The 57,671-nt window shown below is 43.5% G+C and carries 51 protein-coding genes, 3 tRNA genes and 2 pseudogenes (1 of these 56 running past the window's edge); 34 read left to right on the top strand and 22 right to left on the bottom strand.

The window, feature by feature from the left end:
• Positions 1 to 999, bottom strand: the start of a protein-coding gene (locus PLL47_RS01125; protein ID WP_324443863.1) for a cation-translocating P-type ATPase. It extends 1,749 nt beyond the left edge of the window; 999 of the gene's 2,748 nt are visible here — the first part of the coding sequence; the start codon lies at positions 997 to 999; its stop codon lies off the left edge, out of view.
• A 259-nt stretch (positions 1,000 to 1,258) separates the two neighbouring features.
• Here PLL47_RS01125 and PLL47_RS01120 point away from each other — a divergent pair, with 259 nt between their 5' ends.
• Positions 1,259 to 2,581 carry an NAD(P)/FAD-dependent oxidoreductase gene (locus tag PLL47_RS01120; RefSeq protein WP_324443862.1) on the top strand — a complete coding sequence of 441 codons (1,323 nt, stop codon included), beginning with the start codon at positions 1,259 to 1,261 and terminating at the stop codon, positions 2,579 to 2,581.
• Positions 2,582 to 3,061: 480 nt separating this feature from the next.
• Positions 3,062 to 3,331, top strand: a complete 270-nt coding sequence (locus PLL47_RS01115) for a DUF3303 domain-containing protein (protein ID WP_011032787.1) — start codon at positions 3,062 to 3,064, stop codon at positions 3,329 to 3,331.
• 154 nt (positions 3,332 to 3,485) lie between these two features.
• Here the strand turns inward: PLL47_RS01115 and PLL47_RS01110 are convergent, their stop codons facing one another.
• Positions 3,486 to 4,937, bottom strand: coding sequence for an aldehyde dehydrogenase family protein (locus PLL47_RS01110; protein WP_324443841.1), 1,452 nt, complete (start codon positions 4,935 to 4,937; stop codon positions 3,486 to 3,488).
• A gap of 482 nt (positions 4,938 to 5,419) precedes the next feature.
• Between PLL47_RS01110 and PLL47_RS01105 the strand changes: the two genes are divergently transcribed.
• The 3 genes from PLL47_RS01105 (at position 5,420) to PLL47_RS01095 (ending at position 10,285) form a co-directional block, all read left to right on the top strand.
• Positions 5,420 to 7,645: a DUF2298 domain-containing protein gene (locus tag PLL47_RS01105; RefSeq protein WP_324443839.1), complete on the top strand. Its 2,226-nt coding sequence runs from the start codon at positions 5,420 to 5,422 to the stop codon at positions 7,643 to 7,645.
• 251 nt (positions 7,646 to 7,896) lie between these two features.
• Positions 7,897 to 9,648: a flippase-like domain-containing protein gene (locus PLL47_RS01100; RefSeq protein ID WP_324444000.1), complete on the top strand. Its 1,752-nt coding sequence runs from the start codon at positions 7,897 to 7,899 to the stop codon at positions 9,646 to 9,648.
• Between the two features lie 280 nt (positions 9,649 to 9,928).
• Positions 9,929 to 10,285 carry an ArsR/SmtB family transcription factor gene (locus PLL47_RS01095; RefSeq protein WP_324443837.1) on the top strand — a complete coding sequence of 119 codons (357 nt, stop codon included), beginning with the start codon at positions 9,929 to 9,931 and terminating at the stop codon, positions 10,283 to 10,285.
• A gap of 98 nt (positions 10,286 to 10,383) precedes the next feature.
• On the opposite strand, the gene nikR is transcribed toward PLL47_RS01095, so the two are convergent.
• The 3 genes from nikR to PLL47_RS01080 form a co-directional block, all read right to left on the bottom strand.
• Positions 10,384 to 10,806, bottom strand: coding sequence for a nickel-responsive transcriptional regulator NikR (nikR, locus tag PLL47_RS01090; protein WP_324443836.1), 423 nt, complete (start codon positions 10,804 to 10,806; stop codon positions 10,384 to 10,386).
• 335 nt (positions 10,807 to 11,141) lie between these two features.
• The gene (gene ftsA / locus PLL47_RS01085) at positions 11,142 to 12,500 is read right to left on the bottom strand and encodes a coenzyme F390 synthetase (protein ID WP_502883664.1); all 1,359 of its coding nucleotides are present in this window, start codon (positions 12,498 to 12,500) and stop codon (positions 11,142 to 11,144) included.
• 192 nt (positions 12,501 to 12,692) lie between these two features.
• The gene (locus PLL47_RS01080; RefSeq protein ID WP_324443832.1) at positions 12,693 to 13,022 is read right to left on the bottom strand and encodes a pyrimidine dimer DNA glycosylase/endonuclease V; all 330 of its coding nucleotides are present in this window, start codon (positions 13,020 to 13,022) and stop codon (positions 12,693 to 12,695) included.
• Between the two features lie 156 nt (positions 13,023 to 13,178).
• Here PLL47_RS01080 and PLL47_RS01075 point away from each other — a divergent pair, with 156 nt between their 5' ends.
• On the top strand, positions 13,179 to 14,240 hold the full coding sequence (locus tag PLL47_RS01075) for a hypothetical protein (protein ID WP_324443829.1): 1,062 nt from the start codon (positions 13,179 to 13,181) through the stop codon (positions 14,238 to 14,240).
• Between the two features lie 174 nt (positions 14,241 to 14,414).
• The gene (locus tag PLL47_RS01070; protein ID WP_324443827.1) at positions 14,415 to 14,897 is read left to right on the top strand and encodes a peroxiredoxin; all 483 of its coding nucleotides are present in this window, start codon (positions 14,415 to 14,417) and stop codon (positions 14,895 to 14,897) included.
• A 139-nt stretch (positions 14,898 to 15,036) separates the two neighbouring features.
• Here the strand turns inward: PLL47_RS01070 and PLL47_RS01065 are convergent, their stop codons facing one another.
• The 5 genes and pseudogenes from PLL47_RS01065 to PLL47_RS01045 all read right to left on the bottom strand — a co-directional run bounded on the left by PLL47_RS01065 (position 15,037) and on the right by PLL47_RS01045 (position 17,238).
• Positions 15,037 to 15,270, bottom strand: coding sequence for a DUF378 domain-containing protein (locus PLL47_RS01065; protein ID WP_324443825.1), 234 nt, complete (start codon positions 15,268 to 15,270; stop codon positions 15,037 to 15,039).
• Between the two features lie 383 nt (positions 15,271 to 15,653).
• Positions 15,654 to 15,995, bottom strand: a pseudogene (locus PLL47_RS14930) (transposase); the annotation flags it as partial.
• Between the two features lie 89 nt (positions 15,996 to 16,084).
• A tRNA-Gln gene (locus PLL47_RS01055) sits at positions 16,085 to 16,157 on the bottom strand.
• Between the two features lie 245 nt (positions 16,158 to 16,402).
• Entirely contained in the window at positions 16,403 to 16,606 is a 204-nt protein-coding gene (locus tag PLL47_RS01050; RefSeq protein ID WP_324443823.1) for a hypothetical protein, read from the bottom strand.
• A 410-nt stretch (positions 16,607 to 17,016) separates the two neighbouring features.
• Positions 17,017 to 17,238 (bottom strand): type II toxin-antitoxin system HicB family antitoxin, encoded by a 222-nt coding sequence (locus PLL47_RS01045; RefSeq protein ID WP_324443821.1) that lies wholly within the window; start codon positions 17,236 to 17,238, stop codon positions 17,017 to 17,019.
• A 512-nt stretch (positions 17,239 to 17,750) separates the two neighbouring features.
• Between PLL47_RS01045 and PLL47_RS01040 the strand changes: the two genes are divergently transcribed.
• The 3 genes from PLL47_RS01040 (at position 17,751) to PLL47_RS01030 (ending at position 21,878) form a co-directional block, all read left to right on the top strand.
• A complete protein-coding gene (locus PLL47_RS01040; RefSeq protein WP_324443819.1) occupies positions 17,751 to 18,035 on the top strand; it encodes a non-histone chromosomal MC1 family protein in 285 nt (94 codons plus the stop codon).
• Between the two features lie 284 nt (positions 18,036 to 18,319).
• On the top strand, positions 18,320 to 19,582 hold the full coding sequence (locus tag PLL47_RS01035; RefSeq protein ID WP_324443817.1) for an anion transporter: 1,263 nt from the start codon (positions 18,320 to 18,322) through the stop codon (positions 19,580 to 19,582).
• A 190-nt stretch (positions 19,583 to 19,772) separates the two neighbouring features.
• Positions 19,773 to 21,878, top strand: a complete 2,106-nt coding sequence (locus PLL47_RS01030; RefSeq protein ID WP_324443815.1) for a methyltransferase domain-containing protein — start codon at positions 19,773 to 19,775, stop codon at positions 21,876 to 21,878.
• A gap of 216 nt (positions 21,879 to 22,094) precedes the next feature.
• Here the strand turns inward: PLL47_RS01030 and PLL47_RS01025 are convergent, their stop codons facing one another.
• From PLL47_RS01025 to ilvE, 3 genes are all read right to left on the bottom strand, one after another.
• Positions 22,095 to 23,189 carry an OBG GTPase family GTP-binding protein gene (locus PLL47_RS01025; RefSeq protein ID WP_324443813.1) on the bottom strand — a complete coding sequence of 365 codons (1,095 nt, stop codon included), beginning with the start codon at positions 23,187 to 23,189 and terminating at the stop codon, positions 22,095 to 22,097.
• Between the two features lie 355 nt (positions 23,190 to 23,544).
• The gene (locus tag PLL47_RS01020) at positions 23,545 to 25,473 is read right to left on the bottom strand and encodes a molybdopterin biosynthesis protein (RefSeq protein WP_324443811.1); all 1,929 of its coding nucleotides are present in this window, start codon (positions 25,471 to 25,473) and stop codon (positions 23,545 to 23,547) included.
• Between the two features lie 329 nt (positions 25,474 to 25,802).
• Entirely contained in the window at positions 25,803 to 26,681 is an 879-nt protein-coding gene (gene ilvE, locus PLL47_RS01015) for a branched-chain-amino-acid transaminase (RefSeq protein WP_324443809.1), read from the bottom strand.
• Between the two features lie 346 nt (positions 26,682 to 27,027).
• Between ilvE and PLL47_RS01010 the strand changes: the two genes are divergently transcribed.
• Positions 27,028 to 27,102 (top strand) — tRNA-Arg (locus tag PLL47_RS01010).
• Between the two features lie 306 nt (positions 27,103 to 27,408).
• Here PLL47_RS01010 and PLL47_RS01005 read toward each other — a convergent pair.
• The 7 genes from PLL47_RS01005 to PLL47_RS00975 form a co-directional block, all read right to left on the bottom strand.
• Positions 27,409 to 28,050 (bottom strand): PspC domain-containing protein, encoded by a 642-nt coding sequence (locus tag PLL47_RS01005; RefSeq protein WP_324443807.1) that lies wholly within the window; start codon positions 28,048 to 28,050, stop codon positions 27,409 to 27,411.
• Between the two features lie 84 nt (positions 28,051 to 28,134).
• A complete protein-coding gene (locus PLL47_RS01000) occupies positions 28,135 to 29,502 on the bottom strand; it encodes an SO_0444 family Cu/Zn efflux transporter (RefSeq protein ID WP_324443805.1) in 1,368 nt (455 codons plus the stop codon).
• Positions 29,499 to 29,846 (bottom strand): ArsR/SmtB family transcription factor, encoded by a 348-nt coding sequence (locus tag PLL47_RS00995; protein WP_324443803.1) that lies wholly within the window; start codon positions 29,844 to 29,846, stop codon positions 29,499 to 29,501. Before PLL47_RS00995 ends, PLL47_RS01000 begins: the two co-directional genes overlap by 4 nt.
• Before the next feature lie 193 nt (positions 29,847 to 30,039).
• Entirely contained in the window at positions 30,040 to 30,813 is a 774-nt protein-coding gene (locus tag PLL47_RS00990) for an energy-coupling factor transporter transmembrane component T family protein (protein ID WP_324443801.1), read from the bottom strand.
• Positions 30,814 to 30,861: 48 nt separating this feature from the next.
• Positions 30,862 to 31,710 carry an energy-coupling factor transporter ATPase gene (locus PLL47_RS00985; protein WP_324443799.1) on the bottom strand — a complete coding sequence of 283 codons (849 nt, stop codon included), beginning with the start codon at positions 31,708 to 31,710 and terminating at the stop codon, positions 30,862 to 30,864.
• The gene (locus tag PLL47_RS00980) at positions 31,686 to 32,510 is read right to left on the bottom strand and encodes an energy-coupling factor transporter ATPase (protein WP_324443797.1); all 825 of its coding nucleotides are present in this window, start codon (positions 32,508 to 32,510) and stop codon (positions 31,686 to 31,688) included. Before PLL47_RS00980 ends, PLL47_RS00985 begins: the two co-directional genes overlap by 25 nt.
• A gap of 79 nt (positions 32,511 to 32,589) precedes the next feature.
• On the bottom strand, positions 32,590 to 33,153 hold the full coding sequence (locus PLL47_RS00975) for a biotin transporter BioY (RefSeq protein WP_324443998.1): 564 nt from the start codon (positions 33,151 to 33,153) through the stop codon (positions 32,590 to 32,592).
• Positions 33,154 to 33,579: 426 nt separating this feature from the next.
• On the opposite strand from PLL47_RS00975, the gene PLL47_RS00970 reads away from it, so the two are divergent.
• The 5 genes from PLL47_RS00970 (at position 33,580) to PLL47_RS00950 (ending at position 37,661) form a co-directional block, all read left to right on the top strand.
• A tRNA-Arg gene (locus tag PLL47_RS00970) sits at positions 33,580 to 33,654 on the top strand.
• A 188-nt stretch (positions 33,655 to 33,842) separates the two neighbouring features.
• Positions 33,843 to 34,298 carry an N-acetyltransferase gene (locus PLL47_RS00965; RefSeq protein WP_324443795.1) on the top strand — a complete coding sequence of 152 codons (456 nt, stop codon included), beginning with the start codon at positions 33,843 to 33,845 and terminating at the stop codon, positions 34,296 to 34,298.
• A gap of 240 nt (positions 34,299 to 34,538) precedes the next feature.
• Positions 34,539 to 35,204, top strand: a complete 666-nt coding sequence (locus tag PLL47_RS00960; RefSeq protein ID WP_324443793.1) for a metal-dependent transcriptional regulator — start codon at positions 34,539 to 34,541, stop codon at positions 35,202 to 35,204.
• On the top strand, positions 35,201 to 37,228 hold the full coding sequence (feoB, locus tag PLL47_RS00955; protein ID WP_502883662.1) for a ferrous iron transport protein B: 2,028 nt from the start codon (positions 35,201 to 35,203) through the stop codon (positions 37,226 to 37,228). The genes PLL47_RS00960 and feoB overlap by 4 nt, the downstream gene beginning before the upstream one ends.
• A gap of 253 nt (positions 37,229 to 37,481) precedes the next feature.
• Positions 37,482 to 37,661 (top strand): hypothetical protein, encoded by a 180-nt coding sequence (locus PLL47_RS00950; protein ID WP_324443791.1) that lies wholly within the window; start codon positions 37,482 to 37,484, stop codon positions 37,659 to 37,661.
• Here the strand turns inward: PLL47_RS00950 and PLL47_RS00945 are convergent.
• Positions 37,642 to 37,791, bottom strand: coding sequence for a hypothetical protein (locus tag PLL47_RS00945; protein WP_324443789.1), 150 nt, complete (start codon positions 37,789 to 37,791; stop codon positions 37,642 to 37,644). The two genes, PLL47_RS00950 and PLL47_RS00945, sit on opposite strands and share 20 nt — an antisense overlap.
• Positions 37,792 to 38,441: 650 nt before the next feature.
• Between PLL47_RS00945 and PLL47_RS00940 the strand changes: the two genes are divergently transcribed.
• From PLL47_RS00940 to PLL47_RS14925, 18 genes and pseudogenes are all read left to right on the top strand, one after another.
• Positions 38,442 to 39,422 carry a hypothetical protein gene (locus tag PLL47_RS00940; RefSeq protein ID WP_324443787.1) on the top strand — a complete coding sequence of 327 codons (981 nt, stop codon included), beginning with the start codon at positions 38,442 to 38,444 and terminating at the stop codon, positions 39,420 to 39,422.
• A gap of 46 nt (positions 39,423 to 39,468) precedes the next feature.
• The gene (gene smc / locus PLL47_RS00935) at positions 39,469 to 42,996 is read left to right on the top strand and encodes a chromosome segregation protein SMC (RefSeq protein ID WP_324443785.1); all 3,528 of its coding nucleotides are present in this window, start codon (positions 39,469 to 39,471) and stop codon (positions 42,994 to 42,996) included.
• Complete coding sequence (locus tag PLL47_RS00930) at positions 42,989 to 43,990, top strand: segregation/condensation protein A (RefSeq protein WP_324443783.1); 1,002 nt, start codon at positions 42,989 to 42,991, stop codon at positions 43,988 to 43,990. Before smc ends, PLL47_RS00930 begins: the two co-directional genes overlap by 8 nt.
• 45 nt (positions 43,991 to 44,035) lie before the next feature.
• Positions 44,036 to 45,151: an SMC-Scp complex subunit ScpB gene (gene scpB / locus PLL47_RS00925; protein ID WP_324443781.1), complete on the top strand. Its 1,116-nt coding sequence runs from the start codon at positions 44,036 to 44,038 to the stop codon at positions 45,149 to 45,151.
• Positions 45,152 to 45,345: 194 nt separating this feature from the next.
• A complete protein-coding gene (locus PLL47_RS00920) occupies positions 45,346 to 45,897 on the top strand; it encodes a TATA-box-binding protein (protein WP_324443779.1) in 552 nt (183 codons plus the stop codon).
• A 128-nt stretch (positions 45,898 to 46,025) separates the two neighbouring features.
• Entirely contained in the window at positions 46,026 to 46,943 is a 918-nt protein-coding gene (gene aglJ / locus PLL47_RS00915) for an S-layer glycoprotein N-glycosyltransferase AglJ (RefSeq protein WP_324443777.1), read from the top strand.
• Between the two features lie 447 nt (positions 46,944 to 47,390).
• Positions 47,391 to 48,677: a phosphomethylpyrimidine synthase ThiC gene (gene thiC, locus PLL47_RS00910; protein WP_324443775.1), complete on the top strand. Its 1,287-nt coding sequence runs from the start codon at positions 47,391 to 47,393 to the stop codon at positions 48,675 to 48,677.
• Between the two features lie 250 nt (positions 48,678 to 48,927).
• Complete coding sequence (locus PLL47_RS00905; RefSeq protein ID WP_324443773.1) at positions 48,928 to 49,419, top strand: methylated-DNA--[protein]-cysteine S-methyltransferase; 492 nt, start codon at positions 48,928 to 48,930, stop codon at positions 49,417 to 49,419.
• 18 nt (positions 49,420 to 49,437) lie between these two features.
• On the top strand, positions 49,438 to 50,181 hold the full coding sequence (locus PLL47_RS00900; RefSeq protein ID WP_324443771.1) for an epoxyqueuosine reductase: 744 nt from the start codon (positions 49,438 to 49,440) through the stop codon (positions 50,179 to 50,181).
• 136 nt (positions 50,182 to 50,317) lie between these two features.
• Complete coding sequence (locus PLL47_RS00895; RefSeq protein ID WP_324443769.1) at positions 50,318 to 51,106, top strand: SAM hydrolase/SAM-dependent halogenase family protein; 789 nt, start codon at positions 50,318 to 50,320, stop codon at positions 51,104 to 51,106.
• A gap of 236 nt (positions 51,107 to 51,342) precedes the next feature.
• Positions 51,343 to 52,122 carry a HEAT repeat domain-containing protein gene (locus tag PLL47_RS00890; protein ID WP_324443767.1) on the top strand — a complete coding sequence of 260 codons (780 nt, stop codon included), beginning with the start codon at positions 51,343 to 51,345 and terminating at the stop codon, positions 52,120 to 52,122.
• Positions 52,123 to 52,475: 353 nt separating this feature from the next.
• Positions 52,476 to 53,606, top strand: coding sequence for a KAP family P-loop NTPase fold protein (locus PLL47_RS00885; RefSeq protein ID WP_324443765.1), 1,131 nt, complete (start codon positions 52,476 to 52,478; stop codon positions 53,604 to 53,606).
• Between the two features lie 138 nt (positions 53,607 to 53,744).
• On the top strand, positions 53,745 to 55,106 hold the full coding sequence (locus PLL47_RS00880) for a formylglycine-generating enzyme family protein (protein WP_324443763.1): 1,362 nt from the start codon (positions 53,745 to 53,747) through the stop codon (positions 55,104 to 55,106).
• A 157-nt stretch (positions 55,107 to 55,263) separates the two neighbouring features.
• On the top strand, positions 55,264 to 55,821 hold the full coding sequence (locus PLL47_RS00875) for an HRDC domain-containing protein (RefSeq protein ID WP_324443761.1): 558 nt from the start codon (positions 55,264 to 55,266) through the stop codon (positions 55,819 to 55,821).
• Positions 55,814 to 56,158 carry a diversity-generating retroelement protein Avd gene (avd, locus tag PLL47_RS00870; protein ID WP_324443759.1) on the top strand — a complete coding sequence of 115 codons (345 nt, stop codon included), beginning with the start codon at positions 55,814 to 55,816 and terminating at the stop codon, positions 56,156 to 56,158. The genes PLL47_RS00875 and avd overlap by 8 nt, the downstream gene beginning before the upstream one ends.
• Complete coding sequence (locus PLL47_RS00865; protein ID WP_324443757.1) at positions 56,131 to 56,532, top strand: hypothetical protein; 402 nt, start codon at positions 56,131 to 56,133, stop codon at positions 56,530 to 56,532. The genes avd and PLL47_RS00865 overlap by 28 nt, the downstream gene beginning before the upstream one ends.
• Positions 56,533 to 56,544: 12 nt before the next feature.
• Positions 56,545 to 57,177, top strand: a pseudogene (locus tag PLL47_RS00860) (RNA-directed DNA polymerase); the annotation flags it as partial.
• A 13-nt stretch (positions 57,178 to 57,190) separates the two neighbouring features.
• A complete protein-coding gene (locus tag PLL47_RS14925; RefSeq protein ID WP_502883663.1) occupies positions 57,191 to 57,442 on the top strand; it encodes an SUMF1/EgtB/PvdO family nonheme iron enzyme in 252 nt (83 codons plus the stop codon).
• Here PLL47_RS14925 and PLL47_RS00855 read toward each other — a convergent pair.
• The coding region (locus tag PLL47_RS00855) for a hypothetical protein (protein ID WP_324443755.1) at positions 57,327 to 57,671 on the bottom strand (345 nt) is incomplete at its 5' end. The two genes, PLL47_RS14925 and PLL47_RS00855, sit on opposite strands and share 116 nt — an antisense overlap.

Genomic DNA, 57,671 nt, shown 5'->3' with positions numbered 1-57,671 from the left:
CATTTTGTTCTGCGTAAGCGTGCCAGTCTTATCGGAGCAGATTACATTCGTAGCACCCAGGGTTTCTACGGAAGGAAGTTTTCTAACAAGGGCGTTCCTTTTCACCATGCGCCTTACTCCAAGACCGAGCCCGACAGTCACAACCGCGGGAAGGGCTTCAGGGATGGCGGCAACTGCAAGCGCAATGCCCCAGAGAAACATGTCGAGAGGAGGAAAACCGAGAAAAATACCCAGCACTGCAACAAAAGCCACAATTACTATGGTTGCCGCGCCAATCCATCTGCCAAATTTATCAAGGCTTTCCTGCAGAGGGGTCCTGGACCTTTCTATAGTACCCAGAAGCCCGGCAAGTTCCCCAAAAGAGGTTTTCATGCCTGTTGCCGTAATAACAGCCTTTCCTCTTCCATAGGCAACTGCAGTCCCTGCATAGACCATATTCGTCCGGTCAGCTTCGGAAGTCCCTGCCGGCAGGGCATCGGTAACCTTCTGGACAGGCACGGATTCCCCGGTAAGGGAGGATTCGTCAACTTTGAGGTTGTACTCTTCAATTACCCTGGCATCTGCAGGGATTCTGTCCCCGGTCTGAAGCAAAATAATGTCTCCGGGAACCAGATATTTTGACGGGATTTTTTGTTCAGTGCCGTTCCTTATTACAGTTGCTTCCGGCGAAGTAAGAGACTTAAGGAGCTCAATTGCCTTTTCAGCTCTGTACTCCTGCACAAAACCGAGGGTTCCGGCAAGAAAAACAGTAAATAAAATCACCACAGAATCAACGGCTTCACCAAGAAAAGCTGAAACAATGGAAGCAATAATCAGGATAAAAATCAAAATACTTTTAAATTGAGAGAAAAAGAGCCTTAAAACAGAGACTTTTTCTTTTTCTTTAAGTTCATTTTTCCCATATTCTTCCAGTCTCTTTCCGGCATCTTCAGGGCTCAGCCCCTTCTCTGAGGTCCTCAGTTCCCCAAAAACCGAGACAATATCCTGATCGTAGTACAACCCTGACCCCCATTTCATTAAAAACGGATAGATCTTAACTCAAGATGTCCTGTGCTATAATATAAATTAGTTTATTGTATATATATCGCTTAGAGAGATCGAGATGCGAAGAGGTTTTAAAGTAATTTTCATTCTACAAAATCACTCCTGAGAAAAGATATGTAAAATCCATCTATTTTTCCATATAGAGATTTTATAATTGTAAAAACCAGCCACCAGATTAGTTTAAAAATTTAATGAATAGAAGGAAAAAATATACATGAAGATAGTAATAATCGGAAGCGGGCTTGCAGGTTTATCCGCAGGTTACAGGCTCTGTAAATCTGATGAAGTGATCGTTTTTGAAAAGGATCCTGATATCGGAGGAATGTCGGCAAGCTACTCTCTGGAGCGTTCCGGAAAAAAATACTTTATTGAAAAATATTACCACCATATATTCAGGAGTGATTCTGAACTTCTTGCCCTCATAAAAGAACTCGGGCTAGAGAAGCAAATGATGTGGCTGAAGGGAAAAACCGCCTATTTCGTGGACGGGAAAAATTACCCAATGAATACACCCATTGAGATCCTGCACTTCAGCCCTCTTTCCGTTCCAGACCTGGTAAAACTCGGCCTGCTGGTCTTAAGAATAAAATTCATAAAAGACACAACTCCCTATGACAGGATAAAAGCAAAGGAATGGATTCTCGGTACTGCAGGAAAGTCCGTATATGAGAATTTTTTTGCCCCCCTGATGAAAAGCAAATTTGGAGATAACGCAGAAAATGTTTCAGCTGCCTGGCTTATCGGAAGGGTAAAAATAAGGTCGGACAGGGGAGCAGAGGGAGAGAAACTGGGTTACATGCGGGGAGGGTTCAATTCCCTTATAGAAGCCCTTGCAGGAGAGATTACTGCAAACGGAGGGGAAATAAGAACAAACAGGGAAGTAACAGAGATTGTGATCACAGAAAACACCGTACAGGGAGTGGTAGTTGACGGGGATTTCATAGCCTGCGACGCGGTGATCTCAACCGCAGAACCGGCGGTGCTGGATGCGCTTACAAAAGGCAAACTCGGTGACCTGCACACCACCCTGAAGAGCATCCGTTATCAGGGAACGGCGTGCGCTCTTATAGGGCTTGACAGAAGCCTTATGAAGGACGGGAATTACTGGCTGAACATAAAAGCAGATGTGCCTTTTGGAGCCGTAATCGAGCACACTAATTTTATGCCTTTTGAAGATTACGGAGAAAACCTTGTGTATGTAACATCTTATTTCCAGGATGAAAAGAGCCCGCTCTGGATGCAGAAAGAAGAAGAGATTATTGATTCCTATTTAAAGGGGCTTGAAAGGATGTTTCCCGAATTCTCAAGAAAAGATGTGCGCTGGACAAGGCTGTACCGCAGAATAGATACTGCACCAGTATACGAACAGGGCTATCTTGAAAAAGTACTTCCTTTTGCGGCAGGTCCTTCCGGGCTTTATCTTGCAGGAATGTTCTCCTCAAGCAATTACCCGGAAAGGAGCATGAACGGCTCGGTAAAGGCAGGGTTTGAATCAGCGGAGTCACTGATGAAAGAAAAGGAAGTCAGAAGTCAGTAAATGGAAATTGAAACTGATATAACAGAATTAAAGAATTTCCTGGAATAAGCCGATAAATAAGCTGATTTCCAGGGACTATTCAGGATTAAATATAAAATCTAAAAAATAAAGTTATGTATATAAATAAGAATATTTAACTCAAAACAATCCTTTCGGACGAACTATTATATAGCCTAAGAGATAATATTATTACTGTCTACGTCTGCAGAATTTTTTTCTGCAAGGATGCCTGTCTTGCCGAATTTGCCGCTCATGGGGAACAGGGAGGGGCAAAGAAAGGAAAGGCAGAAAAAAATGTTTTGAATTAGTGCCGTGAACCGGCTTTTTGGGGGCATATGCCACAGAAGAATTGTAAAGGAAGAACAAACTCTTTCCTATTAAGGCTGAGCTCTCAAAAATAACCCGGATGCTGAATAGAAGCTGCCTTAGCTTCCGGGAAGGGTATGGGCGGCGTAAAAAGAACAGGAGGAGTGGTAAAAGATGTTATTCATGGACGTTAGTACCTGGGACCCTTCGAATCGCGATAAGATCCTTGAGCACTTCAAGAAACTGGAAGTTCCCGAAGGAATTGATATCATTAACCAGTGGGTTGACCTTTCCGGAAACCGCTATTACATCCTTTACGAGGCAGAAAGTGCCGAAGCTTACGGAGCGTTCAACCTGCCCTGGTCTGATATCTGCGTGATCGACAGCGTCCCTGTGATGGAAGCTTCAGAATTCATGCAGCTTCTGCCCAAGTACAAAAAATAAACTGCGAAGATTGAACATCGGTGTACTGAAGGAACTCGGTGAGCCGGCTGACTGAGGCTCATCGAAACCCTCATTTAAAACCTTTATTTTTACAACTGGACAAATCAACAAATTTAAACTCTATTTTGATGGATTCTCCTTGCCGGATTCTGTTTTACGGAGTTTTTACCATTATGGTTCTGGTTTCAAGGTATTCCGAAAGGATGTCAGGCCCATTTTCTCTTCCGAATCCACTTTCTTTAACTCCTCCGAAAGGAACTTCAGGAGCTACCTTAAGGTGCTGGTTAACCCATATGATCCCTGCGTTTAACTGCTCGCATCCTGCCCTTATCCTGTCAAGGTTTTTTGTCCAGATAGATGCGCCAAGCCCGTAAATGCTCCTGTTAGCCTCTCCTATCGCCTCCTCGAGGTTTTTTACCGTCACTATGGGCAGCAAAGGCCCGAATACCTCTTCTTTAAGGAGCCTTGAATCTCCTGAGACATCAGAAACAAGGGTAGGTTCAAAGAAATATCCTTTATCCGAACCTTTGAATGCAGGAACCTTTCCTCCGGTAATTATTTTTCCTTCATCCTTCTCCTTAACCTCTACTACAAGCTCTTTTATAAACTCAAGCTGGCGGCGGTTGCTGAGAGGTCCCATATCCGTAGTTTTATCAAGCCCGTTTCCGACTTTTAATTTTTTAACTCCTGCTTCGAGTTTTCTCGTGAACTCCTCAGCAACGGATTCAAAAACATACAGCCTCTTGACAGCAGTGCAGGTCTGGCCGCAGTTGTAAAATCTGCCCCTAACGGCTCCTGCAACTGCACTTTCAATATCTGCATCATCACACACTATCATAGGGTCACTTCCTCCCAGCTCAAGGGCAACCCTTTTCATTCCGCTGGCTGCAAGTTCAGCCACCCTTTTTCCTGTCTTTGACTCCCCCGTAAAAGAGATTTTTCGTACATTGGAGTTGCGGACAAGGCTTTCACCTGTGGTCTCGCCAGGCCCTGTGACGACATTCAGGACGCCTGCAGGCAGGCCGGCTTCATTCAGGATAGAAGCAAGAGTGAGGTTTGTAAGCGGGGTATTGCTTGCAGGTTTCAGCACAAAAGTATTGCCTGAGATCAAAGCGGGGGCAATTTTCCAGCCCATGATCAGAGCAGGCATATTCCAGGGTATTATAGCTGCACAGACCCCAAGAGGTTTTTTTACGGTAAAAGCATACCCATTTCCCGGAACAGGAACAAAGTCTCCCCGCAAACTGCCAGTAAGCCCGCAGTAGTATTCAAGCACGTGTGCAAAGCCTTCCAATTCATTTCTGGCTTCTGAAAGAGTTTTTCCCTGTTCCTGTGTGAGCAGGGCAGCAAGCTCCTCCTTTCTCTGCCTGACAAGCCCCGCAGCCCTGTAAAAAACCATGCCTCTCTGCTGTGGAGATGTGGAAGCCCAGCCTTCAAAAGCTGATACAGCGGCATCTACTGCAAGGGAAACATCTTCCTCTGTGCCTTTCGGGACCTGCTCTATAAGTTCGCCTGTTGCAGGGTTTTTAACTTCAAAGCACTCGCCTCCGCATGCTCCTGCCGCTTTTCCGTTGATCTGCATTTTCATGGCTACCATTATTTGCATAGGACTATTTTAAGATAACAAATACCGTAAAAAATACTATAAAAAATGCGTCCTGGATTTGTTAAAAATAATTTTTGAAGCCGCTTCAAAGAATAAAACAGGAAGGAAAAGAAAAGTAAGTTTCTGCTTGACAGAAAGGTAAGTATATTAACAGAATATATATTATCAATATATGTCTCCCCTTACAGATTTAAAAACATAAAAATAAAACCTGTGGAGGCATTTTTAAGTAATTTCTTGAGACTTTCCTGGCTCGTAAAAACTATTCTGGATCGTTTGGGAGTGCCATGTGTTTTTTACAGAGGCTCAGGAACGTTATTTTGCAGAATTCAACATGCAGAAAATATGCAGATATCGCAGTTAAATGAAATTTTCAACGGTGCAATTTGAAAAGGGGAACTATTAGAGCTGTAGATTGAAGAGAATGCTTCAGTTTTGAAGATTGTGGGCTTCAGTTTAAAGCAGAATTCAGAAACTGCGTTTTGTCAGAAACTAAAGAGTGGGCTTCAATGAAAGTCTGCGCTTTGCACGCAGGAAGGGGGACAATGTTAGAGTATTTACATATCATTTTATGGTTTATTCTTATTGAAACCCTGGGATTTATTACAATTCCGCTTACTAAAAGCGCAGGAAACCGGCTTGCTGATGGAGGATATTCTGTAGCCAGAGTCTCCGGAATTATACTTGTCACCTATTTCTCCTGGATTTTTTCGTACATAATGGGTTTCAGCCTTACTGCGGTCCTCACGGCATTTCTCTTTCTCTGCCTTATATCCATTATCCTTTACAGAAAAAAACGGTTTTTCCCGGACAGAAAGATTTTAATTATGAATGAACTGGTGTTTTTATCAGGCTTCTTTTTTTTCCTGATTGTACGCATGTACCTGCCCGAGATATACAGACACGAAAAATTTATGGACTTTGCATTTTTGAATGCAGTGATAAGAACCACTTCTTTTCCTCCACCGGACCCCTGGTTTGCAGGCGGGCTCATGGATTTTTATTACTATTTCGGATACCTTTCTGTAGCAGTATTTGGAAAACTCAGTGCCGTAAACCCCTCCATCCTTTTTAACCTGGCAGTTGCACTGACATTTGCCCTGTCCCTGAACGCCTTCTTTGGTCTCGGATATAATCTTACGCATGGAAAAATAAAATACGGAGCCCTGACTGCGGTATTTGGAACGCTGCTGGGGAACCTGCAGGGGCTTATTGAATTCGTCTCAAGGTATATATGCCATGAACAGGTTTCAGGAGAATATTACTGGAGCAGTTCAAGAGTTATCCCCTTTACAATAAACGAATTCCCGTACTTCAGCTTCATACATGGAGACCTTCACTCTCATATGCTTGCAATTCCGTTTCAGCTGCTTGTACTTTCTTTTCTCCTTAATATGTATTTCAGGAAAAATGAAAACTCAATATTTGAAAACCGCCTGGCATTTCTGATATTTTCAATATCCCTTGGATTTTTATTTCCATTCAATTCCTGGGATTTTCCTGTATACTTCAGCCTGACATTTCTGGTTATTTTTTCATTTTATTGCGGGAATTACATCCAGAATAGAAATTTATTCGTCTCTTTTACTAAGTTTTTCAGTTCAATTATTATTATTTCCATCTTCAGTTTCCTGCCTTACTTGCCTTTTTACCTGGATTTTAACCCTCCGGCAGCAGAGGGTTTTGATTTCGTATTGCCTGAGTTCAGGACTGAGGTAGATAAATTCCTGATCCTTTTCGGGCTTTTTCTTTTTCTGGTCTTTTCATTCCTTATAACCCGCCTGGACTCCAGAAGAAAAACAGGATTTTTTGTCCCCCTGACAGGGGTTTCAGCACTGCTCTCAAAAGCGTGGGCTGTCCCTCTTCTTATAATCCTTTTTCCCCTGCTCACACTTTCCCTGTTTTTATTCCTGAAAGACATTCCAAAAAGAAGTGCAGCAGGATTTGCATCTCTTCTCACAGCAGCAGCCGCCTTTATTGCCCTGCTCTGCGAGCTTATATTCCTTGACGACCCCATTTCAGGCGAATATGCCCGTATGAACACGGTTTTCAAATTTTACATGCATTTGTGGATTTTCCTTTCTATTGCAGCCTCTTATTCGTACTATGAACTTAATTTCCGCTACATGAATAAGTCCGAAAACAGAAAACTTTTGAAGGAAGCCGTAAAAATAATGTGGGCAGCTTTGCTTGTGCTTCTGGCCATCTCCTGTGCTGTTTTTCCAGCAGTATCGACCTTCACGAGAATAGAGGATATGAACGCCACGCCTTCCCTTGATGGAATGGAATACATGAAGGAGCTGGACAGGGGAGACTACAATGCCATAAGATGGATTCAGGAGAACATCGAAGGCTCGCCGGTAATTCTTGAAGCCTCCAGATATGACAGCAGCTATAGTTATACCTGCCGCGTTTCTGCAAATACAGGGCTTCCTGCAGTTATCGGGTGGGCAGGGCATGAGAGGTTCTGGGGAAGAGACCGTGCAGAGGTGAGAGAGAGGATAGAAGATGTCAGTTTAATTTATTCAACTGGCAGTGAAGAGAAAGCGCTTGAGCTGATGAATAAATATAACGTAAGCTACGTGTATGCAGGCCGGCTTGAACGGCAGATATATCACGTAAGACCGAAGAAATTCGAGAACGAAACTTATTTTGAACCGGTTTACGAGGGTTCAGTCACAATATATAAATTGAAGAAAGACCCGTAAAAAGGATATTATAATTTCTTCTTTCAGATTGAAAGCTGATTCAGGCAAAAAACAGCATTTTAGAGAAAATATATCATTTATTTCAATATCTAAACATTGTTTCATAAATCCTTTTCATAAATACGCTTAAAACAGATTTCACAGATATATTTTATAAATTTGGAAATTATTTCGAATTTGTAGAATATTACATGAAACTGCAGCCAGCATAAAAGCCCAATTAATATTATAAACATCAAGAGGTTGTTCGTATACCCAGCGTCTCGGTAGTTCTGCCCGCTTATAACGAAGCAGCCAGAATAGAAAATACGGTCTTGATTACGGCAGAGACTCTTTCAAAGATAACCCATTCTTTTGAAATCATAATAGCAGAGGACGGAAGCACGGACGGGACGGACCGGATAGCTTCAAGCCTTTCGGAAAAGTTCCCCTATGTCAAACACCTTCATTCCGATGAAAGGCAGGGAAGAGGAAGGGCTCTGAACAGGGCTTTTAAGGCAGCCTCGGGAGAGGTTCTCTGCTATATTGACGTTGATCTTGCAACGGACATGAGTTACCTTGAAAAGCTGGTCAGAGCTGTAAGTACGGATGGCTATGACTTTGCCACCGGATCGAGAATGATGCCCGAAAGCGATGCAAAAAGGCCTTTTAAGCGTGAGTTTGCCAGCAGAGGATATAACTCCCTTGTTCGGCTTTTTTTGCACTCAAAACTCTATGACCACCAGTGCGGCTTCAAGGCTTTCAGGAGAGGGGCTCTCTTTGAATTGATGGATGAAATTGAAAACCAGCACTGGTTCTGGGATACCGAACTGCTTGTCAGAGCCCAGAACCGCGGATACAGTGTTCTTGAATTCCCTGTTTACTGGAGGCATGGAGGGACAAGCAAAGTTAATTTTGCAAAGGATATTGTTGGAATGGGGTCAGAGATTTTCCGCCTCTGGTGGGAACTCTTTTTTCAGGGCTTATTTTCAGGCAAAGGAAAAATATTCCTGACAGCTTTTCTTGCGCTTCTGATTCTCGCGCTTGCTGCAACCTTTCTGGGCGCATCGGAAGTTCTGGAAAACATCAAGCAGGCCTCCATAAGCACCCTTGCCCTTGCTTCTCTTGTTTACTTCGCCTCATGGCCGCTCAGAGGAATACGTTTCCAGCAGATCCTTAGCAGGCTTGGAAACCATTACGGGCTTGGATTCCTGACGGGTAGTATTTTCATCAGCCAGTCTGCAAATGTAGTTCTTCCCGCAAGAATAGGGGATCTTAGCAGGATGTATATCCTGAAAAAGAGTAAAGACCTTGCCTATACAACCAGCCTTTCCTCCCTTACTGTAGAAAGAGTCTTTGACATAATTGCAATTACTCTCATTGCCGCACTCGCATCTTCAGGCGTAGCTGCCAGATTAGATCTTGCTTCCTGGATGGAGTCCCTGATAAGGTTTTCAGGGATTGCAGTTCTCCTTTTCTTTGCAGTACTGTTTGCACTATCTTTCAGGGAAAGGCGCAGTAAAAAGGGAGACAAAGAAAAGGCTTTTAATAATTCATCTGGTGAGCCCCTGAATAAAATAAAAGAATTCGCGTCCACATTTATCCACCAGATGAGCGTTGTTGCAGTCCGGCCTGGAGCTTTTCTTGCGGTTGTTGCATCTTCAATTCTTATCTGGGGTATGGATATCTTCACCTGCTATCTGGTTCTGAAAGCCTTTCCGGCAACAGGGGTGGATATGTCTTCAACATTTACCATATCTCTGGTCTTCCTGGCAGTAGCCCTGGGAACTATTGCAAAAACGTTTCCAATTACTCCCGGAGCCATAGGGACGTATGAAGTTGCCCTTACTGCAGTATTCGGGCTCGGGGGGATAAAACCTGAACTTGGGTTCACTGTTGCTGTTCTGGACCACATAATAAAGAATTCGATCACATTGCTTGGAGGAGGACTCTCTTTATCGGAACTTGGGCTAAGATGGAGAGAGGTTCTCTCAACGAATACCGACACTCTGAAAGGGATGTAACAGCCTGAGAATGGGGATCTGCAAAAAGTATCCGGGCAAAAAAGAGCTTGCTGGTAAAAACTCTTCAACTCCGAAAAGTAAGAATGATAAGGGGTAAACCTGACTCGAAACTGATGGTTTGACTCGCAACTGAAGGCAACAATAAATATAAGAGATTCAGAGATTAAAAAGAAGTATTTAAGTCTGAATAGAGAACTGAAAACTTTAACCAGTAAGTTAAATTAATGACCGCATGCTTTGCCTTAACATATGGCTAAGCGCAAAAGTCTGAGTGGAAAAAATGTCTGAGAAGAAAATAATAGAAGTCCGGGATGCTTATTCCCTTCCTGAAGATGTTCTTGAAGCTGTTCACACTGCCCTCAGTGAAGATGTTGAAGAAGTAGTCAGCCTTTTCAAGGTTCTTGCAGATCCAACCCGTCTGAGGATACTTAAAGCTCTTGAAGTACAGAGCCTTTGTGTTTGTGTACTTGTTGAAGCTACGGACCAGAAGCATTCTGCACTTTCTTATCACCTGAAGCTCTTAAAAGAAGCAGGGCTCGTGGATTCGCGGAGAGAACGCAGTTTCCAGATCTATGACCTTACAGAATTCGGAAACCTGCTCCTGAAGCATATTGAAAGACACTTTGAGAAAAGCTAAGTAAGGAGTTGAGGGACTCCTAACCCGTTAAATAAGTTTATGTCCCTCAGAATTCCTGAGTAAATCACCTGTCTGGAGCTTAGCCCGGAAAAGAGAAATTAAATCTTTTCGTTTGAGGCTACGGTAGTAAGCTTTGAGAATTTTACTCCTTTAAGGGCCATAATGGATTCAGCAAGTTCTTTAATTTCTTCGCCATCTCCATCAAGAACAATTACCTCAAAACAATTGTCATGGTCAAGGTGAATGTGCACTGAAGACTTTATCAGGTGAGAGTAGTGGTGCTGTATATCTGCAAGTGCATTTGAAAGCCCGCGCTTTGTGTGGTCGTAAATAACGGCAACAGTTCCGACACGGTGACCTTTAATGTCACCCATCCACTCGTAATAAGAAATATAACTCCTGATGGCATCCCTTATGCCTTCCGAACGGGAAGAGTAACCTCTTTTTTCTATAATCTCATCAAATTTGCCAAGAAGTGTATCGGGCAGGGAGACCCCTATCCTCATAAGTTCTGTTTCCATCGTATCACCAAGTAATTTACAATTTATCCGAATGATAATACATTAACTTATTGTAAGTAATACTATATATGTTTTATTCACTTGATCATTAATATAAAAGAGTTATGCCAGTATGTAAATTAATCCTTCAGTATATTAATGTTTGGGAATTGCTAAATTCAATGTGCATGAAAGAGATAAAGCGTCAATAAAAAAAGAAAAAAGGCAAAAATAAAAAAAGAATAAAAACGAAAGAAAAAGAATTAAAGGCTAAAAATAAGCAGAGTATTTTAAGATAAAATGAACATTTAAAATAAAAACAAAATAAAATAAAACTTGAGGCACACACTCAAGAATTACCTTCTGTCTACAAGCCTTTTAGGCCTTCCTTTAATTTTGTACAGCTCAAGGTCTCCTGGACCCGTGAAATTGAAAAGAATCTTGAAACTGCCGTCTTCATAAGCCCTGGAAAGGGGAGGCTTATATTTAAGGAAAGAGCGGACAAAGTTTTCCTGTATAAGTCTCCTGTCACAGATATCAGGGTTTTTGCATTCCATGCTGACCCTGAGTACGGTTTCTCCCTCATCTTCCGTGCCGTAGAGAGAAGCCTCATATTCTCCGGTAAGGTAGTCCATATTTCCATCCTGGAAGACCCCTCTTTCCACATCCACGCGGTTAAAAGGTGTTCCTTCGACCCAGACTGTTTCGGCTTCTCTCTGCGGAGTGAGGATTTTCATATGGGTCCTTCCGCAGGCGCATTTTTTGCGTGTAAGAACAACAGTTGTATCTTCGGTATCGTAATTTAAAAGGAGGTTTCCTGCTTTTGCTCCGACAGGTAGAAGAGTGCTCAGGACAACTCTGCCGCATTCCCCTTCAGGAACGAATTCTTTTAAATGAGGATCATAAACGTCGAGATGAACAAAATCTTCCGGAACGTGCAGCCCTGAGATTTCACTGCACTCTCCGCACATGGTCCCTTCCGTGCTCCCGTAGGTATTGTACACAGGGCAGCCCCATACATCAGAGAGATAGTTTCTCGACTCTTCAGCAAAAGATTCTCCTCCCACAACAAGTTTGTTTACTCCCGATGTCCTGGGGTCAATGCCCTCAGCCTGCATCCTGCGGGCGAGGTTCAGGAGCTTGAATACGCTGCCGACTATGCCTGTAGGCCTGTAGGTTTCAATAACGCGCAGGGGGAAAGTGCATTTGCCCTCAGGGATAATGCTCATGCCCAGCTGCCTGGCAGCAAGGGTCATGGTATTTGCGCCCACATTCATGCCGTAAGAAGCGCAGACAACTACTCTGTCTCCCTGCCCGAAGCCCTGAGACCTGAAAATCCGGGCGTATTTTTCCGCGTAACGCTCCCAATCCTCCCAGGTTAGGAAAAAACTCTTTGGGGTCCCGCTCGTGCCGCTGGTCTCATGAATAGTAAAAACATCTTCCCAGCCCACACTTCTGAACATGAATTCCTTTGTTTCAGGCGGCTGGTTTTCCCGGATTGTTTTTCCTGAGACGATCGGAAGTTCGAGGAGATCTTCGTGAGCTTTTATATCTCCCGGATTTACTCCATGTTTTTCAAACCATTTCCTGTAAAAAGGAGAGTTTTCAGCAGCGTATTTCACCGTATACCGCACTCTCTCCTCGATGAGGGCATCGAGTTCTCCCCTGTCCATGGTCTCGATTTCCGGATTAAAGTAAGTTTTTGAGCTGTCCAGTACAAACACCCCGGTTGAAGTTTAACTAATAAAAACCTGTTATTTATAAATATTAATTAGCCTTCAGGTTATGAGACGTTTTGGGTGAGAAAAAGTAAAAAAGATTTTGGCTTCAAACAGTTTTACCTCTAAGAAAAAACAAATCGATGCCGGATCTCTCGGATAAACCTCTGTTATCTGAATTATCTAAAGTCAAACCCTGCACTCACATCCTCTTTCTTTCAGGATCTGGACCTGTTCCTCACAGGTATTCACATACTCGTCCTGCACGTCCTTTCCTGTCGCAAGATCAGGGGCAAGCGGAGTATGGTGTTTATATCCCCTTTCAGTCATTTCTCTGACAAGGGCTTCATGCCGCAGATAAAGAGCTTTTAGCTTTCCCTTCCAGCGCAGGGTCTCAGGGTGGTGGGCATAGGCCTTTTTGTTATTGGTTATTATGGACCATAAAGCATGTAATTCACGGTGTTCTCCGAGAAGGTGCTGCCTGCACATTTTCTCAGGAGGAATATCCCAGATTCGCATAAGATGAACTTTAAAGGCATCTCACATAGGGCTTTCGGCAGGGAATTTACTCATTTAAACCCTAAACGAGTTTTAAGCCTAAACTTAAGTTCTAGGCTTTGTTTCTGATTCCAGATTCTGATACCTATTTACCGGCAGCACGTTAAGATATAGTCTATGAAAATGCTGAAATCAAGATATTTCTTCGCATTTCTTACTTTATCGACAGTGATGTACTTCTTAATTACTCCTGCGTTTGCTCATGTTCCGGTTTTTGAGAGAGGAGGCAAAACTACTGAAACAGCGACTCGTATTGAAGATCCTGCAAAATCCAGAGTTATTTACGGGCAGCTTTCAGGAGAAGATATTCAGTATTACAGTTTTGATGTAGAGGAAGGAGAGAGAATTGTACTGGGACTGATCGTCCCTGCAGGAAAAGAGGACCGGATTTACGATCCTGACGTGATCATGATAGAAGCTGAATTCTTTACTCCAGACCTGATTCTTATGGGACCCGGGCTTTCTGACGAAGGAGAAGTTCCTGAAATCGCAGAAGTACCTGAAGGCTATGGAGCAAAAATATTTCCAGGAAAAAGGACTGAGAGTGCCAGATACGAAGGATTTACTCCAGGCGCCTTCTATTCCCTTGCCAGAGTAGATATCCAGGCTCCTGAAAGCGGCACATACTATGCAGGTGTAAGTTCTGTTGAGGGAGAAGGCAATTATGGAGTAGTTATCGGGTACAGAGAAAAATTTTCCCTTATAGAATGGCTTTCAATCCCCCTGAACCAGATAAGGACCTACCGCTGGGAAGGGCAGAGTCTGTCTTTCATATTCCTTCCGCTTGGAATAACTCTCGCAGCCGGGATTCTCGGAATTTTACTTAAAAAGGAAGCAGCAATCGGATTCAATCCTGCACGCTGGGCAGGGACTTTTGCAGGCATTTTTTTCCTGGGTACAGGACTGTCTTTGATATTCCAGATGTTTTATTCAATGAGCAGAAGCGCGAATTCTCCCGAAGTTATCATTACCGTCTTTCTGGCTCTTGCCGGTATAGGGCTTGGAGTTATAGCCCTTATTTTGAGCCTTAAGGATGAAGGATATGGCAAAAGTTCAACACGAAAAAGGCTTTATTTCTTAATCCTGGGGCTTGCAGGACTTTTGCTCTGGGCAGGCCTGTTAATAGGGCTGATTTTTGCGTTTGAAGCGGCATTTCTGCCCTGGAAAAGGAAAGGATGAGTTCAGAGAGGAAAAGGAGAAATAAAACACGAGATATGAACAAACAGAGACAGAATTAACCCGGGGGACTACTTAAAAAATATAATTATTATGATAGAATTAAGTGATATAACTTTAAAATATTCACTTAAAAGCCGTGTATAATGCGGTACGGGCTTACCAGGAGGAAAAAATATGGCAAAAACATCACTTGAATCAGGGCAGGTTGCACCAGACTTTTGCCTTCCGGACCAGGAAGGAAATCAAACATGCCTTGAAGACCTTAGAGGGAAATGGGTAGTCCTGTTCTTTTATCCAAGGGACAACACTCCGGGCTGCAGCCTGGAAGCCAAGAACTTCAGCTGCCTGAGAAAAGATTTCGAAGCCGAAAATGCAGTAATTCTGGGAGTCAGCAGGGATAGCGAAGAATCTCATAAAAAGTTCATAGAAAAGAAAGAGCTTAAAATAAAACTTCTTTCTGACGAGAAAGCGGAAATTCACGAAAAGTATGATGTCATGCACCCCAAACACTTCAGGGGGAAGGATGTTATAAGCGCTGTCCGAACAACTTTCCTTATCAATCCGGAGGGCAAAATTACGAAAGTGTGGAGTAACGTTAAAGCTGCAGGACACGCTGAAAAGGTGCTTTTGGAATTGAAAACTCTAAAAGAGAATTGAAAAGGAATAAGTTATAAAAGTAAATCCCTAAAAAAATAACCTCAAATTAATTTTATATCCAGCTTCTGAAAAAATTACCGCTGGTTAAGGCCCCTTTCACAGTATTAAACCGGAAAGGAGCTTTTCACTCTTTTTTTGCTTAGTGATGTACTGCGGCCTCGTGGGTTTGATATGTTTCAGCTCTTACAGTGAAATAGATCATATAAAGCGCTGCAATCCCGACAAGTATGTAGATAATTCTCGATAGAACACTTCCTTCGCCAAATATAGCAGTTACAAGGTTAAAATCAACGAGTCCTACGAGACCCCAGTTTAATCCGCCCACTATAACAAGTATAAGAGCGATCAAATCTACTGGATTTCTTACTGCCATAGATATCACTCCCTTTTTGCTCAATTTGTTTAGGATTTATAACGAGAAAAAATATAAAATATCCAATATTAAAATTGTATGTACCTGTATTTATATGTGACTAACATAAAAATTAGAGCCCCTGAGAAAATGATGCCCCTCTTTATCCGATTGATGTCTTGAATCACCTAAACTTCAGTAGTTCCTTTAAAGTCCATTTTGACTCTGTAATCCCTGCTTCTCTTGCTGGCGTATTTTTGCACTCAATCCCTATTTCGCTTTGTTCAATTCCTTCTCCAAATAGTTTTCTCTTTTGCCAGTATTGGGGGACTCCTTCATAATTCCAAATTGTTTTAAAAGAGCTTCTTTATAAAATTTCAGTCCCTCTGTAAAGAGCCTCATTCTTTAGCGCATTGTTCAGTTGCACGGGATAACCAGCGCTTTACACTGGCAGGTTGTACCTCTAAAACATCGGCAATGGCTTGAATGCTCATCCCTTTCATAGACATTTTCAGAGCTGATTCGATTGTTTTCTCATCTTTGCGGAGATCATGAAAAAAAGTGTCTGTGTGGTCGCAAAATGCTTTACCGCATTCACGGCAAAGATATCTTCTTGTTTTTTCGCCACGGCTGATGTAAGTACCATTTCCAATAACATTGCCCTGACCAGTAAGACCGTAGAGCTTGCAGTCTTTGTTAGGACAGGCAACGTCATTAAACTGTTGTTTTGGACCTCTTTTACCCATAAAAGTAGATATCTAATTATGTGTATTTAATATCAATTAAATACAAATTGACCCTCGACATTATAAAGTAGAGCTTAAAATAGTTATTATAGTCCTGAGCGGATTCGAACCGCTGTCCCGGGCTCCAAAGGCCCGAAGGATTGACCACTACCCTACAGGACTGCGCATGAAAGCTTTTACTTATAGTTTAATTCATGTACTTAATTTTTGTGCCATCCCGGAATTTTTTTGCGAGATTTTCAGGTGAGATATTAATTTTTATATCCAGTTTTATAATGGCTTTGAAACTTTTCAAATGATAATATTTTTCGTATCAAAAAAATTTTTTGTATAATTAATTTAAAGTATTTTACATTCTTAGTATCTGATGGAGTTGGCAGAGATAGGTATGACCGAATAGCGAAGTGTTAGCGGATTGTGAAAGAATTGCCCGGAGTTCCCTGTTCCTGCTCTGAAATATGTTTGATGGGAACATTTTTCAGTGCGGCTGTGTTGGGGGACGCAGTAAAGGATAAGGATGACTCCGGGCTTCTTCTTGCATCAGGCGCTTTTCTATAGCTCTTTCTGTTTTCTGTAATTAATTTATTATCAGCATTGCTGTTTTTATCCATATTGTGGATATTTTATACTAATTTTCGAGGTTCTCCCCTTCTGTTTCTCCCTTTCTTATTGTTTGATTTTGCAGGGACTTGATTATATTTTTTTGTTGAAAATTATAATATTGGTATAATTTATATTTGCTTTGAAACTTTCAGTTTAATAATATAATTTGCTATAGAGCAATTTTTTGCATAATTAATTTAAAATAATTTACATTATTACTATATATTGCAATTGGGAAGCGAGATGGGGTAAACCAACATAATCTACCACCAAAAACCGCCTGGAGACAGCTGATATCCTCGTCAAATCACCATGCTTGGGGGGGCATAAAATTTGAAGAGGCTGCGTTGGGGGACGCGGTAATGCAGTGTCTCCGGGCTTTTTCTTACAATATTTTCTTCACGGAGGTTTTTTTCTCTCACGACCCTTTTCCTAATACTTTAAATGTAGTCAAAAATGGGCGCTTGATCGGAAGGGCGAGCCCTCCTCTTTCTATATAGAGTTCAACTTCTTTCTTCAGGTTAGAGACTGCATCTTCAATTGTTTCTCCCTGGCTCGATATGTCCAGCTCCAGGCATGAAGATACATACCAGTCCCCTTCCTTTTTTACCACAGCAGTAAACGTAAACATCTCTGTCATGGCTTGTAATACTTCAACGCTCATGTTAAATATTTCGCAGTAACTATTTCATAGAAGTTATTTTTTCATTGCAGGTTTATATTTCACCGGCTTCCAGATATAGATAAGAACTTTGATCCTGTTCTTATTTAAAATTTCAATCTTTTTATTCTCGCTGGTTTAGCCCGGAATGTTTTGGAATTTCTTATCTGGTTAAATATGATAAGACAGGCTGTGAAATCCCGTTGAACACGCCGTTTTATAGAACCAGAATGGTCAATATAATTTTTGATAGATAAAACGTCCTGAATTCTTACAAATGTATGAGTTAAATGCTCATTTTGCTTCAAAAATGCATGTTAACTTCAGGACTATCGTATAATCAAATTTTTCATATTCTGAGGGTTTTAATCTCTCAGGATCTTCAGGGAACATGTATAAAAGAAAGCAATGACTATTGACAACATTATAAGAAAATTATATATACTTTTAACTTAATCACTCTCTAATAATATACTTTGAGAGAGACCCTTATGTCTGACACACGAAATTTTGTTCTGAGAGATGCAGATGGCAACGAGCACGGAGTATTCACTGGTAAACAGCCCCGGCAGGCTGCTTTAAAAGCTGCAAACCGCGGAAAAGGAACCAAATCCAAACCAGATATTATCCGGCTCAGAGAACGCGGGACAAAGAAAGTTCATGTCTTTAAGGCATGGAAGCAACTTGTCGCAGCCCCAAAAAACAAGCCTGAATGGATGCCAGATAAAATCAGTAAACCCTTTGTCAAGAAAGAGAAAATAGAAACAATCGAGTAAAATATAGTTCAACCCTGTAAATCAGGATTCTTTTCTTTTTTCGAAATCCCTGAGGCAGTTCTTCTCTCAGGAACATTTCAACCTTTTTTTCAGGATTGTAATTGCTTCTTCAATACTTTCTCCTCTGCATATAACATCCGCTTCCGGGCAGATTGAAATATAGGTGTTCTCTTCCTTCCTGCAGCTGTCTTTCAGGCGCAGGAGTTTTATACTTGTAAATATATCACTCTCAAAGTTTATATTAATAGACGCTCGAAATTTATTTTAGCAGGCTTGCGGGATTTATGGCAGCAGAGTCTCTGGTATCCTCTTTTATATCTTCGCCTGACCTCTCGGTAATTGTCCTCTTTTGTGTCCTCTTACTTACTGCTCTCAGGCAGGTAGGGTCTTTGAGGCTGCAGATCTGGCAGGTTATGACCCTTGGAGCTCTGTCTGTGCTGCTGCTTGGGGAAATTTCCCCTGAGGAAGCTCTCAAGGCAATAAACATGGACGTGCTCCTTTTTCTTTTCGGGGCTTTTTGCGTCGGTGAAGCACTTAACAGGAGTGGGTATCTTGCCTGTCTTGGAAGCCGGATAGTTTCAAGGGCAAAAAATACGGACCAGCTTGTTTTGCTTGTAATTTTTTCTACAGGGCTTCTCTCAGCAGTCCTTATGAATGACACACTTGCTATTATGGGCACTCCGCTGGTTCTGCGCTTTTCCCGAAAATACGGGGTATCTCCCAAACTCATGCTTTTTGCCCTGGCTTTTGGAATAACCACAGGCAGCGTCATGAGCCCTATAGGGAACCCTCAGAACCTCCTGATCGCAATTGATGGAAACCTTGACTCCCCATTTGTGGCATTTTTAAGCTCCCTGGCTCTGCCAACTATTATAAATCTTGTACTTGCTTATGCCGTTCTCAGGCTCTTTTTCAATCGGGAATTCGGAAAGCCTGCCCTGATCCACTCTGAAGAGGTTATTTCTGATCCGGAACTTGCAGAAATCTCAAAGAAGGCTCTTTTTCTTCTGCTGACCCTTATCACGTGCAAGATCCTTCTTGTGGAGTTTTTGCCTGCATGGGATTTCAGTTTGAGCTGGATCGCCCTGCTCTCGGCTTCTCCCATATTGCTGAGTAAAAGGAGAACTGAAGTTGTAAAGAACATTGACTGGACAACTCTGGTATTCTTTGTTTCTATGTTCGTGCTGATGGAAAGTGTCTGGCTTTCCGGGACCTGCCAGGAACTCATCGGCAGGATGTCTCCGCAGTTAGGCTCGGTTTCTACTATCCTGGCTCTCAGCATAGGACTCAGTCAGCTTATTTCTAATGTTCCCTTTGTTGCGCTCTACCTGCCTGCGATGGGAAGTGGAGTTTCTAAGGCTCAGTTGATGGCTCTTGCTGCGGGTAGTACAATTGCGGGGAATCTTTTGATTCTTGGAGCTGCAAGCAACGTTATTATCCTCCAAAATGCTGAAAAAGAAGGCGAAACATTCTCTTTTATAGAATTCGCTCGAATAGGCTTTTTAATTTCGTTTTTAGATGCTATAATTTACTTTATATTCCTCTAAAACTTAAAAGCAAGGATTTTTCCCTAATCCAGGTTAGGAGATCCATTTTTACTTGAAATGCCGTTTTAATCCTTATTGATCCTTTTGCAGATTTTTCTGATCAGCCCTCAAGTATATAAATACATCCTAACCCTCTGATAAACTTGATATACTGAGAGCACATACATTTTTTTCGGGAAGATATCAAATCATGACCCAGAATACTACCGATTCAAATACCAGGCGCAAACGCGCTAAAGGTACCGTACAGACGAAAACCTTCGGACCTGTTGAGGACCTTGAAACTCATGTCAGGTCCGACTGGTGGCAGACTCTTTTTAATTCTCTCTATCTCAAGACTGATGCCGATCTTCTGGATGATATGGAAGTTACAAAGAAGGAGACAGATCTCATTATCTCTATACTTGGACTTGATCCTGAAGATTCTGTTCTTGACCTTTGCTGCGGACAGGGCAGACATGTCCTGGAATTAGCAAGGAGAGGATTTTCAAATGTTGAAGGCTATGACAGATCCCAGTACCTCATCCGAAAAGCAAGAACAAGAGCTCAGAAGGAAAACCTGCAGGTCAGGTTCAGGGAAGGGGATGCAAGAAAACTGCCTTATCCATCTGACACTTTCTCTGTAGTTACCATTCTCGGAAACAGTTTCGGATACTTTGATTCTACTCTTCAGGACCGAAAAGTGCTTGAAGAAGTTTTTAGAGTACTGAAACCGGGGGGGAGGGTCTATATTGACGCCTCAGATGGGGATTATCTAAAAAAGAATTTCCAGCCAAGATCATGGGAATGGCTGGACAGGAAATATTTTGTATGCAGGGAAAGAGCCCTTTCATCCGATAGTGAACGTCTGATCTGCAGGGAGGTCATATGCCGTATTGACAGAGGAATAATTGCAGACCAGTTTTACGCTGAAAGGCTGTACAACAGAGAAAGTCTTTTTGACCTGCTTACAGCATCAGGCTTTAGCAGCCCTACTTTCCACACAACTTTCAGTCCTGTATCAAGTGGTACTCAGGATGCAGGAATGATGGAACAGAGGATCCTGCTTTCAGCTACGGTTGAGAAAGCCTGGCTGTCTACATCTTATCCTAACGCTGAGGGTAAAAAACCACTTAACGTTGCAGTTGTTCTTGGAGATCCGAGAAAAGAAGATCAGGTCAAACCTGCCTGTGTATTTGACGATGATGATTTCGAGACTGTTAACAGGATGAAGAAGGCTCTTGCCGAAATTCCTTATATGAAATTCACTTTCCTTGACAGGCACGAAACACTCTTCGATGACCTTAAAAAGAAGGCAGGAAAAATCGATCTTGTACTCAATCTCTGTGATGAAGGTTTTTACAACGATCCTACAAAAGAGTTACATATTCCTGCAATGCTCGAACAGCTTAACATCCCTTACACAGGGGCAGGTCCCCAGTGCCTTGCCTATTGCTATGATAAATCTCTTGTGAGGGGAGTAGCTCGTGAAATGGGGATTCCTGTAGCAAAGGGAATTCTCATTACAGAAGATTTCGATATTTCGAAGCTTACTCTCTCTTTCCCTTTGATCTTAAAACCCAATTCAGGGGATTCAAGTTTCGGGATCACACAGAAAAGCATAGTTCATAGCAAGGAAGAATTGTTAGCGATTATGAAAGAAACGTGGGGAAAAATAGGATCTGATAAGCCATTCCTGCTGGAGGAATTCCTCCCTGGTAAAGATATCAGCGTCGGCATAATCGGAAACCCACCTGCCTGTACTGTGCTTCCTATCACAGAAGAAGATTACTCTGAAGTTCCCGAGGAACTTCCCAGAATCTGCGGGTATGAGGCTAAATGGCTCCCTGATTCTCCATACTGGAAGATTAAATCCGTACCTGCGGGGCTCCCTGAAAAGACAGAGAAAGAAGTTGTGAGAAGCTGCCTTTCTCTCTTTACAAGGCTGGGATGCCGCGACTATGCTCGCTTTGACTGGAGACTTGACGCCGAAGGCAGGCCGAGATTGCTTGAAGTAAACCCTAATCCGGGATGGTGCTGGGACGGGCACCTTGCCAAGATGGCAGCTTATTCAAACATCTCTTATTCCGGTATGCTTGCAGCAATTATTGGAGCTGCAAAGAGAAGGTATAGTATCGGAATAGGCGGGAAAGTTGTACATCAAAGAAAAGTCCCTGAACAATCCACAAGGAAAAGTCCGGCTGAATGTGCTGCGGAATTCGAGGAGGAAGTTGAGGCTAAAAGCTCCATGGAATCCGAGAATGAACGGAAGAGAAACGTTTTCTCCAGAAACTCTGAAACAATACAGGCTCTCTGAGAGTATATATTCAAAATGATCGGTTAAGAAAAAGGTTTGATTTGAAAATAAGCTGGATTAATGAATGGGTTTGGAAAATTGTTAAATCTAAATAAAGTCTGATCCGTAAATGGTCAGGCATTTACTTGTATTCAGAAAAAACTTGAATAAAATAATGGATGCGAAAGACTGATTTTTTTCCTTTCGCTTTCCTTTTTCTTTTATTTTTCAGTAATTTTACTTCTGGATGATTATCGTAAGGATATCTTCATCTTCCATAACATGTTCGAGTCCCACCCTCTGCCCAGGGTGTTTTGCAGACGAGCCCCAGATCTGGGCATAGCGGAACTTCCTGCGGAAATCACGGTGCAGGCGGTCGCAAATCTGACCCACATTTGTTCCGCTCATGACTATAAGAGGTTCTTCCATGTCTGCGGGCTGTCCCTGAGGTTTCAGGTAGACCCGGATAAAGCCCAGGCGGTCATAAATGGCATCTTTGAGAGTTTCTATGTTAATGCCTTCATGAGCTGAGATAAAAATCGCGTCTGGATACATTTTCCGGCATTCTTCTATCAGCTGAGGATAAGCAAGGTCCACTTTGTTGACTGCTATCAAAGAGCGTACATAACTCCGGTTGCCCAGAACTACATCGATAAGCTGGTCTACAGTGATGTTTTCCCTTATAAGGACATGGGCATTGTGGATTTTGTATTCGTCCAGCACGGCTTTGATGGTATCGTCATCCAGGTCGAGGTCGATGGTTGAGTTGATCTCAATTCCACCCCTGTCTTTCCTTTTAATGCTGACGTCAGGAGGTACTTCATCCACGCGGATCCCTGCCTGGTAAAGTTCATCCATAAGCACTTCATAATGTTTTGGCTGGAAAACGTCAAGCAAAAAGATGACCATATCGGAGTTACGGATGACCGATATAACTTCCTTCCCGCGCCCGCGCCCTGAAGATGCGCCTTTTACAAGTCCGGGCACATCAAGGAACTGTATTGTTGCACCTTTGTGTTCAAGTACCCCGGGTACAACTGTAAGCGTGGTAAACTCGTATGCTCCTACTTCTGATTTCGCACCCGTGACTTTGTTCAGAAGCGTGGATTTCCCTACGGACGGGAAGCCAACTAGAGTTACGGTACCGTCTCCCGATTTCTTGACCGAGTAACCTTCTCCTCCACCCTTTGAAGAAGCTTTCTTCTCAATTTCATCCCTCATGCGGGCGATCTTGGCTTTCAGCCTGCCTATGTGGTGAGAAGTTGCCTTATTGTACTGGGTCTTTCGGATTTCTTCTTCTACTTCCTGTATTTGCTCCTGTATACTGCTCATCTGGAACCTGCCGATTTCGGGACTGAAGAAATGATCTTTAGTGGTTTTGTATTTCGTGAAAAAGAAACCGCATCCAAACGGTCTCTACAAACCTTTTTTGATCCAAAACAGATCCTTTATATGGATATTTTATCCTGAATAGTTGGATGAAATATATATACCTATGGAATACTTTTATTGCCCTGAATGGTTTCATTGATAAAATTATTCATTAATAATTTGCTGCTATGAATGATTTTCATTAATTGATCCAGGAATTCTAAAGTAAATTCTATATTAATATCACTGAATAAGTATAATAATATTTAAACCTTATTGACTGGTAGTTATCGAGGATTATAGGCAACAGGCGCCTTTATCCAATATAAATAATCTCTCCTGTTCTCTCATATACATGAAGTCCTGCAGGAAGCTTTGAGGCAAATTCTGCAGAGCCAAGTGTTTGAAGGAACTTATTGACTTCAGGGGTGTCGAGAACTTCTTTTCTAATCAGGAAGTCATATTCTTCTTCGGCAATTTTTATGAATTTCAGGCCTCTATTCTTTTCCGCACAGCTCTTTAACCCCACTCCTGCATCAGCTTTCCCTGAAAGAACGGCTTCGCAGACTGCAACTTCGGATTTCGCTCCGGAAGAGTATCCCGCTATCGAGCCTATAAACTCTTTTTTATTTATTCCCTTCTCTGCTGTCAGTTCCTCTATTTTCATCTCAAGGAGCGCCCTTGTCCCTGAACCCCTGTTCCTGTTTATTAAACGCTTACCCGGCAGCTCTTCAAGTCCTGTAATCAGGCTTTCCTGCCTGACGAGCAGCCCTGCTTCCCTCCTGTACCCCTTTACAAGTACGGCACCTGAAAGCCCCATACTCTCAATTGTCGGGATATTGTACAGAGTCCCTGCCTGCCCTTTTGTTTTTGAGGGCATATTCACGCCTGCAATGTCAGCCGTCTTTGCAGCAATTGCACTGAAACCTCCGCTTGAACCTGTGTAAAGTGTCCTGAACCGAAGCCCGCTAAGGTCTTCCAGAACGTCAAGCCCGGGACAGAATCCGCCTGCAATCAAAAGGTCCGGTTTTTCAACCTCTCCGAAAAGCGTCACTTCCACCGGCGTCCCTTCTTCTATAAACTCTGTTTTCGACGGGATTTCTATAAAACCATCTGCCAGGGAAAGGGAGGTTATGGCGCCAGAACCCCTGTCTGCAGGGTAAATTCTTCCCCTTATCATTCCTACTGGAAGAAGCTGCTGTCTGCCCTCTGAACGCAGGTATGTACCCATAATTCCTTTTTCCTTTTTTCTGGCTCCTGCCTCTGCTCCAAGAGATTTCCTGAGCAGAGGAGCCACAAATTCATTGAAGATCATCAAAGCAGACGTGGGATTACCCGGAAGCCCTATAATCGGGACGCCTTTTATGATGCCGATAACTACAGGTTTTCCGGGTTTTATATTGACCCCGTGGGCAAGGGTCTTTCCCATTTCGTCTATTAACCTGTACATCACATCTCCTGCTCCGGAGGATGTACTCCCTGAAGTCAGGATCAGGGCGCACTCAGAAACTGCAGTTTCGAGTGCTTTTCTCATAACACTCTCATCATCCTTCACAATCCCGTAATGGATAGGGAGAGCTCCGCATTCCTTAATTCCTGCATACAATGTATAGGAGTTTGCATCATACACCTTCCCTTGAATCAGATTTTCTCCAGGAATGACAAGCTCATCTCCGGTAGAAATAATCCCTACCGGTAGCCTGAGTACAGGAACTTCTTTTTTGCCTATTGAAGCCAGAACTCCGATTTCTCTTGTACCAATCTTCCTCCCCCTGCGCAGTACCCTTTCCCCCTTCTGAATATCGGAGCCTGCTTTCATGATGTTTTCCCCCATGCTTACAGGTATGAATACGGATACTGTTCCGTTTTCTTCAGACGTATACTCGACCATTACCACAGCATCAGCCCCTTCGGGAATTGGGGCTCCTGTCGCAATTTCCACGGCTTCCCCTGCCGAAACCTTGAATTTTGCATCCGACCCCGCCGGAATATTTCCAAGGAGTTTAAGCTTTACAGGCTCGTTTTCACTGCCGGTATAGGTATCTTCTGCCCTGACAGCATAACCGTCCATAGTTGCTCTTGAGAAGGGAGGGACATTAATTTCGGTGATTATATCTTCTGAAAGGGTTTTTCCATAGGAGTTTTCAAGGTCAATATTTTCCTTTACCGGAAAAACCTCAAGGCTGTTCAGTATTTTTCGCGCAGCTTCTACAGATATAAGTTCCCGAAATTCTTTACGTTTCATCAGCATCAAACCCTTAGTCTTATCGGTTTCCAGATTATTTTTTCCTTTAATAGCGTTTCCCGGTATATATCAATCCGTTCTTATACCCGTAAATATTCTCATAGCCTGAATGTACTGAAATCCGCTGGAAAAATATGCGGTTTCTATTTAAAAGGCTGGCTCAGAATTTCGAAAATATCTGCCTTAATTAAAAAAGTCTCAACTAAAAAGAGTATCAGTTAAAAGAGCTGACCAGAAAAGATTCTGATTGGAAAAAAGGTTTCTGGCGGGAAAGTCCCGCATTTTTTGTTTTTATCTTCCGGGTCAGGCTCTTTTATTGAGCCAGTTTTTTATTTATAAATGGGGGTTCCCGTGCTCTTAGTTATTTTGTCAAAGGCTTCGACCATTTTCATTGTCAGGGGTCCGGGTTTGCCTGTACCTATGATTCTTCCATCGAGTCTGGTAACAGGGGCAGACTCGGCTGCAGTTCCGGTAACAAAGATTTCGTCTGCGGTGTAGAGGTCAAAGAGGCCGAGGTTTGCTTCGATAACCTTGTATCCCATCTCTTCAAGGAGTTCGATGGCTGTAGCCCTTGTGATTCCTTTCAGGTTGCTGATCGTGTGGGGTGTAAAGACCTTATCATTTTTGACGATAAAGATATTGTCTCCAGAACCTTCGCACACAAAGCCGTTCTGGTCAAGGAAGATAGCTTCATCTCCTCCTTTCTCATTGGCTTCGATCTTTGCCAGGATGTTATTCAGGTAGTTCAGGGACTTGATGTTGGGGGACAGGGCATCAGGTGCATTTCTGCGGACACAGACACTGACTCCTGTGAGCCCGATCTCGTAAAGATTGCCGTACATAGCTCCCCAGCCCTGGGCGATAACAACAACGCTTGGTTTTTCACATTTGCGGGGGTCAAGCCCGAGGTCTCCTACTCCTCTTGAGACGATAGGGCGGATGTAAGCATCTTTGAGGTTATTTTTCCTGAGGGTCTCAAGGATTATCTCGGTCATCTCCTCTCTTGTAACGGGGATGTCCATTGCAATTGCTTTTGCTGAGTCATAAAGCCTGTCAACGTGCTCCTTTAACTTGAAAACACGCCCATTATATGCCCTTATGCCTTCGAACACACCGTCTCCATAGAGGAAGCCGTGATCATAGACCGAAACTTTGGCTTCGGACTTCGGGACAAATTTCCCGTCCAAATAAATCAGTAAATCACTCATTTGCAAATCATCCTTTTCGGTTTTTATTGCCCATAGAGGCTAAAACTGGAACTTTCGATCCAGTGCAATCTTTCATCTACAGGCCAAAGCCCAATTAATTTTTCATTCTTAGCAGTATGTAAGCTCTGTGCAAAGGTCTTAAAAGAACTCAGAGCTTTGAGAGAGTCGCCATACTGGAAGTCTTAAAGAAACGCTCCAAGTGAAGTGGGTATATCCTGAATATATATTACAATTCCGCTTCCACATAAATATTTTAAGATTTAATATGACCCCAATTTACATGTTCATACAAAAGGCTTTTATCTTAGAAGGCGCATTTCGTATTCCGCAGTAGAATTAACAACCAGGGCTCGTGGCTTAGCCAGGATATAGCGCTGGGCTTCTAACCCAGACGTCGGGGGTTCAAATCCCTTCGAGCCCGCTTAATTTCCTTTCTGATTGTTTTTTCTGATTCTTCCTTCAATTGTTTTCCTGTTTTTTCGCTTTGATGCTCGATTTCTCTCAGAATCTTTTTTGACACCTCATTTGAAGTCGTATTTGAAGTACCCAGTGTATAACGTTCGTTCCTCTGGGAGGGGGTCCGAGTAGAAAACCGCCCGGAGAAATTAATTTTATATAAAGAAAAATCGGGAAAACGAATTTTATAAATATTACAGCATTGAGAATCTGCAAAAACGACTTATGGAGGGGGCGGGGAGAAATTCCCGGAAAATGCCTCCGAAAAATCTCACTTCCGGTGCTTAAGCAGCAGCCAGGCTCCTCCAAGGATAAGGATTACTGGCAGGAATAGTTCATCGAGCCACCAGAAATTCCTGAATATGCTCAACGTGTCGAGCAGGAGGTAGACGCCCACAATGAGTAAAATTGCACCAAGAAGCCGGTTGCGGTCAGATTTCTTTAAACTTTCTCCTGTCATCTCCGGGCTTTCCCATGTGCTCTGCGGACTTCTGCCCCGGGCATTCGGCGGCATCGAGATATCCTCTTCTGAGGGCATAATTATGGCCAGAACAATGTAAATGATCAGTCCGATTCCATTTGCCAGGGTAAGAAACACAAAGGCAAGCCTTACTAGAGTAGGGTCTATCTCTAAATATTCTCCCAGCCCACCGCAGACCCCAAAGATCATGCGGTTGGTCCTGCTCTTCGTCAGGCGCCTCTCCATGGTGTAGGTAGTCTTTTTTTCTTCTCCTTCCTTTTCTCCGGTCTCTTCTTCTGGTTTCTCTCCCGTTACCTCTCTGTTTTTTTCTTCAGTTTCTCCCTCAGATTCTGCTCCTGAGTCTCCTCTGGAGGCAGTTTCATGTTCCATGAGAGCTTCAGAAACGCTTTTCTCTGTTTCCTTTTTTTCGTGGATGTCTGGACTTTCCTGCATATTGATTATTCCCTTTCTGCAGATTTATTTTCTCTGGATACTCTTCTGTACTTTCTCATTATTTTTGTACATTCTCACCTCTCTTCAGTGGCATTCAGTGCAGCCGCACTTCTGATCTCCGCGGACAATTCCGTACAGCATCAGAGGAAGCAGGAGGATCGCAAAACCTGCTTTAATGCTTTCGGGAAGCAGTTCTTCTGCGCTTCCAAGAGTTGCAGTCGCGCTTATTCCCAGCTTAAAGTAAATCCAGTCGAGAAGAATTCCTGCCCCAAGTGCGCACAGGGAAATTACCCCCACGTAAAGAGCTGCGGAACGCTTTCCAAGAAACCTGGCGACCATTGTTATGGTTGCCGCATTGGTTGCTGGACCTGCAAGAAGGAAAACAAAAGCTGTCCCCGGACTCATTCCTTTGGCCACAAGGCTTGAGGCAAGGGGGGTAGAAGCAGTAGCGCAGATGTAAAGCGGAATTCCTACTAAGAGCATGACCAGCATTGACCTGAGCCCTCCTCCAAGGTACTCCTGGATAAGGGTTTCGGGAACAGCATAGGAAATTATCCCTGCAAGCAAAATCCCTATCAGCATCCATTTTGAAATCTCTCCCGGAAGTTCTATGAAGGTATATTTCATGCCTTCCAGAAACTTTTCTTTTACGGACTTTTTAACCCTTTTTTCAGGGAATGGTTTGTTTTTTTCCTCGCCGCAGTGCCCGCAGCCGCATGAAGAGGTTTTATTTTCAGGCACATACATTGCAGGCGAAAGTTTGAGAGGCCGGGTCTCTCCTGCAGGTTCAGACCTTAACTCCAGAGTTCTGGTTTTTGAGGGCAACGTATTCAGGGCAGGACATTCCTCTTTTCCTGGTACTGTTATTCCATCTGTACTGCAGTTGCATGAAGGAGAACTGCATTTATTTCCGGCTACTGATGCCCCCATAATGGTTGAAACTGCAAGGATTTCCGCTTTCTTTCCGGTTTTCTCCTGCTTTTGGCGTCCTCTTTTTTCTGTCTCTTCCCCTATCAGCAGGTTATCCGCAAGCCCTGCAAGAATTGCGGTTGCAATGGTTGCAAGCGGACGAAAAATAGTCATCAGGGGGTCAAGGAGCGCATAGGTAATTGCAATAGAATCCACTCCGGTCTCGGGAGTTGAAATCATGAAGGACAGGGTTGCACCCCGGGTTGCCCCTCTTTTTCTTATAGACATAGCGGCGGGGACAACTCCGCATGAGCAAAGGGGAAGGGGAAGCCCTGCCAGAGAGGCATTTATTACAGAACGGATTTTTCCTGCTGACGTGCCAAGATATTCCACAATTTTCTGGTCAGGTACAAGAACGTTGAGGATGCCGGCAACTGCAAATCCGAAAAGCAGGTAAGGGGCAGCTTCTACAAAAACTTCCCATGAAGAGAGGAGGACGCCCGAAACAAGGTCAGGGATAGAGCTGAGAATTTCAGTACTCACGCTTTTTCCTCCACATGTTCAAGGCACATTTCAATGAGTGTGCGTACATGTTCATCTGCGATATAGTAAACTGTAAATTTTCCTTCCCGTCTGACCCTTACAAGGTCAAGCTGCCTGAGGGTCCTGAGCCCGTGAGAGACTGCGGACTGCGTGACTTCAAGTGCCTTTTCAAGTTCACAGACGCACATCTCTTTCTGCCTGAGTAAAAAAAGGATTTTCAGGCGGGTATCCGATTGAAGCGCCTGAAAGACTGCAGACATCCGGGTAATATGCCCGGAATCAGGGACTTTATGCAGCAGGGCTTCGATCTTCTCAGGGTTAACACGATCGCACTTTTCTTGCATGAATATATGAACAGCTGTTCATATATTAATCTCTTTCTAAGAACTTCTCAGATCCGGGATTGTAATATGAGATGTATAAAATAGAAGAAAAAGAGTAAAAGAATACTTTAAAAAACGATTATTCTGGCATCTTTGAAGAAATAAGGTTTAAAAATGCCTTTTCAGGCAAATTGAGGACCTTTTCAGATATATTTTAGAATCTCAGCATAAGGGCTGCAAATAATCCCAGAAATAAAAGGGATAGCCAGTCTCTTTTCTGCATAAAAAGCTCATGCATCGAGGTTCTGCGAGTTCCCTGGTATCCTCTGCTCTCCATTGCGAGGGAAAGCTCTTCAGCATCCCTGACCATGCCTCTTATCAGGGGAATTGCAAGCGCAGGAACCGAATGGAAAGGATTCTTCCCGAAATACATGCCCCTTGAAGCCTGGGCAGCTTTTGTCCTCTCAACCCTGTCAAAGAGAAGGGGAAGAAAGGCTATTGAGAGGTTCATCATTGTTGCAAGCTCATAGGAGTTAACACCTATCCAGCGGAGGGGCAGAGGGCGCAGCATTCTCTCTATTCCACAGGTGATTGCGGAAGGGTCAGTGCTGGCTGTCATAAGGGCGGCGAAAAGCAGGAGAAGTACAAACCGTGCAGAAAGCCTGATTCCGTTTAGAAGTCCTTCAAGGGTAGGGTGCAGTATCCAGAAAGAAGCCAGAGCCTGCCCTTCGGTGAAGAATAACTGAGCAAGGAAAATGAATATAATGAACAGAACCATGGGTCTTACTGCCCGAAAAAACACCTTTGCTGGCAGCCCGGAGAATGAAGTAAGGGCAATAAAAAAAGTGAAGAGCACCCCTATCCCGAAGAAACTTTCAGTCCTGAAAGTCAGAATTCCCAGCAGCATCACAGATGCAAGTTTTGTCCTTGGGTCAAGCTTATGCAGAAAGGACTTCCCGGGCACGTAACTGAAAACAGGCTCTTGCATGCTCCTTCCTCACTCTCCTGTTGTTATATCTTTCAGGTTATTTTTCGGTTATTTTTCAGGATGTTTTTCAGCCTTTTCTTTTTCCATCATTGATTTTACCCTCAATATCTCTTCAAGGGCTTCCTCAACAGTAAATACCCCGGGATTTACCGGAACTCCTCTGGACCTGAGTTCTCTCATCATTGAAGCTACCGGGGGAAGAGGAACATTTTCAGTTTCCATATATTCTTTTCTGCTTCCCTGAAAACTTATCCTGCCTTCCTTAATGAGTACTATCTTTTCGAGCAGCGGGAAAAACCCTTTGAGGTTATGAGTCACGGTTATAACTGTTGTTCCCTTTTCCTTTATTTTTTTAAGAGTATCCAGAATTTCTTTTTTTCCGGAAGGGTCAAGCCCTGTTATAGGTTCGTCCAGCACGAGGTAGTCCGGCCTGAGGGCAAGGGCGCTTGCAAGGGCAACTCTCTGCATCTCTCCTCCGCTCAGGCTGAGAGGGTCTCTGGACAGCATTGTGCGGTCAAGAGAAACGGCTTCAAGGGCTTCGAAGACCCTTTCCTCAGTTTCTTTCTTTGAATATCCAAAATTCAGCGGTCCGAATGCTATTTCCTCATATACGGTCCTGCAAAAGAGCTGGTCTGCAGGCTGCTGAAATACCATTCCTACCCTGCTTTTAACCTTCTTTGAGGACGGGTCAAGCCCATTAACAGTTATTTTTCCTGAATCCGGGCGCAAAATGCCGTTAAACAGCTTTATGAGGGTGGATTTTCCTGCACCTTTTTCTCCCAGAATCCCCACAAATTCCCCTTTTTCTATGCGCAGGTTAACATTTTTTAAGGCTGCAATCTCAAGAGGAGTATTCCTGGAATAGAAAACACTCACGTTTTCAAGAATAATCGGCATATTTCCTCCGCAAAGCTGGAAGGGGAAGAAGTTTTTTCCCAGGGGATTTCTATTCCATGGGGTTTCAGGTTCTCGGCAAGTTCTATAAGGGAAGGTGGGGTAAGCCCGAGATCACGAAGATAGGGGTCTGAGAGTACTTTTTCGGGTTCTCCTTCAAGAACTATTCTTCCCCTGTCCATTACGATAATTCGGTCTGCGGAATGAAGTTCTTCAAGATTATGCGTGGTATATACTATGGTTTTTCCTTTTTCATGCAGCTTTTTTACGCGCTTAAGGACCTCTTCTCCGGAAGCAGGATCAAGCATGGAGGTTACTTCATCAAAAACAAGACATTCAGGCTCCATGGTAAGGACTCCTGCAAGAGCCACATACTGTCCCTGCCCGCCGCTCAGGTTCTTTGGAGAATGGTACCTGTATTTTTCAAGTTTTGTTTCAGCAAGGGCTCTCTCCACACGTTTCCGTATTTCTGCGGGAGGAAGGCAAAGGTTTTCAGGCCCGAAAGCAAGGTCTTCCTCTACGGTTCTGCCAATAAACTGAGTCTCAGGATTCTGGAATACAATGCCAACGATTTTCCTGATCTCCCGGAGTTTTGAATAATCTCCGGTATCCATGCCCTTTACCATGACCTTTCCTTTCCTGGGTCTCAGGAGCCCGTTAAGGTGGAGAGAAAGAGTGGATTTCCCACTTCCGTTTCTGCCTATTATCCCCAGGTACTCCCCTTTTTTTATTGCCAGATATACATTTCTGAGTGCAGGGGTTCCATCAGGGTAATTGTAACTTACGTTTTCGAGCCTTATCATGCGGAATCGGATCTACTTCTTATTTATTAATTAATGAAAACCTGTGACTCATTTTTTGCGATATATTAAGTCGCAGGTTTCAGAGCTTATAGTTTGAAGCAATATAAGCTGCAACTGCGGTTTTTATTATTTCTCCCGGAATGAAGGGGATAACTCCCAGGGTAAGGGCTGCTCCAGGTCCTATTTCGGCTACAAGCATTAACTGAGTAACTCCCAGGGTATATATGACCAGAATTCCTGCGCTCATATTAAGGGCATTGACCGCAATTCCAGATTTCTCAGCACGTTCTGCTCTTTCAGCGAGCTTGCCTATGAGGAAGGCAGCTGCGATAAATCCAAAAATATATCCTCCTGTGGGTCCGAAGAGTACTCCTAACCCAGAACTGCCTCCTGAAAAGACCGGAAGCCCTGCAACACCCAGGAGAGTATATACAATCATGCTGAGGCTTCCCCATTTACTCTTTAACATGCTCCCTGCAAGAAGGACAAAGAAAACCTGCAGTGTGACAGGAACTGGCGAAAGGGGTATTGGCACCTGTATGTAAGCTCCTGCGGCAGTCAGTGCCGCAAAAAGAGATGCAAAGACCATTTTTCTGAGTTCGGAACTATGGACAGAGTAAGAATTGTCATGTTTTATATGCATGTTTTTTCCTTTCATGTTGATTTATTTCTTTACCCGGCTTTCTGTCAGCTTTTCCCTGTTATTATATTTGTTTAATTCATGCCTGCAAAGCATCGGGTAAATATTTTTTAAGATATATGAATTGAACTGAGCAGTAATTCTGGACACATTCGGAGTAATGAATGAAGTGTATTGTTAACTCCATTTTTCGTTAACCTTTTTGGGAGAAACAACTCTCTGTAATCCAAAACATATTGTTAACCTGGTTGAGTTACATGGTTTACATTAGATTTATATTTTTCCCGCGGTTCTTCTCATTGCGGCAGTGGAGACTTTCTCTGCTCCCGAGCGATAATTAAATATATATCTTATGCCGGTATTATGGATACTTCACCTGAGATGCAGTTTTACTCTACTGTTTCATTCTGTGTTCAGGGCATTCATTATGGGCGCGTGGCCTAGCCCGGATATGGCGGCAGCCTCCTAAGCTGTAAATCGGGGGTTCAAATCCCTTCGCGCCCGCTAAATTCAATCTTTTTTATATGTCTGTTTTAATTGTTTCTTCTCGTTTTTGCAGGCATGTCCTGTTAGTTATGGATAAATTTCTTATTCAGAAATACAATTATCTCCTATCTTCAGTACAGTAAATGTTTATGGTGTAGCATAACTTATATTAAAAAAACTAATTGCCGTGTCAGAGGAAACAGGAATTGATCAGAAAAGCCAGGATAAATGACGTTGTTCAAATGAAACAGATCATCAACACCTACTCTAAGGACGAGCTTATGCTTGCTCGTTCCCTGAGTGAGATGTACGAGAATATAAGGGACTATTACATATGTGAGATCGACGGTGAGGTTGTGGGATGCTGTGCTTTGCATGTGGTCTGGGAAGATCTCGCAGAAATCCTTGCTCTTGCAGTCAGACCCGATTGTGCAAGAAAAGGTGTGGGTACAAAGCTTGTCTCAGCCTGTCTTGAGGATGCGAAAAGCCTCGGTATGAAAGAAGTCTTTGCTCTTACCTACGTGCCTGAGTTTTTTGAGACCCTTGGCTTCAATATAGTGGATAAAAACAGTCTTCCCAGGAAAATCTGGTCTGGATGCATCAGGTGTCCCAAATTTCCGGATTGTAATGAGATTGCAGTTCTTAAATCCATTAAAGACTGAAAGATTCCAGGAGCATCTAGAGATTTTCTGGCTTCAAGCCTGCTGAATCTCTTTGTTTTTATCTTCTCCCTCGTGAATTCAGGTGATAAATCTGGATCTTTTCTATGTTTTCGTCCAGAGTTTATCTCTACAGGCAAAAAACATAAACTATTTATCCAGTGATCATGCTTTTTAGGTTGTCCTAATTATCCCGCCTGAATAATATCGGGCATTTGCTGGTGCGATTGTGGGATGGTGTTAATGCATACAGATCGGCTTGAAGAGTATCTCGAAACTATTCTTTACCTCGTTAAAAAAAACCAGAGTCCTGCAAAGACCAAACAAATTGCAGAAGAACTTAATGTATCTTCACCCAGTGTGACGGAAATGATAAAAAAGTTGCATTCGATGGGGTTTGTTGAGTATAAACCCTATCAGGGGGTTGAATTGACTGACAAAGGGGCTGAAGAAGCTGTCCGGATCAAAAGGAAACACCAGGTTCTTGAAACTTTCCTGGCTGAAGTCCTTGATTTTGACAGGAGGGAAGCTCACAGGGAAGCCTGTGAACTTGAGCACGCGGTATCAGACTCGGTGCTGGAAAGGCTTTATGATTTTATGGGGAACCCGGAATACTGCCCTGACGGGCACCCGATAAATGTTGATAAAAATAATTTGAAGCGAGAAGAGGGTTTCATCCCCCTCGATGAGATGAAAGAGGGGAGCTCAGGCACGATTGTCAGGGTAACCCTCCCAAGAGAAACAAAAGAGCGTTTAACCTCTCTTGGCATCATAACCGGAGAGGATATTGAAGTCAGGCGCAAGCAAAAACAGGGCTGTATATCAGTCATGGCTGTAGGGTCTGAAATTGCTCTTGGAAGAGACATAGCAAAGAAAATTTTCATCACTCCTAAAGACAAAAGCCAGTGAAAAATGAATCCTCCAGACTTGCGTGGAGCGAAGTTAACGGAGATGTGATTGAAATTTCCAGCTCATGCTGTAATTCTAGCGATAGAGATAAAAATAATTCCACTTACGATTTGACATTTGCTTTTATAGGCAATCCCAGCGTTGGAAAAAGTGTTTTTTTCAGCAGGCTTACAGGGGTCGGGGTTGAGGTTTCCAACTACCCGGGCACTACGGTTTCACTTAAAACAGGGAATGTGAACGTAAAAGACAGGACTATTGAGGTAGTTGACCTGCCCGGAATATATTCTCTGGGGGTTGCAAATGAAGATGAAAAGGTAACCAAGAGGTTCCTTATTGAAAATGCGCCGGATGTTATCATTAACGTCCTTGACGCAAGCAGGCTTGAGAGAAATCTTTATTTGACTCTTCAGCTGCTGGAACTCGATATCCCTATGGTTATTGCTCTGAATCAGGTAGATCTGGCAGCAGAGCTCGGAATCCTCATTGATACGGATAAACTCTCTGAACTCCTTGGCCTGCCTGTAGTCCCGACTGTTGCTACCTGGGGGGTAGGGCTTGATGAAGTAGTGCTTGTAGCTCTTGGAGAGGTAGGAAAAGTCCAGAAGCACCACAGGGTAAGATACAGCCAGTGGATTCGCCAGGCTCTTTCCAGTCTTGATTATACTTTTCCGAATACACCTCAAAGCGTTCAGACTGCAGCCCTGTTAAACGATGCCGAATTTGTAGAGCTGTGCTGCATGCCGCCTGAAGCCAGTGCAATTCTTTCTACTGCCCGGCGTCTCAGGCAGAACATTGAACTCGATCATGGGATATCGGTTCCGGATACCGTTGCAAGAGACCTGTACGGAGAAGCCGGGTTTATAGTGGACAGCGTGGTTTCAAGCTTTGAGCCAAAAAAAAGGTTTCGCGACAGGGTAGATAGGGTTCTCACGTCTCCGAACTTCGGAATTGCAGTTCTCATCTCGGCGCTTCTCGTTACGTTTCTTCTTGTCTTCAGGATAGGAGGATTCCTCGAAACCTGGATTGTGAACGACATTTTTGAGCCTTATATAATCCAGCCCGTAGAAGCAATGACCCTTGGCATGTCTCCTGTACTAAGAAACCTTATTCTTTATTCTCTGAGGGGCGTTGAAGCCGGGTTTGCAATTGCAATCCCTTACATTGCAGTTTTCTATGCTATCCTTTCCATATTCGAGGACTCAGGCTACCTGACAAGAGCAGCTTTTCTTCTGGACAACCTGACACATAAGCTAGGGCTTCACGGGAGAGCTGTCATTCCTCTGGTTCTGGGATTTGGCTGCAATGTCCCTGCAATAATGGCTGTACATGCCCTTGGAACAAGGAGGGAAAAGCGGATAGCTTCGCTTCTCATATCTCTTATTCCCTGCTCTGCAAGAACAGTCATCATCCTGGGGCTTGTAGGAACCTTTGTTGGCTTCTGGCCTGCAGTCTCTATCTATGTGTTTGAAATCATCATTATTGCGGCGATGGGCTGGATCCTGGGAAGAACCCTTCCGGGCCAGAGAAGCGGTTTCATTATGGAAATGACCCCTCTCAGGAAACCTGAACTTAAATCCACCCTCAGAAAGACCTGGATGAAAAGCCGTGAGTTTTTATTTATTGCTTTCCCGCTGCTGCTTGCAGGGAGCGCAGCCCTTGGAATTGCAGATGCCCTCGGCCTTCTTTCTGTCTTTCAGGACTTTGTGGAACCCGTATCTGTAGGACTTCTGGGGCTCCCGGCTTTTGCAGCAACAGCTCTTGTCTTTGGAATTCTCAGAAAGGAAATGGCGCTTCAGATCCTGGCAGTGCTTGCAGGGACAGCAAATTTTGCAGCTGTAATGACTCCGGTTCAGATGTATCAGTTTGCGGTTATAACAACCATTTATGTCCCATGCGTTGCAACGATTGCAGTACTGAAGCATGAGCTTGGTACAAAAGATACGGGTATGATTGTTACCTTCACAATATTTCTTTCTCTTGTGGCAGGCATTTTAATCAGGATTTTCGGTCCTCTTTTTCTATAATTTTTTACCTTTTCATAGCCCTTTTATTTCCTCATCTTTTTTCTTTTCCCTTTTTCGGGCTTATTCAAGGAATAAACACTTCTATTGATCAGGCACAATATTTATATATTAATCTCCTCTTTTATTCCTTTCTTTTTCATTCACTTATTAACGTTAATTATTAATACTTCATGCATCGTGTTTATTTCCGATGACCAGGATTACCCCTAACTTGCACAAAAACGTGTATAGTGTTATTATGGATATTTTCGAAATGGATCATTTCCGAGAGCCCGAAGTTGAAGAGGTTCAACTTTTTCTCGAAAGTACAGGAACCCACGGTTCTATTGTGAGCGAAACTGCTCTGGAAGTGGACTGCAGCACATCCCCTAAAGTACAGGCGAGGCAGAGTGTACTTCTTAATTTCGATGAACCTATTCCATCAATTCAGTAACATTCTCCTCTGAAATGTTTCCAACCCCCATTGAAATCCACCCCTTTAACTCCTTTTGTTTTAGAGTTAATTTTTGATTTTCTTTCTCTGTTTTGTAAAATATCTGATTTGAAGCTTCTTTTTTGCTCACATAATACTCTTAGCCGTTTTCCGCTTTCAGAACTCTGTCTCGCATCGCTGTCAATATCTAACTTTATCCAGTTTTCCGGAAATCGAGCCTGTACAGATACACCTATTTAATATTTTTTGTTTAAACTTTATCGAAAAATATTTATTCTGCATTCTGGCTTTCCTCTTCTCCAGGAAAGTTATTTTTCTATGGATTGCCCTTAATCACACCTTTAATGCCCTCTGTCCTGAAGCTGGATGTTCTAGTATGCATATAATTCTTCAAAGAAAAATCTAATGGAATCCATTTCCTGTTTTTCAGAGCTTTTCCGAGCTACCTCTCCTGTTTTTAGTTAAATCCTCAGATTTAACGTCTTCCTTCGGAAATTTAATATTTAATGCTCTTTTTTAGATTTTGCTTATGGTTTCTGTAATCGGTTTCAGAAAAGTTAATAAAGTTATCTTATTATAATATAATCTAAAGTAATTCTGGGCGAGCTGAATACTATCGATTACCATATATATATAAAGTAAGATTACATCTACTTTATACATATTATTTAAATTTGTCTGATTCAATCGATCTAATTATATTATAATGACGCTTCATGATAACAAAAACCTGCAGACATAAGGAACCCGGGACCCGAGTTTATTATTTGAGGTATTTTCATGAGACCTGGACAGAGAGATATGCACAATACACCGCTTAAAAGGCGACTGTCAATAACCTATGAGGAGCTCGAAACTCTCAAAAAATCTATAAAGGCTTCGGTTCTCAATGAGCTGCAGGCCGAAGCAGAAAGTAGTTCCGACCTTGATTCTTTTAAGGACCAAATTCTTTCTGAAATCAGAACAGAACTTCGTGGGCTTCCTGACTCTGCATCACTCAGGGCTTCAATCCTTGGTGAGCTGCGATCTGAATTGATTTCCGGTAAAAAAGACGAATCCGAAAACCTTGACCTGCGGGTGAAAGAACTTGCCGGAATTCAGGATGGGCTCGTAAGAGAACTGCTTGACCAGAAAATGATCATAAAGAAGCTGGAAACAGAAGTTGAAAGACTTTCAAGAGCATTGGGAAGCAGGCAGAACACTGAAAGTAAGCAGAATTCTATTACCTCTTCTTCTCTTCCTATCCTTGAAGATCCTCTTGATCTTCCCCCTCTTTCCAGAAAACCAAAGCGTAACCTTGAATTCAGGAAAGAAGGTCCTTCTGCACGTGAGCTGATTGATTTCAGAGAAGCTCCTGCATCCCTGCCAGGCACAAAAGCAAAAGTTCAACTGAAGATAAAAGAAGTTGAGCCCAGGGAGCTTGACGAGAAGGAACCTGTCGAAACAAAGTGTGAGTACATTATCGCCGAAAGCGGGGATCGAAGACGGTTTAGGGGTACTCTGAGGCAGTCAAATCCAGTAATAGAAGCTCCTCCGGGGCATTTATTCCCTCCAGGACCGCCGGTTTCTTCCAGATCCAGGCCCCCTGTTAAGGAAGATCCTGGAAGTGCCCGCCCTGATGAAGATTATAAATGTGAATACATAATCGCCGAAAAAGCTCCGAAAAAGCAGATAATTGATGAGTCAGTGGACATCAGAGATCACGAGGACGCGGAAATCATAACCTGCAGCCGGAGAGACCCCCGCGCGAAACGAGACTGAGAAAAACGAAAATTTCCTCAAAAACGCAAAACCTCAGAGGCATTCTGTGTACATAAAAGAGATTGAGTTCGTTAATTTCAAGTCCTTCGGAAAAAAAGTAAAGATTTCCTTTTACAATGACTTCACCACTATTTCCGGACCTAACGGGAGTGGAAAGTCAAACATCATAGATGGGATTCTCTTTGCACTCGGGCTCACGAGTTCCAGGACACTGAGGGCTGAAAAACTTACGGACCTTATTTACAATGGAGATGAGGCAAAAAAGCCTGATTTTGCCCAGGTTACGATCCGTTTTGATAATACCGACCGCAAGCTGCCTTTAGATCTCGATGAGGTAGAGATCTCAAGAAAGGTCAGGCGGACAAAAAATGCGTACTACAGCTATTTTTATTTTAACGGCAAAGCCGTAAGCCTGGGAGAGATCCATTCCCAGCTTGCAAAGGCGGGAGTAACGCCTGAAGGCTACAACGTTGTAATGCAGGGAGATGTCACACAGATCATTTCCATGAGCTCTGTGGAAAGGCGAAAGATTATTGATGAAATTGCCGGAGTTGCAGAGTTTGATGAGCGCAAGCAAAAAGCACTCGGAGAACTTGAAATTGTCAGGCAGCAGATTGAACGTGTGGACATCATCCTTGAAGAGGTGCGTACCCAGCTTGAAAAACTCTCAGGGGAACGCGACCAGGCTCTAAAATACCAGTCTCTGAAGGCTGAAAAGTTAAAATTTGAAGGTTATGTCCTTCTCTCCAAACTCAAGGATGCCAGAGCTGAACTGGAAAATGTCGATAAGGAACTCGCAGGGAAAGAAGAGCACTTCGAAAAAGTACAGGTTCTGCTGAATGAAAGAGTTCAGGAATTAGAAGCACTTGAACAGACTCTGGAAAATCTATCCCTTGAAATCCGGAAAAAAGGGGAAGATGAGCAGCTTCAGGTCAAGAGGGAAATAGAAGAGACAAAAGGAGAAATCTCCCGCTGCGTTGACAGCATTGAGGTTTCGGAATCCGAACTCGAAGAAGCTGATGCACGGCGCAGAAAAGCATTTGTTGACATTGATTCCACAAAGGGCAAGGTCAGAGAGCTTGAAGAGAAGATCGAAGCTGAAAACGTAAGGAAAGAAAGCATTTGTGCAGAGATTTCCGAAAGAAAAACTGAGCGCATGCTGCTTCAGAGCAGGATTGCCGATATTGATGCCAAATTTGCAGCAACAAGAGACGAGCTTATGGCTGCCCGCAAAAAGCTCGAGGATGTTAAAAACGAAAAGAACGAGCTTATCCGGAATGAGGACAGGCTTCTCGATGCTCTCAGGAGAAAGTCCTCAGAACTGCGGGAGATTGAAAACCAGATCAAGGATGCCCAGGCTGCAGTTACTGCATCGGACAGTGACACCCTTTCTGTCCAGTACGAAATCGAAAAACTTACGAATAACCTTGAATCTCTTATAAAAGATCGGGACGATATAGAGAGCAGCCGCTTCCGGATAAAAGAAGATATTAAAAAACTTGAAAGCAGGCTGCACACCCTGCAGCAGGAATATGCAATTGCCGAGGCAAGAGTCCGGGCTTCGGAACAGGGCGGCGGTTATTCCAGAGCCGTCGAGATGGTAATCGGGGCTTCCAGGCAGGAAGACCTCTTTGGTATTCACGGCACCATTGCCCAGCTAGGAAAAGTGGACCGCAGGTATGCGGCTGCACTTGAGGTTGCTGCAGGGAACAGGATGCAGGCAGTCGTTGTGGATACTGACGCAGATGCGGCAGAAGCAATTGAATTCCTTAAACGGAGAAAAGGCGGCAGGGCTACATTCCTTCCGCTTAATAAAATGAAGGATTCGAGAAGGCTTGAGAACCTCAATTATGAAAACGGAGTAATAGGTTACGCAATCGATCTCATTGAATTCGATCCGGATTTTGAGCCTGCTTTCTGGTATGTTTTTCAGGATACCCTTGTTATGGAAGACCTTGCCAGTGCCCGCCGCCTTATGGGAAAGGCGAGAATGGTAACTCTTGAGGGGGAACTCCTTGAAAAAAGCGGGGCAATGGTCGGAGGTTCTCTCTCTTCAAAATCAGGAATTTCTTTTGCAGCAGCGGAAAAAGACAAGCTCATGGAGCTTGCAGAAGAAATAAGGACCCTTGACGCAAGCCGGAATGCGGCGATCAGTAAACAGGACAGCATTGAAAGCCATGTGTTTGAGCTGAGCAGGAAGATCCGCGACTGTGAGGCTACCATCTCCAGAAAAGAGCTCGAGATCCAGGAAATTGCCGGCAGGGAAGCCAAACTCGCAGAACTCCTGGAAGCAAAACAGGCAGACCTGAAGGCGATCGAAGAATCAAGAAACGAATTCCGGGCTGAAATGGACAGGGTAATTGCGGAAAAGGCGGAAAAAGAAGGCATTGCGGCTGAACTTGAGGGTCAGGTTGCCGAACTTGAGGCAAAGCTTGCTGATTCTCCCCTCCCTGAAATCAACAAAAAAGCCGATTTTGTGGACGAGGAAATCCGCCGGCTTGACGGCAGGATCCGGGATACTGAAGCCAGCCTGAATGCTTTGCAGCTTGAAAAAGAGTATGCAGAACAGAAGATTAACGAAGCCAAGGAGCTTATAAAGGAACTTGATGAAAAGAAAGCTTCAAGACGTGAAAGAATAGATTCTCTTAAAGCAAAAATCACGGAACTTGAAACACAGCTTGAAGAGAAACAGAAACGTGAACTCCAGCTTTCCGATGAGCTTATAGGGCTCCAGAAAGAAAGGGAAAACGTTCAGGCAGAATACAGTGCGGTAAAGCGCAGGGTCAGCATAGCTGCAACAACCCTTGAAAAAGCAAAACAGCAGGTAATCACGCTCACAGCCACAAAAAGTGCGCTTTTTGACCAGGAAAAGCAGCTGCTTGAAGAGATACAGAGAAGGGGAATTGAAGAGAGCTCAGAGGTTCCGAGTTATGAAACTGTTTATATGCGGATACAGGCAATCGAAGAAGCCATGCGCAGGCTTGAACCTGTAAACATGCGGGCAATTGATGAATATAACGAGGTAGAATTCAGGCTCTCCGATCTTCAGGGCAAGCGCGATACACTCTTTTCCGAAAGAAAACAGCTCCTTGAGCGCATTGACCAGTATGAGCAGCTCAAACGAGATTCCTTTATGGAGGCTTATACAAGCATTAATACCAACTTTAAAGAGATCTTTTACGAGCTTTCCGACGGTATGGGAGAACTCCTGCTTGAAAACCCGGACGATCCCTTTGCCGGTGGAATGACTCTCAGAGCCCAGCCGAAAGAAAAAACCCTCCAGCGCATAGAAGCCATGTCAGGAGGAGAGAAGAGTCTTACCGCGCTTGCTTTCATCTTTGCAATTCAGCAGTACCGCCCTGCTCCGTTCTATGCTTTTGACGAGATTGACATGTTCCTTGACGGCTGGAATGTGGAGAGGGTCTCAAGGCGCGTTAAAACCTCGGGCTCAAAGGTTCAGTTTATTGTTGTTTCTTTAAGAAAACCCATGATTCAGGCTGCAAGCCGGACAATCGGGGTTACCATGCAGGAGAATAATATCACGAGTATTACCGGAGTGAAGCTTAATGGCTGAAATTATAGATAACTCGGCACTTGACATTTCCGGACTTCCTTCTCCCGAGATCTGCGATTCCGGGGAAAAGGATTCTCTTTTTTCAGATCCTGAAACATTTGGGCTTCCTACAACTCTTTCTTACCTCGGCATTGACTGGGCTCTTCTCGACCTCTCGGAATTTGACACCTATGAGCCCCTTGGAATTCTTGTCGAACTCGCAAAGGACGGAAAAATCGACCCCTGGGATATTGATGTAGTTCAGCTAACCGATACTTTTCTGAACAGGATAGAAGAACTCCAGAAAATGGACCTCAGGATTTCGTCCAGGACTCTCCTTTATTCGGCTATCCTCCTCCGCATGAAATCTTCATTAATCCTGGAACCTGAAGTAGAGGAAGAGGAGGATTTTGATCCTGGCTTTTTCGATGATGAAGAGCTTCCCGAGCCTGATGAATTTCCTGTCCCAAAACTTCCTGTCCGCCGCATTTCCACAAGACCCGTCACACTGAACGAACTTATTGTGGAGCTTAAAAAAGCCGAAAAGACGCTCTCAAGAAAAAAAGAAAAGAGAGCTCGTCTGGCTGCAGAAGAGGATGGTATCCCTGATGCTCCCCTGGCTACGGGAGATGTGCTCGGAATTGCCCACGACGAGGCTATCGGCTCAAGGCTGGCACTTATCTGGGCAAGGCTTGTTGAGCTTTTTATGAAGCAGCCTGTTGTGGAATTTTCTGCTTTGACTCATATGAGCGAAGACAAAATCATGGACTACCTTTCCCTTCTCTTTCTTGCTTCGAGCAGGAAAATCTGGCTCTTCCAGAGTGAACTTTTCGGGGAATTGCATATTTATCCAGGCGAAGAATCAGGTTTTTCCACGGAAAACAACCCCCCTCTTTTCCATCAAATGAAACAGGGCTTAACAGAAGAAGCAGAACCTGAAGAAGCCGGGCATCCTGAAGTACTTTCCTTTGAACCGGAATATATAAATTCGGACTCTTCTGAAGAACTAAGTTAACCTACCTGATGAATAACTTTATTCTCTTTTCTGGTCGTGAAATTTATGAGTGAGCTTGAAATTATCGAAGCGGCTCTTTTTGCTGCAGGCAGGGCTGTAAGCCTTGAAAAACTTATGAAAATTACAGGAAAGCCGAAAAAAAATGTTTCTTCGGCAGTGCAGGAGCTCATGGAGGCTTACTCTTCCAGGAGATCAGGTATTGAAATCCTGGACCTTGGGGACCGCTACGTTATGCAGGTAAAGCCGGAGTATTCCGAACTGATGAGAGAGGTCGCCCCAAAAGAACTCTCAGCCCCCAAACTCCGGACTCTGTCCATGATTGCCTATCATCAGCCCCTGCTTCAGTCAGATCTTATTGAAATGAGAGGCAGCGGAGCTTATGACCACATAAAAGACCTGATTGAAAGGGGTTTTGTCGAGTCTGTACCCTGCGGGAGGAGCAGGCAGCTTTCCACTACCCCGCTGTTTGCAGATTATTTCGGGCTCAAAAAGAATGACCCCAAAGCCATAAAAGAGAAAATCATTGAGCTTCTGAGGGCGCAGGGCGGGCAGAGTGAGATCAACCTCTGGGTAGGGAAAAAGACCATTGCTGTGACTCCGATGTACGAATCCCTTATGAAAATGTGCGGGATTAAAGACTATTTTGTTGCGAATGCTTACTGCCCTTCCAAGGAGGAAATTTCCCGCCTGCTTGAAGCCGATGTGCTTGTGGTTACTGCCGGTTACCTTGATACTGTGAAGCAACACTGCGATGGGGAGATCCTTGAGGTGCGTTCAACAACATTTGAAGACCTTCTCGAGGCAGTTTCTTTAATCTCCGAAGAACTTTCCGACGAAGTGGACCCTGAAGTGGTGGAAAATACTCTCAAGAAGATCAGGGAGACAAGGGAAAGGTATGTAGCTTCCGCCCTGCTTATTGAGAAAAAGGTAAAGCCTGCAACTGAAATGGTCTCAAAGATTGTTAATGATCTCAACATAAGGATCTCTGCAGACGGTATTCTTATCGCTCCTGATTATGGAACTTCAACTGAAGGCGTGAGTATAGGGAAAGGGGCTAAAATTCTGGTACCCACTCACCGCAATGTTGAGGGAGATCTTCTTGAAAGGGTCTGCAAAAAATATGATTCCATCCTTGAAGGTTTAAAAAATTATGAAGATTGATCCACTTTAAAGCCGATTCGGGTGCCTCTTTCTCTTCGAATTTTTTTTATTTCACTGGCGCCTCTAATTTAAGCTTTTCTGTCGCATTTATATTCTTTATATATAGCTTTTATATAGTATGCGAGGCATTTAACTATAGCTTTATATACCGGTTAGAGGATATTACTCTTGCTTTATATACTGAGGGTTGACTAATGAGCGAATCTACCATCAAAATCGAAAACGTGGTCGCATCCACCAAACTCGCTGAAGAGTTTGATTTAACTGTGATCGAATCCAAGTTCGAAGGGGCTGAATATAACAAACAGAAGTTCCCCGGGCTCGTCTATAGAGTTTCTGACCCTAAAGCTGCTTTTCTGGTATTCACCTCCGGAAAGGTTGTCTGCACAGGAGCAAAAAACGTTGCTGACGTGCACACAGTTATTGGCAATATGGCAAAAAAACTGAACAGTATCGATATCCAGACAATAGAAAACCCGCAGATTACTGTCCAGAATATAGTTGCCTCAGCAGATCTGCACACTATTCTTAACCTCAATGCAATTGCAATCGGGCTCGGGCTTGAGAATATCGAATACGAACCCGAACAGTTTCCGGGTCTTGTTTACAGGATCGATGATCCCAAGGTAGTTGTCCTTATTTTCAGCTCCGGAAAACTGGTTGTTACTGGCGGAAAAACCCCTGAAGACTGTGAGAGGGGCGTAGAAGTAGTTCGTCAGCAGCTCGACAACATGGGACTTTTATAAAACCCTCAAACCTTTTTATCTATTGTACCCATTTTATCTGTCTCCTGTGAAAATACATGGGGGAATACTAAAATAAAAACGGATTCTGCGATATGCGTAGAGGCTCCGGTAAAGGATATGTGTGAAACGTGAATAATGCAGATGTTTGCATCCTCATTCCTACCCTTAACGAAGCTGCAACTATAGGGGAGCTCATTAAGGATTTCAAGAAGGAAGGTTTTTCCAATATTCTGGTAATCGATGGAAACAGCAGGGACAGGACAGCGCAGATTGCAGAAGCAGAAGGCGCAAGAGTTGTCCTGCAGACCGGAAAGGGCAAAGGACAGGCAATGATTCAGGCTTTCGAACTTATTGAGAGCCCCTATATAATAATGGTTGATGGAGATGGGACATATCTTGCAAAAGAAGCTCCTTCTCTTCTTGAGCCTGTCCTGAAAGGAAAAGCCGACCATGTTATAGGCAACCGACTGGAGAAATATTCCCCCGGGGCTTTTACAAAACTGAACCTTGTAGGTAACCGCCTGATAAATACGCTATTTGATATCGTTTACGGGGTACAGTTAAGGGACATTCTTTCAGGGTACCGTGCTTTCACACTTGAGAGCATAAGGGAGCTTGAGCTTAACAAAACAGGCTTTGAGATTGAAACTGAAATCTCAGTGGAATGCATCCTGAAAAAACAGATAGTAGAAGAAATTCCAATTACTTACCTCCCCCGGAGTAAAAAAGGCGCAACCAAGCTAAACCCTGTAAAAGACGGAATAAGAATCGGGTCTACTATTTACAGGCTCGCAAAAGTGCACAATCCCATGTTTTATTTCGGGATCATAGGTTTTGTCTTTATTATCGCTGGTCTGTTTACAGGAACCTATGTGGTAATCGAGTGGTTCAAGAATATCACCCATGTTCTCCTTTCCAGTCTCACGACCCTGTTTATTATATTCGGGCTTCAGATGTTTATCTTCGGGATGCTCAGCGACCTTATAGTTACTCTTCACAGGCAGACTGTCAGCTTAATCCAGGAGAAAAATAACCGGAGAAAATGACCGTAGTTTCTAATCCGGTAGTTTCTAATGCGGAAGCTTCTCAGTTTTCTGGTCATCCTTCAATTTCTTTTATATAATTTTTAGATATTCTCAGGGGCTTCTTTTTCCTGATCTCGGCTTACTTTTTTCAGTCTATTTTTTTCATATCATTTTGTCGTCTAATTTTTCTTCATATTCTCAGAATCCTCCTATCCAAAACAAGTTTACTTGTTTAAAACTCAGCTTTATTTTCTAAATTCATTATAAAAAACTTATTTTAATCCAGAGCATTATATTTTCCGTATCAAATGGCAGTCAAGTAAAGTAAAGTTGTATTCGATTAAAGTTAGTTTTTTAAATAGTGTTATATATAATTACTTGCTTTTATGATCTAACTCATATTCCCTTTACTTACACATGCAATCTGACGATAATCTTACTGACGAATGAAAGTTTGAGGTAATAAAGATGACAATTGTGGAAGATGCACAGAAAGGAATTATCACTGAAGAGATGAAGATCGTAGCAAAGGATGAAGGACTTGACCCTGAATTCATCCGCCGCGGTGTTGCAGCCGGAAGAATCGTTATCCCAACCTCCCCTTACAGACAGGTTAAGATCTGCGGTATCGGAGAAGGTCTCAGGACCAAAGTCAACGCCTCCATCGGTGTATCCTCGGACATTGTTGATCCAGATATGGAAGTCAAGAAAGCCCAGGCCGCAGAAAAAGCAGGTGCTGACACTCTCATGGAGCTTGGAACCGGCGGAGACTTCCTTGCAATCAGGAAAAAAGTCATTGACAGCATCTCCCTTTCAGTCGGTTCAGTGCCTCTCTACCAGGCTTTCATTGAAGCTGCAAGGAAGTACGGATCAATCGTTCACATGACAGAGGACGAACTCTTCAATGCAACAGAAGCCCAGGCAAAGCTCGGAACCAACTTCATGGCAATCCACACCGGGATCAACAACATCACTCTTGACAGGCTTAAAGCCCACGGCAGGTACGGCGGTCTCTGCTCCCGCGGCGGCGCCTTCATGAGCTCCTGGATGCTCCACAACGAAAAGGAAAACCCGCTTTATGCAAACTTTGACTACCTCGTTGAGATCCTCAAGGAACACGAAGTTGTTCTCTCTACAGGAAACGGAATGCGTGCAGGTGCAGTCCACGACGCAACCGACCGCGCCCAGATCCAGGAATTGATCATTAACTCCGAAATGGCTGACAGGGCACACAAGCAGGGGCTGCAGGTCATTGTCGAAGGTCCTGGCCACGTCCCGCTTGACCAGATTGCAACCAACGTAAAACTCATGAAAGAAATGAGCGGTCACAAGCCCTTCTACATGCTCGGACCTCTCGTTACCGACATCGCTCCAGGATACGACCACATCGTAACCGCAATCGGTGCATCCGTCTCTGCCTCCTACGGCTGTGACTTCCTCTGCTATGTAACACCCGCAGAGCACCTCGCTCTCCCGAACCTCGAAGACGTCATCACCGGTGTCAAAACCTCCAGAATTGCAGCCCACGTCGGCGATATGATAAAATACCCTGACAGGGCAAGACAGTGGGACCTTGACATGGGCAGAGCCAGAAGAGAACTCGACTGGGAAAAGATGTACTCCCTTGCAATCGACCCAGAACACGCAAGAGCAGTCAGGAACAGCAGAGCACCAGAAGACACAGATGCATGCACAATGTGCGGTAACTTCTGCGCCCTCAAGATCGTCAACCAGAACTACAACCTTGCAAAATAAGCAGGTACTGGTTAACTGCGGTAAAGCCTTCGGGCTTTACTAATCTCATCTTTTTTAAGTCAATTTCTCGTGATTTTTCTTTCACTCAGGAATTTTATTTTTCTTTTTCCGCTTTCTTCTGCCCTGTGAGAATTTTTCTCTTTATATATCTCGCTTTTTCCAGACCTTGTGGACTGCCTGTTAAAGATTATTGAATAAACATTTCTACCATAAGTGATAGAACTACTTTCATCGGCAGGAGAAGACAGAAATGTACTATTGCATAGTTAAGTCACCAATCGGTCCCATACTTCTTGCGGGAGACGAAGAAGGGATGAAACACGTAAATTTCATGAAAGGTAAAAAGAAAATTGAGGTCTCGGATGACTGGGTAGAAAATGAAGAGTTTTTCAGGGAAATCTCCGGGCAGCTCGAAGCTTACTTTTCAGGAAAACTCAAGCCTTTTGATGTAAAGCTGGCTGCGGAAGGCACGGAATTTCAGAAATCTGTCTGGAAGGCTTTATGTGAAATCCCTTATGGTGAAACCAGGAGTTACAAAGACATAGCCGTATCCATCGGAAAACCAAAAGCTTACAGGGCTGTGGGGCTTGCAAATAACCGGAATCCGATTGCAATAATCGTGCCCTGCCACAGGGTTATCGGAGCAGATGGAAAGCTTACCGGCTATGCAGGTGGGCTGGACGTTAAGGAATTTTTATTGAAGCTTGAAGAAAACAATTTGAGCATGTCTTGGAAAGATTAATTCGCAGGAGAAATCAGCATGGAACTCAAAAATAAGATCGAGAATATTATTAAAAAAGCAGCCGTAAATCCTGGCACTGAGACTCGATATCGTGAACCTCTTATAGGCTATGCTTCAGCCAGCGACTCGATTTTTGATGAAATGAAGAAAATCATTGGTCCTCATCACCTGCACCCAAAAGAGATTTTTCCTGAAGCAAAAACTGTTGTTTCTTTTTTCCTGCCTTTTGAAAAAGAACTTGTGAGGCTAAACTGGAGGTCCAGTGAGCCTGTGAAGGAATGGATTCTGGCTAAAGGTGAAACAGACCTTTTGATAGGAGAAATCAGTGAAAAACTGACGGCTGAACTGGCAAAAGACGGCATAGAAGCATTTGTGCCTTCAATAGTTTTTGATTATAAGAATAAGGGGTTCGATATCACATGGTCCCACAAAAGTGCCGCTTATGCTGCGGGTCTGGGCACTTTCGGGGTCCACCAAATGCTGATAACTAAAGCAGGATGCTCCGGTCGCTTTGGGACAATACTGATCTCCGCTAAAATTCCCCCTACTCTGCGCCCGACCGAAGAATTCTGCCGCCACAAAAAAGGAGAGAAATGCCTTGTCTGTCTGGACAGGTGCCCGGCTGGCGCCGTTACTATAAAAGGGCTAGACAGGGAAAAATGTTTCAGGCTGCTTCAGGAAAATGAAAAAGCTTTTCCAGAGCTTAACCAGCACGCCTGCGGAAAATGTGCAACCGGACCCTGCTCCCTAAGGTCCTGTTAAAAAGTTTTTCTAAGAAATCAGATAAGCAGACAATTAATTGGTGTCTAATTGTAAATGGGCATGTCATCGAGACTGTATCTTTAAAAGGCTCATGAAACTGACTTATAGATGGAAAGACGAATTAAAATTGATCAATATGTCTATTATTTCCCTTACCACCGATTTCGGAGACCTCTATCCAGCAGCCATGAAAGCCGTGATTCTTGGAATTAATCCAAATGTGCAGATAATTGATGTAACTCATTCTATCCGGCAGGGGGGAATCAGGGAGGGAGCCTTTGCTCTGTACTCTCTTGTCCCTTATTTCCCGGCTAAAAGCGTGCACGTAGGAGTTGTAGATCCCGGTGTTGGAACTCTCCGCCGTGCACTTGCCCTGAAAGCAGGTCCTGAAGGAGAAGAGCAATTTTTTGTGGGTCCCGATAACGGGCTCATGATCCCTGCAGCCCGTAGCCTGGGAGATATGGAAGTGTATGAAATCACAAATAAGGAGCTAATGCTCAGGTCAGGAGTTTCTGCAACGTTTCACGGAAGGGATATTTTTGCACCTGTGGGAGCCAGGCTCTCAAAAGGCATGCCAATTGAGACCGTCGGACCTAAAATCTCGGACTTTGTAGATCTTGATTTCGAAAATTTCGGGATTGACGGGCAGTTTCTTGTAGGGGAAGTTGTTTATGCTGATAGTTTCGGAAACGTGATTACGAATATTCCTGAAGCTGCGGTCCTGAAGTTCCGCAATTTTGGCTCACAGGTGGAAGTAAACGGCAGGAAAGTCTCTTTTGTCCAGACCTATGGTTTTGTCAAGCAGGGAGATGCTCTGGCACTAATTGGAAGCCACGGCTTTCTGGAACTCGCGGTAAATAAAGGAAACGCAGCCCTGCAGTTCGGGCTCAAAAACGGGGATCCGGTGGCAGTTAAGGTTTTGTAAGTGGCTGGACTTCTCAGGCAGACGAATCTTTTATATAATACCCTTAATACTAACTGCCTTTTCAGTATGAAATTATTGCAATTTTTGCGCTGGCTCTGCAGAGGAACCTTGACAGCATCCATTCAATTGCAAACCGGCTAAAGCCTCCTCTGAAAATTGTTTCATACACGGCTGTCGGGAGCATTTATATCAACGGGCTGATGCTGATAATTTTCAGCCTTCATTCCCCCTCTATATTGAAGATAGAGTTCATGCTTTTTGCGTCCCTTCTTTCGTTAGTTTCCTCCCTCGTCGCCATAATTTATCTGTCCATGGAGATGCTGAGCGATGTTTCCGGCTTAAAAACCTCCTCTGAAAAATATGTCCACCTCTCGCAGCTCCTCAGTGAGCTTGAGGGCAGAGATTCCGGGCAAATGGAACTCAGTGCCGAAGATTCTGAGCTCTGCATCCTGTCCATTGATGACGAAAAACCTGAGGTCCGGATAGCTGCAGCCTCAGCTCTTGGAGTCCTCGAGAGCCGGAATGCTGTAAATCCCCTTCTTAAAAAGCTGGAAGAAACCCCGAGGAAAGACAGTTCTGTAGAACTCCAGAAACAGATCATTGTAGCTCTCGGGAAAATTGGGTATAATAAAGCTCTTTCTGCAATCCTGTCCCTGCTTGAATCTCTCTATCCTGATATCAGGAAATATGCTGCAGAAGCCCTTGGAAAACTCGGAGACAAGCGGGCAGTTGATCCTCTCCCCGGAATGCTTAAAGAAAAGAACCCAGAACTCAGGATTACTGCCGTATATGCTCTCGGAACCCTCAAAGCCCCTCAGGCTATTAGTCCTCTTATCAGCATGCTGGACGACGACAACCCCTGGGTAAGAAAGTGTGCCGCCGAAGCCCTCGGAAAAAGCGGAGATAAAAAAGCAATCGAAGTCCTTGTCAATAAACTGAACGACATAGACCCTGAAGTCAGAAAAATTGCAGCCGGAGCCCTGGGAATACTTTCTGAATATCAGGATTTCAGGTAAAAAAAGTTGTAAGATAGAGTTTATGCGGGTTTCATTTCAAGAGTCTTTGAGGTAACTTTTGAGGATTCATTTGTTATAACTGGCGTGAATATCGCAGCAAAATTTGAACGTCGTTGAACTGAACAATCCTCAACTCTCTTAATATTTTTCCTGTGCTGATCACTGTTTTTTCCTCATGTCAACCGTAGGTTTTTCTCCATTTCAGCTGTTTGAATTGGATCCCAAAATAAATCGATGAAGCCTCAGAGGATGTAAATCTAAGCTGCACTCTTTAAGTCTTCCGAAAATTTAACTAAATATTTATACGGCTTTCTCCTAAACGATTTGAAAACGTTTTATGGAGCTAAGTTCTTTTGGCAGGCGATAAGTCGAAACCAGAGTCTTACTGTATGTGTCGTGACACTGCAACAGGGGAAGATTCTCTAGGATTCCAGCCTTACGTTGAGGCTATCACAGAATTTCTTACCGCCGAGGGAACTTTAGCTCCGATTACTCTTTCTATTGAGGGGCAGTGGGGGTGCGGTAAATCTTCTTTCATGCAGCAATTGAGAAAGAGAATCGAAGAGGAAAATGGCTCCGATAAAGAGAAAAAGAAATATTTCGAAAAGAGAAAGAAATACTTTACAGTATGGTTTAATTGCTGGAGATACGAGAAAGAAGATGAGTTGTGGGCTGCTTTTGCCCTTAATTTAATGGAGCAGTTGTCAGAGCAGCTTTCCTGGTGGGGACTGCAAAGAGCTAGGATTAAATTAGTCTTGCTGAGGCTTAAGTTTAAGTGGAAAAAAGAAAGTTCAATTATCCTTCATATTCTTTCACGAGTAATTTTTATCATAATTATTTTGGCACTTTGGATTTTACTTATTCTATCCATTCCGAGTTTGATGGGGTTTTTGTTCTCACATTCTACAGGTACTTCATTCTCTAGCTTTTCTTTTACAGGTCCAATAGATTTTTTTTCAAATCTGGTAAATTCTCCAAATTCTACCTCTTCGATTGATGCCAGCCTGGAAAATAATTCGACTTCCGTCGGTTTAGTTGATGCGAAATTCAGGACCTCCGTTAATGTTTTGTTAATGTTGGCTGGAATTATTGGTCTTTTACTTCAATCATTTTATCTTATTAAAGAAATTAAAAATTTTGTTGGAAATCCTTTTGATTTCAGTAAATTTATATCCAATCCGAATTACACGGAGCATATCTCTTTCATAGAGCACTTCCATTCCGATTTTGACAAGATAATCGAATCATATGTAGGAAATTCAAGGGTCTATGTCTTCGTTGATGATCTTGACCGTTGCGAAGTCCCAAAAGCTGCAGAACTCATGCAGGCGTTAAACCTCATGATCTCGGATAAAGCAAATGTTTATTTTTCCATAGGTATAGACCGAAAAGTCATATCTGCAGGACTGGCGGCTAAAAACGAAAAAGTCCTAAAATTCTTAGGTGTCGATGGGCTTGAATACGGTTATGACTACATTGAATAATTTATACAGCTTCCTTTTAAAGTTCCAGGTCCCAAAAATGAGGATTTTAGGGAATTTATGAACCCTCAACCTGAAAAGAAAAGTCCCTCAAAAATTTCCTGGCTATCTGATAATCTATTGATTGAAAATTTAAAGAAATTGTTCCGTAAATTTAAGGCTACCACCCCAAGTTCACAGCCTGATAAAGACAGCATTCCGCTGAAAGGTTCTGAAAGTGCCAAACCTGGAGAAGAGGTTTCTGGAGAAGCTTCAAAGGAAGAATCGGAGAAAGAAGAGAAGATCACGAACGACAACGACTGTGATGACAAATCAGTGGAGTTGGATCACATTCTGGAAATGGTTGCTCCAGCTCTTGATAGAAATCCCTGCCGTATGAAACAGTTCTTTAACCTGTTCCGTTTTCAGAGAACGATTGGAAAAAGAACGGCTCTTTTTTCTTATGATCCGGGCACATCTCCTGAAAAGATGTGGAACTGCAGAAAGCTTGCAAAATTCGTGGCAATAAGCATGAGATGGCCTGAACTGGTTTCAGCTCTGGGTTCTAACAGTAAACTTCTCGACCAGTTACAGGAATATGCGTTAAAGCCGGAAAGTGAAAATAAAAACCTGGAAAAGTGGACCAAACATGAAAAGTTAATTGGCTTATTGAGATACGGCTGTGAGGGGAGCGATCCTCTAAAAAAACCAGAAGACTATACCCTTTCAGGTCTTGACTTTAGCAAGCTGTTGCAGATATCACCTGTTGTTCCGTCTTCTGAAGAAGGTACCGATTTTTCCTCCATTACTTTTGATGGAATCGAATTTGTGCGTATTCCTGCGGGAGATTTCATGATGGGGTCAAATGAGTATGAAGATGAACAGCCGGTTCATAATGTAAAAATCGGAACTCCTTTTTACCTTGGTAAATACCCGGTTACTCAGAAGCAGTGGGAAGAAGTTATGGGTAATAATCCTTCCAGTTTCAAAGGTGCTGATCTGCCTGTAGAATCTGTTTCCTGGGATGACGTTCAGGAGTTTATCAAAAGACTCAATGAAAGGGAAGGCACTGACAAGTACCGTTTGCCATCTGAAGCTGAATGGGAATATGCCTGCCGTGCAGGAACGAATACAAAGTATTCTTTCGGTGATGACGAGTCAAAACTCGGGGATTATGCTTGGTATAGTGGTTATTCAATTTATGAAGAATGGGTTAAAAATAATGACAAAATTTTAAAAGAAGGTAGAACTCATCCTGTTGGTCAGAAGAAGCCCAATGCTTGGGGTCTTTATGATATGCATGGTAATGTCTGGGAATGGGTTCAGGATAGGTGGCATGGTAACTATGAAGGTGCTCCTTCTGATGGTAGTGCCTGGGAAGATGGAGATAGCTCCTCCCGTGTGGTTCGGGGCGGTGGCTGGTACGATGGCGCCGGGGATTGCCGGTCGGCGGCCCGCGCCGGGTTCGACCCCGGCGCCCGCAGCAGCAACTTCGTTGGCTTTCGTCTTTTGAGGAAACTGTAACCACTTTCTACTTTACCACTTTACCACTCAAGTTAATAGTTAAAGTAAAGTTGAATTCTCCGGCGAAGCCCGAAGGCTCGAAGCGTGCGTAAGCCGCAGAGCCTGAGGTGCTGAGCCTGCCGGTGTGACACTTAATATAATATCTGGAAGATATGTTATGTTGAAAATATTCACAGTAAAGTATTCGGAGAAAAGTGAAAGTTTCCCTGATTCCGCAATGTCCGGTTTTCTGGCTGATAAGGAGATCTTGAGGTGGGAGAGCCATTTTTTTGAGAGGAAGGGAGAGTTTTTCTGGACGGTGCTTGCGGAATACCGGAATTCTTCCATGCCGGTGCAGGTAAATCATGGTGAAGAAAAGTTAGAGAAAAAGGAAGAAAGTTACAAGACAATTCTTAACGATGCTGACTGGCCTTTGTTTAAAATGCTTAAAGAGTGGAGAGGCGAGGAGAGCAAGAAAGAAGGGGTTCCGCCGTATATCATCTGCAATAATATGCAGCTTGCTCGGATTTCGGTTATGAGGCCGACTTCTTTAAATGCGCTTCAGGGTATCGATGGGATAGGGAAAGCTAAAATTGAAAAGTACGGGAAAGAGATTTTAAGAATTGTTTCTTCATGTGGGCGGCTTCCGACTTTTGATGGTGAGAGAGATCAAGGGGGCAATATGAGTGGCATAACTGAAGAAGACGTTGCTGGCGAGGGGATGCGTCATGAGTGAGGAACTTCAGCTTTTCGTGAAATGGACTGAATTTCTAAAGTGGCTCCTCAATACCACAGATAAATTCCCGAAAAAGGCCAGGTTTACGTTCACAACTAGGATTGACAACCTTGCTCTTGATATCCTTGAGGACATCATTGAATGCCGTTATGACAGGGATGCAAGGAAGGCAGGTTCCAGGAAAATCAATATTAAGTTTGAGAAACTTCGAATTCTCCTCCGCATTTGCCATGATATGCACTACCTTTCTACCAGGCAACTTGAGTATGCTTCAGCTTCCATAAACGAGGTTGGCAAAATGACAGGGACATGGTTGAAGGGTGGTGTGGGATCTTGAAGAGGTATGGGAACCTCTTTGAAGAAATTGTGTCTTTCGATAACCTGCTTCTGGCGTCCAAAAAAGCGTTCAGGGGGAAAAAGGCCAGGAGAAGGGTTGCAGAATTCTATTTTAATCTTGAAAAAGAGCTTTTGTGCATCAGGGAAGAACTTCTTGGCAAAACATACCGCCCTCTGCCCCTCCGCATTTTCCGCATTTATGAGCCAAAGGAAAGGGAAATCGGGGCTTCCGATTTTAGAGATCGGGTTGTGCACCATGCCATCTGCAATAAAATAGAACCTATTCTCGACCGGACGTTTATTTATCATAACTATGCCTGCCGCAAAGGGAAAGGGACTCACAGGGCCATTCTTCAGGTTCAGGCATTCAGCTAGAAATACCGTTACTTCCTGAAATGTGATATTAGCAAATACTTTGCAAGCATAGACCACGAGGTCTTAAAAAGAATGCTTGCCAGAAAATTCAAAGACCCTGACCTGCTCTGGCTCCTGTATCTTATCATTGACAGCCCTGAAATGGAATTTCCGCAAAAAGGAATTCCTATCGGAAGTCTGACTAGCCAGCTCTTTGCAAACCTGTATCTTGACAGGCTTGATCATTATATCAAGGATGTTCTTGAGGTCAAAGCGTATCTCAGGTACATGGATGATTTCATAATCTTTGCTAACGACAAATCAGAGCTTCACCTTCTGCATGCAAAAATAAAGGCTTTTCTCGGAAACGATCTAAGGCTGGAAATGAAAGAAAAGGAAACAATTATTTCTCCAGTGATGGAAGGAGTCCCTTTCCTCGGCTTCAGGGTCTTTCCAAAACTCATCCGGCTGAAACATGGAAACAAAAAGAGAATTTTGCAGAAAATGAAGTCAAAGTCAAAGGATTTTGAGCTTGGAAAACTTGATGAAAACAAATACTGCCAGTCCCTAATGAGCAGAACAGAGCATTTAAAAATAGGAAATACACACAGGCTAAGGAAGGACATCTTCTTTAAGATGTTTTTCAGGGCTAGCGGTCGTCAATAGCTCCAACCGTGTAATACGGGGCGGTAGCTGGAACAATAACGCCAGGAATTGCCGGTCAGCGAACCGCAACAGGAACGACCCCGGCAACCGCAACAACAACCTTGGCTTTCGTCTTTTGAGTTCACCGCCACTGCCAGAAGTTACAGTGTTTACGAATGCTGTGCCAGTGCCCGGTGGTGACCAGACTGCAGTCCTGCGCCGGTGTCTCGGACAAAGAGAAATTGAACCGCTACCTCTGGTAGGGCTAAATGCTGATAATGCTTAGGTCTCAAAGTCGGTAGCGGTTTTGTAAAGCTCTTATTTTGTTTTAGTTTCGTGTTTTTTTCTTGATGCTTCCCATTTTCAGTCTTCATTACGAAAAAGCCGTTTGCTTTGCAAACGTGACAAGACACGTTTGATACGGTATTACGATTGCCCTGTTTTTCGCTTCCCAAACTTTCCCACGCTGGTTTTAAGTCCTCTTGAGGGAGCGAAGCGACCGAAAAGGACACCGC

The organism is Methanosarcina sp., from assembly GCF_035390745.1.
Taxonomy (GTDB): domain Archaea; phylum Halobacteriota; class Methanosarcinia; order Methanosarcinales; family Methanosarcinaceae; genus Methanosarcina.
This window is presented reverse-complemented; position numbering and strand designations above follow the sequence as displayed.

Excerpts from the sequence above, each read along its gene's own strand:
- PLL47_RS01070 (WP_324443827.1), top strand. The coding sequence starts at position 14,415 with ATGGCAAAAACATCACTTGAATCAGGGCAGGTTGCACCAGACTTTTGC.
- PLL47_RS00940 (WP_324443787.1), top strand. The coding sequence starts at position 38,442 with ATGAGACCTGGACAGAGAGATATGCACAATACACCGCTTAAAAGGCGA.
- PLL47_RS01120 (WP_324443862.1), top strand. The coding sequence starts at position 1,259 with ATGAAGATAGTAATAATCGGAAGCGGGCTTGCAGGTTTATCCGCAGGT.
- PLL47_RS00995 (WP_324443803.1), bottom strand. The coding sequence starts at position 29,846 with ATGCAAGAAAAGTGCGATCGTGTTAACCCTGAGAAGATCGAAGCCCTG.
- PLL47_RS00960 (WP_324443793.1), top strand. The coding sequence starts at position 34,539 with ATGCATACAGATCGGCTTGAAGAGTATCTCGAAACTATTCTTTACCTC.
- PLL47_RS01110 (WP_324443841.1), bottom strand. The coding sequence starts at position 4,937 with ATGCAAATAATGGTAGCCATGAAAATGCAGATCAACGGAAAAGCGGCA.
- PLL47_RS01045 (WP_324443821.1), bottom strand. The coding sequence starts at position 17,238 with ATGACAGAGATGTTTACGTTTACTGCTGTGGTAAAAAAGGAAGGGGAC.
- PLL47_RS00950 (WP_324443791.1), top strand. The coding sequence starts at position 37,482 with ATGGATCATTTCCGAGAGCCCGAAGTTGAAGAGGTTCAACTTTTTCTC.
- PLL47_RS00990 (WP_324443801.1), bottom strand. The coding sequence starts at position 30,813 with ATGCAAGAGCCTGTTTTCAGTTACGTGCCCGGGAAGTCCTTTCTGCAT.
- PLL47_RS01020 (WP_324443811.1), bottom strand. The coding sequence starts at position 25,473 with ATGAAACGTAAAGAATTTCGGGAACTTATATCTGTAGAAGCTGCGCGA.
- PLL47_RS01065 (WP_324443825.1), bottom strand. The coding sequence starts at position 15,270 with ATGGCAGTAAGAAATCCAGTAGATTTGATCGCTCTTATACTTGTTATA.
- PLL47_RS01030 (WP_324443815.1), top strand. The coding sequence starts at position 19,773 with ATGACCCAGAATACTACCGATTCAAATACCAGGCGCAAACGCGCTAAA.
- PLL47_RS01040 (WP_324443819.1), top strand. The coding sequence starts at position 17,751 with ATGTCTGACACACGAAATTTTGTTCTGAGAGATGCAGATGGCAACGAG.
- PLL47_RS01115 (WP_011032787.1), top strand. The coding sequence starts at position 3,062 with ATGTTATTCATGGACGTTAGTACCTGGGACCCTTCGAATCGCGATAAG.
- PLL47_RS01035 (WP_324443817.1), top strand. The coding sequence starts at position 18,320 with ATGGCAGCAGAGTCTCTGGTATCCTCTTTTATATCTTCGCCTGACCTC.
- PLL47_RS01005 (WP_324443807.1), bottom strand. The coding sequence starts at position 28,050 with ATGCAGGAAAGTCCAGACATCCACGAAAAAAAGGAAACAGAGAAAAGC.
- PLL47_RS00875 (WP_324443761.1), top strand. The coding sequence starts at position 55,264 with ATGTTGAAAATATTCACAGTAAAGTATTCGGAGAAAAGTGAAAGTTTC.
- thiC (WP_324443775.1), top strand. The coding sequence starts at position 47,391 with ATGACAATTGTGGAAGATGCACAGAAAGGAATTATCACTGAAGAGATG.
- PLL47_RS00975 (WP_324443998.1), bottom strand. The coding sequence starts at position 33,153 with ATGCATATAAAACATGACAATTCTTACTCTGTCCATAGTTCCGAACTC.
- PLL47_RS01080 (WP_324443832.1), bottom strand. The coding sequence starts at position 13,022 with ATGCGAATCTGGGATATTCCTCCTGAGAAAATGTGCAGGCAGCACCTT.
- avd (WP_324443759.1), top strand. The coding sequence starts at position 55,814 with ATGAGTGAGGAACTTCAGCTTTTCGTGAAATGGACTGAATTTCTAAAG.
- PLL47_RS01095 (WP_324443837.1), top strand. The coding sequence starts at position 9,929 with ATGTCTGAGAAGAAAATAATAGAAGTCCGGGATGCTTATTCCCTTCCT.
- PLL47_RS00920 (WP_324443779.1), top strand. The coding sequence starts at position 45,346 with ATGAGCGAATCTACCATCAAAATCGAAAACGTGGTCGCATCCACCAAA.
- ilvE (WP_324443809.1), bottom strand. The coding sequence starts at position 26,681 with ATGAGTGATTTACTGATTTATTTGGACGGGAAATTTGTCCCGAAGTCC.
- PLL47_RS00930 (WP_324443783.1), top strand. The coding sequence starts at position 42,989 with ATGGCTGAAATTATAGATAACTCGGCACTTGACATTTCCGGACTTCCT.
- PLL47_RS00980 (WP_324443797.1), bottom strand. The coding sequence starts at position 32,510 with ATGATAAGGCTCGAAAACGTAAGTTACAATTACCCTGATGGAACCCCT.
- PLL47_RS00865 (WP_324443757.1), top strand. The coding sequence starts at position 56,131 with ATGGTTGAAGGGTGGTGTGGGATCTTGAAGAGGTATGGGAACCTCTTT.
- PLL47_RS01075 (WP_324443829.1), top strand. The coding sequence starts at position 13,179 with ATGAAAATGCTGAAATCAAGATATTTCTTCGCATTTCTTACTTTATCG.
- PLL47_RS01025 (WP_324443813.1), bottom strand. The coding sequence starts at position 23,189 with ATGAGCAGTATACAGGAGCAAATACAGGAAGTAGAAGAAGAAATCCGA.
- PLL47_RS00900 (WP_324443771.1), top strand. The coding sequence starts at position 49,438 with ATGGAACTCAAAAATAAGATCGAGAATATTATTAAAAAAGCAGCCGTA.
- PLL47_RS01050 (WP_324443823.1), bottom strand. The coding sequence starts at position 16,606 with ATGGATAAAAACAGCAATGCTGATAATAAATTAATTACAGAAAACAGA.
- nikR (WP_324443836.1), bottom strand. The coding sequence starts at position 10,806 with ATGGAAACAGAACTTATGAGGATAGGGGTCTCCCTGCCCGATACACTT.
- PLL47_RS00985 (WP_324443799.1), bottom strand. The coding sequence starts at position 31,710 with ATGCCGATTATTCTTGAAAACGTGAGTGTTTTCTATTCCAGGAATACT.
- scpB (WP_324443781.1), top strand. The coding sequence starts at position 44,036 with ATGAGTGAGCTTGAAATTATCGAAGCGGCTCTTTTTGCTGCAGGCAGG.
- PLL47_RS00905 (WP_324443773.1), top strand. The coding sequence starts at position 48,928 with ATGTACTATTGCATAGTTAAGTCACCAATCGGTCCCATACTTCTTGCG.
- PLL47_RS00895 (WP_324443769.1), top strand. The coding sequence starts at position 50,318 with ATGTCTATTATTTCCCTTACCACCGATTTCGGAGACCTCTATCCAGCA.